We start from the raw sequence: 57,671 nt of genomic DNA, 5'->3' as shown, positions 1-57,671 counted from the left end.
ATCGAGGGGTTGAATAACGTTTGATTGACGAGTCCTTCTAGAAACACGGCATATGCTAATCCAAGCAAGATCATTGTCCGCCAGCCTCGGTTCGTGCGGCGCGTAACTTCGCGGATCAAAAGTGCCCCAGTGCCATACCCCAGCGCAACAAACGGTCCAGCAGTGAGCAGCAGGTCAATTGATATATTACCCAGCAGAAATTCTGCGATTAGAGGCGAGAGAAGGAATAGTCCGATTGCAGGCGCAATACGTTTCAAGTTATTCAGCATGTGCAGAAAAAATCTAAACTATTAATATGTGTAAGTCTTATAAATAAGACAAGAGTGACAGGAAACAACATGGGATGCCCAAGTTTCCACGTCAGGAATTATTTTAGTTATATCAATCCCCCAACTCTTGCAATGTCTGTTGTGCCCATAGAGCTGCTTGAAGCCGGCTGGAAACGCCAAGTTCACCTAAGATTCGAGTAATGTGGTTCTTGACGGTTCCTTCTGAAATAAAAAGATGATTCACAATGTCGCGATTGTTGAAGCCTTGTGCAATCAGATTTAGAACTTCAAGCTCGCGGTCTCTAAATTGCACATTCTGAAGGTTATAACTCATTGTCAACCCTTCTTGTCTTCAATGTCTCAGTCAGGGCTAATTCATCTTTCTATCATCTATTAAAATTTCTCTGACGGACCCTGACGAAAGTCACGAAAGAGGCGATCGCATCCTTTTGAATTTGCAAGAGCTCAGCAGATCCTTCTCTACCAGCCCCAGCGGTTCTACTAGAATGGCAGCCCTGTGCCGACAGGGAAGCGAGCAGAATGTCTCAGTCTGCCACGATGCGAACCAGGGTAGACAGGGCGGCAAGTTTGGTAGTATCTACCCCTCGCGCCCCACCTCGAACTTCAACGTCTCCCCGTGTGTTGCGGTCAATATCGCCTAGCAGGTTTTCGACTACGTCTACAGGTTCATCGTTTTGCAACCCGATAGGGTTGCCGCTGCGAGTTTGATTTTCCTCAGCGATTTGCTGCAGGCCACGCAGGGCATCCCGCAAGGGGCTGGTGCTGGCAATGGTCAAGATCTCAGCATAACCAGAGCTGCTGAGACACAGGTGAAAGGCTTCGCTGGGGTCGGCGCAGTAGTTGCGGTTGCGATCGCGACTCAGTTCCTGACGGGGAATCATCACCGATTGCCCCGGCTCTAAAAGAGACTCGCTTTCGGGGGCATCCCAGTCAGTAGGATGCAGCACCGTGATCCGGCCAGATCCCCCGATGGCCAGAATGCCGATATAGAGGTTGCGATCCTCGGCATTGGTGACATTCACCACAATTTCTGTGCCCGACCTCAACTCTCGCACAGGGCCATCGAGACGCTGGGCCACTAAACCCTCCTGGCTGCCTCGGCTGGCACTGCGTCCCACTGCTACCGCACTATCTACAGGCTGTACGGCCACATTGACGCTGAGATTAGAAGTATCGCTGTTGAGGACAGAGCGCAGCACCCGTCCGGCAAGCAGCAGCTTGAGCGGGGCATTGAGCCGCTCGATGCCGGCAGCAATGGGCTCATTGGGTTCTCCAAAGCTATCGCGAATGGCCACTAGCCCCGGCGTGAACAAACCAATGCTGCCGATCTCACCCACATTCCGGACAGCTTCAGCGGTTGCGATCGCACGCCCTGCTTCGGTCATCCGTCCCAGCAGGTAGTGAGGGCTATTTTCCCCATTCACGGCGACAGGTTCGATCCGGTTGAATCGGGCAAGTTGCGATCGCGCTTCCACGAGGTCTGAGCCTAGGGAAGGATTTAAGCCTACTCGCAGGGTCAAATCAGCCGGAACGCCCCGCACTCGCTCGCGCAGCAGCATTCCGGCTTGAGGAACAGAGCGTGCGCCCTTCAAAACCCCATAGCCTTCTAAACCCACGCGCCGAGTTTGCTCAATCTGGCCCGTCTCATTACCATTGGCATCGGTAATTGAAAAAATCGCTCCTGACTCAAAGGCATCCAAACTTTGAGATGAAACGCCTCCCAGCCAAAACCTGACCTCCCCATTTTCAGTGCCTAAGATCACCGCCTCTGCCGCCGGAACCTGGGGGCGGCTGAAATATAGCGGCTCTTGATCATAGTTGCGGCCGGGTTCAATCTCATAGATGGGCGATTGCACAATGCGGGCACTATTGGCCACATCCCGCGTACTTCGCGCCAGATCGACAAAGACTCGCTCTAGGGGCAAACTACCCGGCTGCTGCCAGAGGTAGCGGGTAAGCGCATAGGTAAACGCCCCAGCATAGAACTGCCCCGGCCCCGCAGCCCCAAAGGAAGCGTCTGCCGCTAGCTGATTGGCCTGAGCCGATCCCAGGGCAACCCCTTTGGCAATGCCGCGAGTACGCCGCTCTTTCAGCTCACGGGGCGACCATCCCAGATGCGTCATCCACTTTTCCTGAGCGGCAATTTCTTCATCACTAGGGCCTGCTTCTCCGAGCCCTACCCGTGACTCAACCGCCCGGACGAGCAAGTCCCCTCGGGTGCCCCCTCCCGAGTGGCAGCTATCTAGCATCACCGTGACCTGGTCGGTCTTGAGCGCCGACATCAGTAGAAATAAGGTCTTGCCCATGATGTCGTTGACCTGGCTATCACGAGTATTGGTTCGGGCATCGTAGGGCAGCATGGTACCGTTATAGCCCTCGACCCCGTCATAGCCTGCCCCCTCTGGCAAAGCAATGGGGTCAGGGTCTCTCACCAGCGAGCCATGCCCTGAAAAGTGAAATACCACCCCATCTCCTGGCTGCGCCTGAGCAATCAGATGCGACTCAAAAGCATCGAGGATGTTCTGGCGGGTAGCTGCCGCATCCGTCAAGATCAAAATATCGTTTGGGCTAAAGCCAAATCGGTGCACCAGCAGTTCCCGCTGCATCCGCACATCGTTTAAGCAGCCCCGCAAAGAGGTGACTTCAGCCGGATACTCATTAATTCCCACCAGCAGCGCCAGCTTACGAGACGGGCTCTGGGCTAGGGCTCGGCCATAGCGGTCGGCCTGCCGCCGCACATCGAGCTGGCTCAAACCAGCTGCGGCCAAGGCCGACCCGGCAAACTGCAGAAACTGACGACGCTTGATGCTGGGCATGGTCAGAACTCCTCAGATAGCGAGAAACAGCAAGGTGAGCCACAACTTGTGCTCGTACTGTCCCATACATCTAGCAGGCGGCAACTTATTCACTCTCAAAACTTAAGGCAGCTTGAAAGCCTCAGCCACCCCCTATTCCTCAGCCTAGAGCGCTGCAGAATTCCCACGTCTACGATTTAGCTGTCATAGGGAATGGCAGTGGAGCCAACGGGCCGATCTTTGATGCAGCCTGACGGGGAAGGGGCCGTGAATAAGTCCTCAAGGCTTAGCCATAGGGGATGATGACACTCACGCAGCAACGCTAGTACTCCGGCAGCTAGCCTTGCTTTCCTAGCCGCTACAGCCCCAATGGATTTCCCGTGACTCAATGCAAAACTAGTAACAGCTCAGCCCCCAAAATCATGGACACGGCATTTCAATATTGGCAACTAGTCTGTTTGACCAGCTCAGGTCGCCACCAGATTCAGGTACTACCCCAGGTGCAAATCTGGATTCAGCAAACCTTCTCTAACTTGATGATTAGCCCGGATCCTCTAGAGAACGCTTTGCAAAAGCCCCTCATCACGCTCTGGCAGTCAGGCACAGAGGATGCCGCCCTAGCTCAGCTTAGTTTGCGGTGCTTTATTACCCATCAAATTCGAGGGGCCTGTATTCGCTTGACCAATCAGTTTGGTGAAGACTACGGCTTTACTGCCCCAGAACTACTTGCCCAAGTGCTTGATGATGATGGACGAGTTGCCGCTGACTATCGCCCCTTTACTCTCGAAATCTTGGAGAGCTATGACCCTATCAAATCGGCACTGAGTACCTGGAGCAGCCGGTTGACCTGCAACCACCCAGCCCTCAACCGACTGCTGTTAGAAAAAGGGCTATATCGGGCCAGCGATTGGGCTATTCTCAATGACACCAGCCCAGAGCAGGGGCAGCGCATTCTGCGGACTTATCATCTCTGTAGTGAGTACGAAGTTGCCCAGGGAACAGCGTTGCTGGAGCAGTATCAGCGGGTCTACTGCCGCGATCGCATTTCCCAACGCCAATCGGGGGGGCCTCGTCGCTGTCAAACTCCTACCTCAAAGCAGCTACAGGAGATGGTCCCTGAGCAAGATCCTAAAACAGTCCTGGTGCGACTACAGCAGCTCGCTAGCCAGCTGCGCCAGTATCGCATCCACGTCCGGGGTGGTAACCCAGTGCCCTACTCAGAAGACACTGATTGGGGGCAAATTCCTGCCCCCTCGGATACACCCGATGAGCAGGACGAGTTTTTGCAGGCTTACCGTCAGGCGCTAGAGAACTGTCTAGGGGATGCGATCGCACACGTCATCCAGCACAACATCACCCGACTGCGAACCCGCCAGCCCCCCCAAGATCAAGCCTACGTACAGGGGCTGCATCTGTTTCACTGCCTGGGTCTGGCGATGGGCAAGCTGGCAGCTCAGATTGGCCTGAGCACTCAAGTTCAGGTTAACCGGCTGCTACAGCTCAAGCGCCTGCGCTCAGACGTGCGGCATCAGTTAATTGCCCAACTCTGCGAAAGGGTTCGTCACCAAGCCCTCAGCTACATTTCAGCAGACCGGCTACACGCCATCGACCACACTCTAGAGCACCTCCTGACTGAGGAGGTAGACCAAATCATCAAAGACGCCACCACCGAAGCCCAAATTCCTAAAGGACGTAGCGCCAAAAGCCTGTTTGCTCACCAGCTCTGCTCCACCATTCATCAATTCATGCCTGATTCGGAGTAAAAATTATGGTTTTTTCCTCTTCACACCCACCCGCTAACCTAAGTTCTATGAGTTATTCCGCCGAGCCACCCGATTTCGAGTTTGACCCCCTCCGGCCCACGACGCTCAGGCTGTCTGCGGCGGCAGTCGATTGGGCTATTCAAATGAGCCAGCAAGCGCCCGAGACAGATCAGCAGTGGCCCACGTTTCTGCGGGCGATGGCCCTAAAGGGCCTACAGCAATGGCTCGAAGCCGGTGCCCTAGATATCGCTCTTTACTACGACTTGCACCGGCCCCCGGCTTTGGAGGTCAACTGCCGGGTCAGCGATTTTCGCCTTTGTTTAGTCGCCCAAGGCAGCCTCAGCGATACAGTCGTTGCCGTTCCCCAAGCCACCCTCGATGACGCCAGCAACTTCGCCCATCTCTATATCCTGGCCGAGGTGCAGGAAGAGGCTGACCAAGTCACAATTCTCAATGGGCTACGGCGCGACCGCCTGTTGGCCTATCATCAGCAAGTTGGGCTAACTGCCAGCAATAATGGCACCTACAGCATTCCAGTCCAATGCTTTGACACTGCCCCAGAGGACGTGCTGCTATACCTGTCATGCCTCAACCCACGACACCTAACGGCTCCCCAGCCAGCAGCTACAAACCAAACCAGATTGCAAGCCCTAACCTCAGCAGCAGGCGGCCTAATCAATACTGGCCGCTGGCTGCAAGACCAGCTCGATGCCGTGGCCGATAGCTTGGCCTGGAGGCTGATGCCGCCCTTGGCCCCGGCCAACGCACTAATGTCTATCCGCACCCCAACTGAACAGCTAGAAGCCGTCTTACGAGAACTTGAGCCCTCGGGCATTACGATTTCACCCCAGGCCCGGGGAGCCTATACTGACCTGCAGCCCCTGGGACTGCCCTTTCGCCTGTATGCCCTGACCTGGACCCTGTTTGACTCACAGGCCCCAGAGTGGTCCCTATTCCTATTTTTGGGTCCGGTTCCCGGAGAGCAACTGCCCATTGGCACCCGGTTAACTGTGCGAGACGACACAACCACGCTGGCCGAGCAAACCTTGAACCAGGAAGCTGAGTCAGCCTACCTCTACACCCAGGTAATCGGTACTTGGGATGAGCAGTTCACAGCCACGATTGAACTCCCCAGCGGGACGGCCCTCCACTGGCCCCCCTTTGTCTTTAGGCCAGATGCTTAGCCTGCCCCTGGGTAAGTTCCCCGTTTCTGTTCCCCTCTTCTTTCTCTGCCATGACCTACCGGCTAAATGTTCATAAAATTGACCAGAGCTGCCTGTTTGAATTGGCTTGGGGCAAAGGACAGCGGTTGACAGCTAGTCTGGCCTTTCCAGCACAGCTTATGGGGCTTTATGACACTTGGCGGCGGGCCTACCTGGGCTACTACAAGCAGGCTTTACGGGGGCGGGTAGGGGCAATAGGCCAGGTCACCTCACTGGATGTCAACTGGCACAGCAATCTAGTCCTAGCTGAAGCCAGGCTCCTCTCTGAATTTCACAAGTGGTTGAAGCATGGCGACTTGTTTGACCTGCGGGCGGAGCTGACAAAAGCTTCTGAGAAAGTTGCTGCGGGTTCTAGCAAATCACCTGGAGCGGCTAAGGCAGAGCTGTTCTTGACCTGCACTCCCTTGGAGATGGCCCGCCTGCCCTGGGAAACTTGGGAATTTGGCCAACACATGCAAATCGTGCGATCGCCTGCCAATATTCGTTCAGAAACGGTAGACCGACAGCCCTTCCGCCGAGGTAAGACAAGGGTGCTGGCTATTTTAGGCGACGAAACAGGGCTGAACTTTGAGGAGGAGCGCAATGCCCTCAATGCCCAGAAAAAGCTGCTCGATATTCACTATACCGGCTGGCAGCCAGGGGAAAATACTGCTTCCCTCAGGGAACGCATTTGCCGAGAAATAGCTGATCCCCTGGGTTGGGATGTGCTGTTTTTTGCAGGCCACAGCAATGAAGCAGCGCTGCTCGATGGGCAGGTTGCGATCGCACCCAAAACCACTATTTCTATCAAGGAGCTCAGTCCCTATCTCAAGCAGGCTCAGCAACGAGGGCTGCAGTTTGCCCTGTTTAACTCCTGCAGCGGTTTGGACATTGCCAACGCGCTAATTGACCTGGGGCTAAGCCAAGTAGCCATCATGCGGGAGCCCATTCACAACGAGGTGGCCCAGGCATTTCTGGTGCAGCTTTTGCAGCGATTGGCCCGCTATGAAAATGTGCAGGAGGCTCTGCTAGGAGCCTGCCAGTTTTTGAAGCTGGAGCAAAATCTCACCTACCCATCAGCCTACCTGGTGCCCTCGCTCTTTCGCCATCCTGAGTCGGTGCCCTACCGGGTGCAGCCCGCCGGGTTGCGAAAAGCCCTGCAGCACTTTCGGCCCAGCCCTTGGGAAGCAGCGGCCATTGGGGTCATAGCGGTACTAAGCCTACTGCCCCCAGTGCAAGACTGGTTGCTGAGCCAACGAGTGTGGGCTCAGGCCGTTTACCGGGATGTGACGACTCAGTTAGCCCCAGCAGCTACCCCAATTGTGCTGGTACGAATCGACGATCGCACCCTCCAAGAACGCCGCATTCTAAGACCATCCCCCATTGATCGCACCCTGTTAACCGATATTGTTACCCAGCTGGCCGCTCTAGAAGCCAAAGTTGTAGGCATTGACTATTTGCTTGATCGACCCACAGACAATGATGCTGAGTTGAGGCAGGCCCTAGAGCAGGGAGTAGAGCAAAACCAGCAGTGGTTTGTCTTTGCCACTAAGCGCAACGATCCGGGGGATTGGCTCACAGTCTACCCTGATGTTGCTTCTACTAATTGGGTGTTGACAGGAGATATTCGAGTGCCTTGGTGGCACGTCCATCTGCGGGGCTGGTCAGAGCGCCCTTTGCCCTTTAGCTACCAGCTTGCGATCGCGCACTACCTCACCCAACCCGAGCACCAGACCTCAGATATTCCCCGCCCCAATCTGCAAAGCCAAAAATCACTTCAAGCTTTAGTGGAAGGGTACTGGGAAGCTACCCATGGAGGGCAACCGCCTTTGTCGGAGCGGGCTAATTTGAGCATTTTCACCAACTTGTCGCGCTGGATATACCAGCGTTGGCTGCATCCTATCCTAGATTTTTCCCTTCCCCCTGAGCAGGTCTACAAGACCATACCAGCCTGGCAACTATTGCAAGAACCCAACCGGGGACTACAGGAGGCAGGCCTGTCGACTCTTCAAGGGCAAGTGGTGATCGTGATAGCTGGGGGTTACGACGAAGTTGGAGAAGATACCTGGCCTCTGCCCTCTGCAGTTGCCTACTGGCGAGACCAAGCGGTAGGGGTGCTCAGTGGTGGAGAAGCCCATGCCTATATGGCGCACCACTTTTTGACAGGGCACATGGTGATGCCTATTCCAGATTTATGGATGGTATTGGCCGCTGCTCTTGGCAGCAAGGCACTGTTACTAGGTTTAGGCCATCAGTTTAAGCGCTACCCAGTGAGATCGCGCTGGATCTTTGCCGGGGCAACTGCAGGCTATGGACTGCTGTGCCTACAACTCTATGTCAGCGGGCTGGTTCTAGTGCCCTGGTTCCTGCCCTCTGCTACCGCAAGTTTGTATCTACTGCCCTTATTGAGAAACAATTCCCATGAATCTACATAAACTGCTACGGACCTGTCTGAACTTAGTCGGGATCGCCGCTGTTAGCATCTCCACCCTATCCACAGCAGCTACAGCTCAGAGCTTGCAGCCTCCTGTGCCGCTAGCTCGGCAGCAAATATGGAGTTTTCTCCGCCGTGAAGCGGAAGATCGTCGAGAGAGCAGAAATGGAGGCCCCAGGATACCTGGTCAGTGTGAATTGACCCCTAGAGACCAGCTGGTATGGAATCGGACTCCCCTCTTCATCTGGCAAGGGTTAAACAGAGTAGGACTAAGCAGCCCTAATCAAGGAATCCTCTGGCAGGAGACTGCAACAGCAGGAGAGGAGCAGGTGTACCGGGTTGCACATTCTGGAGCGCCCCTCGAAGCCGGAACCTATGATTGGCAGTTCTTCATGATTGCGCCAACGCACGTATACGCCACCTCGTTTGAAATTATGGATGACGAGGCCTACGAGCGCATCGCAGCCGAACTTGAGACCTTGCAGGCAGACTTGGAGGCTGAAAGAGCCGATGCCGAAACGATTGCCCTGGCTCGGGCAGCCTACTTTACCCAGCAAGAACTCGCCTCCGATGCTTTACAAGAGCTGTTTTCAGTTAGCAACCCCTCAGAGGAGATGCGGGAAGGGCAGGCAGAGCTGATCCAAATCTTCTGCCCTCAAGAGAAAACGGGGAAATAAATGGAGTAACTAGCCTGTTTGCCAGTTCTAGTTCTCAAGCCCCAAAAAGCAGCTGAATGTAGCACCAACCAGCCGAAACCCGTTTTTAGACAAAAAGTGAGTTTCTGAGAACTCTTGGGGCAAAAGTGAATATCCCCTCTTTTGTTACTACTGCACCATCAATCCATTTGACCCAACTGCTAGCCAATCCGAAGTTGGGGCGCACCTCCGCTATGCTGCCTACATCCTTCATGCTTCTGGCGACCCCCAATGGGTCGGTCTGGCGATGCCAAAGCCATTGATGAAGCCGCTTTTACCGCACTCTGGATCGACTGGTAATGGCACCTATTCGCCCCCTCTTGGGCAGTGCCACCATCTACTGCTCTTCCCCGACAGCCAGCTCAACACCATTCCCTTCGCGGCCCTGGTCGATGAGCAGGATCGCTACTTGATCGAGACCTACATCTTCACTCACCTCACGACTGGGCGTGATCTGCTGCAGCTACAAAACCCAGCCGCCAGCCTACCATCATCTTTGCTAACTCAGACTACGACACTGCCGATGAGGCAGGGGTGGCGCTAGTGAGCAGTGCTACGCGAGGTGAAATATAGCACTGTACATTTGCTCGAACAGCAGCCGGTAAAGACAGCCAGGCTGTGGTTGGACCTGCGTTAGGGCAGTGCGATCGCATCCTCCAGATTGTTCAGTTCACACTCCAAGCTGGCTGCCTCACTCACAGGAGAGCAAAGATTCCTAACTTTTAGTCATTTAATTTTCTAGTATCGCTCATCTACTTTTAATCCACTCAAAGCCATCCTCCACAAGGTCTGTAGCCCTTTCCTCAACGACCATTTAATTCCTTAACCGGGCCATACATCGCATTAATCGACATATGCAAAGTTTTAGAAAGTGATAATTTTAGATGATGGAAAACATCACACGGGCTTCATTGGAAGATGCGGTGACACTTCTAGAACTACAAAAGCTGGCGTATCAAAGTGAGGCACTGCTTTACAATGACTTCAATATTCCGCCACTAGCTCAAAGTTTAGACGAGATGAGGAGCGACATCACGAGTAAAGTTTTTCTAAAGGCTTCAATTAAGGGCAATATTACAGGCTCGGTTAGAGGGTATCAAGAGGAAAATGTTTGCTTCATCGGGCGGCTTATTGTTCATCCTGATTTTCAAGGTCAAGGTATTGGCACGGCGCTCATGGTGCAAATCGAATCATGCTTTGATCGGGTGCAGCGTTTTCAATTATTCACTGGACATAAGAGTGAACGCAATATCCATCTTTACGAGCGGCTTGGATACAAAATATTCAAAAAACAAAAGATAAACAAGAACTTATCGCTCTTATTCATGGAGAAGTATCAGAGTACTGAATATTTGCTGTAGGTGTAGGTGTAGGTGTAGGTGTCTATTCTGTTGCACACGACCCAATCATGTCGCGTCAGACTTCTCGGTTCAACTACTGGAGCTAAACAAAAAGGATGGTGGCTAGAAGATTGACACTACCTGCTAGCCCAATCAAGTCAAACCAGGAAGGAGCTTCATGCTGAATGACTAACTGCTGGGGTGTTCTCTCTAAACCCTTCAGGGTCAGGGTTCACAACAGGGATTAGAGGTCATCGATTGGCAGCCAGTTACCGGAAAACATGAAAGCGGCCCAATAAAATGGGTGCTCGTAGTCTGAACTGGCCAACATATTTAGCTGCACCTGCCGTAGGGCTTCGCTGCGCCCCTCACCGTTCAGCAATCGTTGGTAGTAAAGCGTCATTAGATCGGCTGTGCCCTGGTCATCGACCAACCATAAGCTCATCAGCAGGCTTTCGGCCCCCGCCATCACAAAAGCCCGGCGCAGTCCGTAGACCCCTTCCCCAACGGACACGGCACCTAAGCCAGTTTCGCAGGCGCTAAGTACCACCAGTCGAGTACCGTGCAAATCGAGGTTGGCGGCCTCTAGCGCAGTTAAAACGCCGTCTTCTCCAGCGCTGGCTCTGCCGTTAAAGCCCGCAAGAGCTAGCCCAGAGCGCAATAGAGGATTTTCGCTGCTAGTGGGGCGGTTGCTCGAGGGCGGGGCGCTGAACTCGGTAGAGGTGGCAGAGACAATCTCAATCTCGCCTCGGCTGCTCCCGACAGGTGGCACAAACTCTAGGTCTTCTAGGAAGAAGCCGTGGGTCGCAATGTGCAAAATGCTAGGGGCCTGTACCTGCTTGAGAGCATTTTCGGTGGCTGCGGCTTCGGTGAGGAGGAGGGGGGTGGGGAGGAGGGGCGTGATCGCATTGGCCTCAACCTCTGTCCCGGGAAGCGGCCCAAAGCGCAGATCTGCGATACCGCGGGGCTGGGGAGAGGCTGCTGCTCCGGCACCATTTCTGGCTGTCGCGCCTGTCGCCACCGTGGTGTAGTCAGGATTGGCCATAATGACGGCAGACTGACGACTGGGAGAGCGGTTTTGCAGCCGCAGCAGGTCACGGCCACTAGTGAGGTGGGTAAAGGTGTAGCTTTCCACCAGGTAGCGGTTGTGCTCATCCACCATGGCGGCAAAGGGAACTAGATTAAGCTGGCTATCGGGAGCTACCAACAGGTGGGTAGCGTCGCCTAACAGGGGCCGGATAGGCTGCATTACCAGCTCATCGAGTGCTCGTCCTGCAGCGCGAGTGGCTTCGAGAGCGCCCGGATCGCGCAGGGTGTTGAGGAAGGCAAAAGCCGCCTCATTGATAGTCTGGGCATCGCCCAAATCGATCCACTGAGGCTCACCTGATGCTTGCAGTACGTAAGCTGCATAGCGCGGCGGTTCCCATCTTGTCACGCTGCTTTGGGTAGGGCCAAGCGGGCTGTACTGCACCAGCTCCACTAGGGCTGCATCAGTTGGGATCAGGGCCTGTACAGCCTCAATGCTGACGGCTTCTGTGGCGACTCGAAACTCAGCACTGCGACGAGCCAGTTCATTTTCGAGACGGCTCACCTCCTGCTGCAGCGCTTCAACCTGAGTTTGATACACTGTGGGATCTTGCCCGCTCCACCCGCCGTAGAGCAACGCTGCCAGTTGACTTTGGGTTGTGGTGTAGTCATTTAAGAGAGAGGCTGCTTCTGGGCTGAGGTTCTGACGCAGGCGCTGCTGTGAATCGGTAACGGCATCGAGCACGCGCCCCTTACGGCGTAGCACCGTGTTTAAGGCTAGCTGCGCCGCCTCAAGATTGGTAGACGCGTGCTGCAAATGGAGAGAAAGGGTAATGTTGGTGCTGGCCGTTAGGGTTGCAGCGTAGGTTCGCTTACGGATTTCTGATCCCATTGCCAGGTTAAGGCCTAGATAGGTTTCCTCGATGGTAGCGGCTCGCTGCTGAGAGGCCAGGCTTTGGAGAATGTCGCCTTGAATTAGATCAATCCACGCTAAACTGTTGAGACTAACAGCAACATTAGGATGGTTTTCTCCCAAAGCTGTTGTTTGAATATTAAGTGAACGCAAAAGCAGCGATTCCGCTTCTGCGTATTTGCCCTGGTTGTAGTAGCCCCTTGACAACCCGCTTAGCGTGACGGCAGTACTAGGGTGGTTCTCTCCAAAAGCTGCTTCGTAAATCGTTAGCGCCTGCAAAAGAACCTGTTCTGCTCTGCTATAGTCGCCTTGATCCTGGTAAAGTCCAGCCAGGTTAACAAAGGTAGAAGCAAGGTGAGGATGATTTTCGCCCAGCACTGTTTCATAAATGTGCAGCGCCTGCAGAAAAAGGGATTCAGCCTCCTGGTATTTATCCTGTTCCCTGTACACAAGGGCTAAATTATTTAAGAGCAAGGCAATAACAGGATGATTGTCATCAAAAGCTGCTTTGTAATTATTCAAAGCGCTTATAATAAGAGGCTCCGACCCATCGTAATTACCCTGATATTGATAGAGCATTGCCAGATTATTGAGGCTGAGGGCAACAACAGGATGGTTCTTACCTAATGCCCGTTCCCGAATGGATATGGAGCGCCAATGGAGAGTCTCCGCTTCGCTGTAGTTGCCCTGGAGTTGATAAAGCAAAGCTAAGTTGTTGATGGTTTGGACAAGGCCAAGATGATCTGCTCCGAGCGTTGTTTCCAAAATCGCTAAAGCCCGTCGGTAGAGGGGCTCTGCTTCACTGTATTGGGCCTGGTCTTGATAAAGCGAAGCTAAATTATTGAGGCTTTGGGCAACATCGGGATGAGTCTCGCCAAGTACCCTCTCGCGAATTGCCAGAGAGCGCATTAAGAGAGGAGTTGCGACCTCGTAGTTACCCTGCTCTACGTAGAGTAATGCCAGGTTATTGAGACTGGTGGCAACGTAAGGGTGGTTTTCTCCCAAAGCTTCTTCATAGAGACGCAGAGACCTGAGATAAAGGGCTTCTGTATTTTCGTACTGGCCCTGGAAGTGGTAAAGTAATGCCAGATTGTTAAGAGGCAAAGCCACAGCCGGATGGGCTTCTCCTAGGGCAGATTCATGGAGGGCGAGCGAGCGCAAAAAGAGCGATTCTGCTTCCCCATAACGGCCTTGATTGTGATAAAGTTCTGCCAGATTGTTGAGGATTAGGGCAACCGTTGGATCGGCTTCTCCTAAGGTGGCTGTGTAAATAGCGAGCGATCTCAATAAAAGCGATTCTGCCTCTCTATAATTTCCCTGTTGTCGGTAGAGATCTGCTAGATTGCTGAGATTATTTGCGGTATCGGGGTGGTTTGCCCCTAAGGTCGCTTCGTAGATCTGATGCGATCGCACATACAAGGGCTCAGCTTGCTCATACTGACCCTGAACGTAGTACAACCTGGCTAATATATTCAGACTATTCGCTACATCTGGATCGGTTGCGCCCAGCATCTGCTCTCGCATCGCTAGCGCCTGTTGCGCTAAGGGAATGGCCGCCTCGTAGTGGCCCGCCTGGTAGAGCTGCCAAACTTGCTGATCAAGACGTTGGGCCTCGGCGAGCTGCTCTGCCTGGGCCACCTCTGCAACGGTTGCAGCCTGCAAGGTAAACTCATAGGGGCCGCTTTCTCCAGCGTAACTAGTGTTGGCCCCGACAACATAGCTGCCTGTGGTCGGTAGGGCGAGAACAATGCGGGCGTGGCTGCCCTCGCCACTGTTGTCGTCTTCGGCGACCACGGTGCCGTCGGGAGGACCTAGCAGTAGGTACGCATTAAACGTTTCGCTGCTCAGATCAACGGTAATGGCTTGCCCAGCCACGCCTGCAAAACTATACCCATTGATGTAGTGACTGTCGTCTAGGCGTTCGCTGGTCTCGTCTAGGCGATTACTGAGCACAGCAGCAGTCTGGGGGGAGGGTGACTGCGTCAGAACTGGAGACGGCAGGAGTGCTGCTTGGCTTACTAGGGGGAGCTTAAGAGCCAGAAGGGCCGCAGTCGCCCCCAGGCCTAAGCGGCAGATCTGCTGCAAACCCGCTGCCAGCGGGGGCTTCTGGGAACGTCGGGGCAATCGAGCCGTCTGCGGCTGGGGCATGACTTCTCTCCAGGTCGTACTACAGTCCAATTCTTCATACTGCTAATCGGGTCGAGCCTATTCAGCAGCGGTTGAGTTCGACTCTAACCATAGGGCATCTGGTAACTCGTTTGTGCCTGGATGCAGCCCTATATGAACCGCTGCCCTAAAGCTAATGAACGAGTTGTCTTACAGATTTCCCCCATACCTGGAGGAGAATTGATTAATCAAGTTCACTGCATTCTGAATTTCTTCTACTGATCCACATAGACCGGTATTTTTGTGAGAGAGTTTTCCATCCTGTCTTCGTCTGTGAATCAAATTTAAGGTGATGACAACGGAGACACTCATTGAACCTGTATAGATGCTTTCTGTACCTTGGGTAGCGCCTATAATTTCATCAAGCGGGTACTGAGTTGTAGGAAACCAAAGTAGAAACTGGGATTTGATAGTCAGACGGTTCTCGTTCTGATCAAGCGTTAGAGAGATTTTCGGCGGAAACCGGAACTCATAGCCAAACAGGCCAATAGCAGCAAGAGACAAAAGCAATACTCCCAAGTAAGGAATAGCGCCGAAGGCAACCGCAAACCAATATTCACCCTGTTGTTTTTGTCTTGACTCAGCCAGCAGACAATGAATTAATAGCCAGCCAGCAGAAACAGCGACAAATAAGGCTACAGGCTCTGTGTGCCCCAAACGTTCCTGCATTTTAGTGAAACACAGGGTGACTAGAAAATTCACGCAGACGGCTAGCCAAACCAGATCAAAGGAAGACAGCTGTTCGCGCTGGATGATCAGGCGTTGTGGTGTTCTCTCTAAAATCTTTAGTGTCATTGCAACGGGAAGGGTTAGAGGTCACCGATCAGTGGCTAACTCAGCCTCAATTGCTGCTACGATGCGCTCAATTTTGACGGCGTAGTTTACGATTCCTACCTCTGAATCGGGGTCAACTTCCTCAGCGGCGTTGAGTGCGACAATTCTGGGCTCACCATTGATGATGGCGAAAATTGGCCCGCCTGATGAACCGCCATGGGTATCGCAGGCGTGCTCAATTACCTCTTCTTCTGTTTCACCGACAATGCTGCACCCCAAATGGGCACTAGCGGTCTCTCCCGCCGCCGCCGCCGGAAAATCACTAGAGTAAGCCACCATGATGAGCTGCTCTGTGAAAGGATCTGTTGCCAGCGCCTCAGCATCTAACCTTGACAGCCCCACTGTGCCGTATTTCTGCCCTAAAGGTTGATCTAGCTTGAGCAAAGCCCAGTCATCGGGATGGGGAGGCTGATTGCGATCGCGAAAATCCGTACCGACTAATACTGCTTCAACCTGGCCGACATCGGCCTCGCTGGCGACCTGACCGTGGATTAAGTTGGGCAAGAAAACGATTGAGCGGCTGAGCATACCAGTGTCTGGATTGAGCACGCAATGGGCATTGGTCAGCACCACCGCATCGGCAATTAAGGTGCCGGTGCAAATGTAGTTCTCTCCCTCAGCAGTGATCCCGTTGATGCGGCCAACCGCGGTCCAGGGAAACGATTGACTCGTCATTAGAACTCGGTCATCTTCATTAATCACGCCGCGTCTGCCTGCAGCGGGGTTGTCGGACTGGCTGAGTCCAGCCGGAATCTGGCTGCCAGCAGCGAGATTAAGTTCCAAGTCAGACGAGTCCTCTAACCGCACTAGGGGTGTAGGCGAAATGCCGTTCGCCTGCGCCTCGACTTGTGAAGAGCGATCCTCCAGCACATTCCCGTAAAAGACGGGTTGAAACGCTAAGACCAATACTGGATAAGCTACTTTTTTAAGTAAATTATTCATCACTTTAAGGCTGAAATAGGCCATGTATTGTCTTCTATTTCTGAAGCACGCCCACCTATTCAAAGACCCCGTAATCTTCACAGGGAATTATCTAGGTAGGCTGGTTTGTACCAAAAATATGTACGTTGAGCGGTTACTCAAGGCACACGAGCATTCCCTCTAATCTTGATTCTTGGAAAGGGCTTAGTCAGCGGAGTGAAAAGGCTCTATCCCAATGCTCAAGGATGGGGTCTAGAAGAAATGACAGGATGGTCTTTTGCCGAGTGACAATCTCGGCAGTAGCTGCCATGCCTGGGGTGATGGGCACCTCTTGCTCCTGGATGGTCGTAAAGGTTTGATCGATCTTGATGCGGGCTGGGTAGACCAGTCCCAGTTCTTGTTCTTGAATTGAGTTGGGGCTGATACTCTCGACCGTGCCCTGGAGCAGGCCGAATTCCTGGTAGGGAAAGGTTTCTAGCCTCATATCTTGCACCAAGGGTAAGAGGATGAGAAAAAGGGCGTGAAACCAATACATTGCAAGAACAATGGAAATTCTTGCCCACGCCCAAGAAGTAATTTACCAACTCCTAGAGAGCATGCCGAGTCCCTATCAACGCGAAAGCCTCAACGCCTTTCTAGCGTTGTTTCTCAAAGCCCAAGGCTCCCCTCTGCCCCAGCATAGCGAGTTGAAGTCAGCTAGTGCCCTGAGCCGCTTCCTCAATCACTACGCTTGGTCAGTGCGAGGGGTGATTCGCCAAGTGCGAGGGGCGCTTCGAGAGCAATTGCAACGGTATCGGCCCCGAGGCCGTCGTCCTCACCTGCAGGTCATCCTGGATTTGACCACGCTAGAGAAACGAGGCAAGTTTAAGGCCTTCAAGCCCTTGGTGAGTGTCTTGAACGGTAAGCGGGGAGTGCATCTGGTGGTGATGTACCTGGTAGTTGGTCCCTGGCGCATCCCTTGGAGCTTTCGCTTCTACCGTGGCAAGGAGACGGCTTCGCCTGCCCAACTGGGCCTCCAGTTGGTGCGCCAACTACCTCGCTGGCTCAAAGCAAGCTTCAAGCTCATGGTCTTAGCCGACACGGCCTTTGGCAGCGTGGAGTTCCTTAAGGGAATCAGACAACTCAGACTGCATGCCATTACGGGAGTACGTTGTGACCGTAGGCTGCGCGACAAGCGGCAACTGGTTCATCTCCACAAACCGGGGCAGCAAGTCTATCTGCAAGGTTTACCCTTCCCAGTGACGATAGCCTGGTTCTATCTCAAACGAGATGGCAAACGGCTCAAGCGTTACGTGCTCTCCACTAAAGCACTCAAAGCAGCCACCGTTGTTTGGTGGGGGCGGCATCGCTGGCAGATAGAAGGCTTCCTCATATCTTGCACCTAGAGATATGGACCTGAAATCCATGGCTCTGTAGTAAGTGCTGCTTGCGCTCAATTTCCTGCAGGAGCAGGACTACAACGAGATCTGATAAAGCGGCTTCGAGGATAACAGTGGCGGCTTGAGCCCAATCAGGCAGAGTTATCGTGCCTATCGAGAGGTAGCCCCAGTGGGCCAAGATAAAGGCAACTAAAGAGAGCACCAGCCAGCGATACATCCCAAGCAAACTCTGTTGACCAAAGCGGTGCAGGCCAAAGCGGTGCTTGGCAGTTTTGAAGAAACCCTCTATCTGCTAGCGATGTTTTCCCCACCAGACGAGGGTGCTCGCTTTGAGGGGTTTGGTGGAGAGCACATAACGCTTGAGCTTTTTGCCGTCGCGTTTGAGATAGAACCAGGCTATCGTCACCGGGAAGGGTAGACCTTGCAAATAGACCTGCTGGCCGGGCTTATGCAGATGGACCAGTTGCCTGCCATCGCTCAGCCTGCGGTCACACCGTACTCCCGTAATGGCGTGCAGCTTGAGCCGTCTAATGCCCTTGAGAAAGGTCACGGTGCCAAAGGCCGCATCGGCTAGGACTATGAGCTTGAAGCTCGCTTTGAGCCAACGGGGTAACTGGCGCACCAACCGCAGGCCCAGTTGGACAGGGGAGGGTCTCTCCTTGCCACGGTAGAGGCGGAAGCTCCACGGGATGCGCCAGGGACCAACTACCAGGTACATCACCACCAGATGCACTCCCCGCTTACCGTTCAAGACACTCACCAAGGGCTTGAAGGCCTTAAACTTGCCTCGTTTCTCTAGCGTGGTCAAATCCAGGATGACCTGCAGGTGAGGACGACGGCCTCGGGGCCGATACCGTTGCAATTGCTCTCGAAGCGCCCCTCGCACTTGGCGAATCACCCCTCGCACTGACCAAGCGTAGTGATTGAGGAAACGGCTCAGGGCGCTGGCTGACTTCAACCTACTGTGCTGGGGCAGAGGTGAGCCTTGAGCCCTGAGGAACAGTTCCAGAAAGGCATTGAGGCTCTCCCTTTGGTAGGGGCTCGGCATCGCCTCCAGGAGTTGGTAAATTAGCGCTTGGGCGTGGGCAAGAATTTCCATTGTTCTTGCAGAGTATTGGTTTCACGCCCTTTTTCTCATCCCTCTCCCCCCTGGTGCAAGATGTGAGTAATCTCAAAATGGCTCCAAGCCTACTGAGGCTTCTAACCGCTACTCACACCAGAAAAACGCTAAATATGCATCTCTTTACATAGCTTTACAATGGCGGTTCGTCCAGTCATTCCTATTGCTGGCGGGCTCGAACTTATACAGCGGTCTGGTTGTTAGGAATCTGGGCACCAAAATAGGTAAGCCACCATCAACAAGCAGCTTGTAGTACATAAGGCATACAATTAAGCAGCGACTTGAATAGGTGCTAAGGGATCAGCAGTAGTTAATAGTGAGACGCAACTTAAAGCCATTTAGGCCTCTCTTCCACAGGGCAGTCCCTATCCAAGGACTGTGCTGGTTTTCAACCCTCGTGCAGAGTGTTCAACAACACGAATTTGTCTCAATGTCATTTAATTTGGCACTGTACACCAGCCTGGAAGATCGAATTTAGCGGGATCTGCTGAGTCTGCTTGCTATCACTCGTGTTGAATCAGGCTGTATCGCCTTTGATTTATTTTTTCTAAAAAAGGAAGGGTTTCAAATTTTGTCAATAAAGGTTTATGTCAACTCAATTGCCGGACGCATTCCCTCTGCGCACAAAGGCACCATCGAGATTCGACTCATCGTAGAACTGGCCGGCCTGCCATCGGGGCAGTAGAGGCCATCTCCACCCCTCAGCCAGAACTTTTCAATTTTCTCAAAAAAGGATCGGTCCTACCTGTCGATCTCCCACGCCTCAATTCGACTAATTGATAAAGCCGGGAGCCGCTAGGTTCAATCAGCTCCCTAACCCTAATCAACATCGGAGACCGTCCCATGACCAGCCCAACCACAGCCACTATTACCCGTGATGAAGCCTAAGTTCGACAGCTCACCACCGAGCAAGCTAGCGCCATCTGCGTCAAAAACTTGGATCAAATCATGACCCCCTATAGCCCAGATGTCGTCCTCTTTGACGTCAAGGCAGTGTAATGCCCAAACTGACATCTTCTGACCTAGAAATGGTCAGTTATTCAAGCCCCTCGAATTGTTTTCTAATTACTCAGGAGACCCACGATGGCCCGTAAAATCTTTGTCAACTTACCCGTCAAAGACCTCAATCAGTCGATTGAATTCTTTACCAAGCTTGGCTTTAGCTTCAATTCTCAGTTTACCGATGAAACCGCTACCTGCATGATTGTCAGCAGAGATATCTTCGTCATGCTACTGACCCACGACAAGTTCAAAACCTTTACCCCCAAAGCCATCTGCGACACTACCCAAAGTACCGAAGTGCTGGTGTGCCTATCTTGCGACAGCCGCGACGAGGTCGATACTATAGTGCGCCAAGCGGTTAATGCCGGTGGCAAGACCTACAGCGATCCGCAAGACCACGAATTCATGTATGGCCACGGCTTTCAAGATTTAGATGGCCACAATTGGGAACTGATGTACATGAACCCCAGCGCCGTTGATGGGTAAGACCAAATCCGAACTCAGCCCCCTTAACTCAAAGCAGCAACTCATTCTTTAGCCCTAGGAGACCCCCATGAAACTGATCCCTTACCTGAATTTCAATGGTCAGTGTGAAACCGCATTTAAGTTTTACGAACAGTGCTTGGGCGGCAAAATTGGCGACATCATGACCTATGGCAAATCGCCTATGGCCGAGCAAACGCCTTCTGAATGGCACGACAAAATCATGCACGCTCAGATAACTGTGGGCGATCAAGAATTGATGGGGGGTGACAGTATGTCAGAATACTTTGAAGAACCCAAAGGTACCTCTGTGCTACTCAGCATTGAAGATGCTGGAGAGGCAGAGCGTATCTTTGAAGCCCTAGCCGAAAACGGCACCGTCAAGATGCCAATTCAGGAAACCTTTTGGGCAGCCCGCTTTGGTATGCTAGTCGATCAATTCGGCACTCCGTGGATGATTAACTGCGCTCGCATTGACTAACTCCGTGGGAGCACCCCGCTTTCGACAAAATAGTCAACTAGTGCTCGCACGCTGATGTATCATGCGGCAATTGCTGAGCGGGTTGGCCTGAGAGCACAAAGCTCAGATCCGCTCAGTCAAGCCGAGGCGTTAACGGCTAGACAACCGGCTGAGTGGACTGACGACAGGGGCCATTACTGGCCTAAGTTGACCGACTGGAAAAAGTTGAGTTTGCCAGGCGTGAACGTGATCCGGGCGATCGCCGCAAAGTATTGATCCATCCCATCCTTGAAAAATAGAGCAGGAGCTAGCACCGCTATTTGCCTCGATTAATCAGCAAATCGACTAAAACCTCTGATATCGGTTACGACGTCTCGAGTTTGCGTTTCGCAGACAACACGGTTGTTTTGAGCAGCTTGATCAATTTACACACGACGGGCGACGACTCTGTTCGCCGCCAGACCAGCGCTAACCTTAACGTCGGAAAACGTTCGTCCAAAGGTCGATAAACCACATCCTTTGCACTTAACGCCTGCATATCCGACAACACAAATGTAATGCCAGCGTTACTCGATCGCTCAAAATTCTCGAGAACTATCAAACCCTAGTCAGCCATTGATTACCAAAGTCATTCCGCGCACGAATGAAAGGGTTCCCGCTATCGGCATGGGAACCTTTCTGACCTTTGATGTGTTGCCCGATCAACCTCGCGATCAACTTCAACAGGTGATGCGCCAATTTTGGGAAGCGGGGGGGCGCATGATTGATGTCTCGCCGCTTTATGGCATGTCAGGGGTAAACGTGGGTGAGCCAGCCGCTACTCTTGGCATCACCGATGAATTGTTTATCGCCAACAAAATTTGGGCAACAGGTAAATATCTAGGGGATGACAGTCAGGCTCTGCGCCGGCTAGAACAATCGATGCAGCGGTTGTCGCGCGATCGCATCGATACTCTACAGGTTCACAGCCTGGTGAATATGGAAATGATGGTGCCGCTCTTGCGTGAATGGAAGCAAGAGGGCAAAATTCGTTACCTGGGTGTTACCCACCATGACTTGCCCTTGTATGCTAACCCGGTCACGCGCTGGATCGAGAATGGAGACTTAGACTTTGTGCAGGTTCGCTATTCCATCTTCGAGCGAGGTGTTGAAGAGAGAATTCTCCCGGCAGCAGCGGATCAAGAGACAGCCGTTCTGGTCAACATGCCGTTTGAAAAAGCCCGGTTATTTGAAGTGGTGCAGGGGCAACCCTTGCCAGAGTTTGCCCGTGACATTGGGTGTGAAAATTGGGCACAGTTTTTCTTGAAGTATGTCATCTCCCATCTGGCCGTGACTTGCGCCATTCCAGCCACCACTAATCCTGCTCATGTCGTTGAAAACTTAGGGCATTGAGGGGGCTGCCACCCGATCAGGAAATGCGATCGCGAATGGTTCAACACATGGAGAGCCTTCCAGGATTTGGCAATCTAGCTCAAATGCCTTGGTACCCCGGTAAACAATTCAATGGTCAGGTGCGTCTACCAGGGTTAGCCGCAACAGCAAATGCCAACTGCCGTTGAGACAAAGTCGAAACACAAGAAGCAATGGGGATAGATCCAAATGACTGAAACCAACGACTTAACCGTTTCCCGTATCATCAAAGCACCCCGATCAGCAATCTGGTGTGCATGGACGGATCCCAAGCAGATTGAGAAATGGTGGGCACCGGCTCCCATCCAGACGACTGTTCAAAAAATGGAAATGCATCCAGGTGGAGCTTTTAACACCGTTATGCGAATGGAAGACGGCACGGAATTCCCTGACAAGGGCTGTTTCCTTGACATCGTCGAACGCGAACGAATCGTGTTCACAGACACGCTAGAAGAGGGCTGACGTCCTTCATCAGAGCCATTTTTCACAGCCATTATTACTCTCGCCGATCATCCCGAAGGAACGGAATACACAGCCCGTGCACTTCACAAGAACAAGGCAGACCATCAAAAGCACAAAGACATGGGCTTTGAAGAGGGATGGGGCATCTGCATCGATCAACTCGGCAAGCTGGCGGAGCAATTAACGTAAACTAGACAATACATTTACTCGTTGAGAGAGTAGAGGCACAATCTGGGCATTTCACAGCAGTCTAGTTCAAGTTTATTCCGCTATTACGCAACGCTCCTTGATTAATTGCAATCGCACTACTACCAGACAAAGGCGCTTGAGTTTTCCTAAAAGAGCTATTTAAGCAGTTCACACAGTGTTGCTGTGTCCGTTATCACTGCGTCACCCGCAAACTTGAGGCTCTCAATAGAACGTTGAGCCGCTTCTTGGTTTCCACCGCTACAAGCATCCGTCACAACAACGGGAATGTAACCCAAATCAGCGGCATGGCGAGCTGTTGGTTCGATACCAACCTCTGTTGCAACACCGACAATCATCAAAGCGTTAATGCCGCAGTCGCGTAGCGCAAGATTGAGAAGGGTTCCTTCAAATGCCGACATCGCGATTTTGTCAAAGATGACCTCTGAGGAGCGGGGTTTAAGCTCTGGAATTAATTGAAAACCTGGTGCATCTCGAAGGAACCAGGGTTTGATTTCACTCACATGAGTGATCCGTTGCCATGCCATCGCTGTCCGCAGTTGAAAGACTCCAGCCACTTCAACGGGTAAAGAGAGATGACGGCTAAAAAAAACTCGAATTCCCGCATCTTGTGCAGCGTTCAGTATTTTGAGAACTTGCCTTGTAACATACTGAGTGCGTTCTGGGGGTAGCTGGCTGAGAATGCCAACTTGCATGTCGTATACGAGCAGGGCGATGCGTTGTGGCTGACAAATTTCGGATAGGGTTTGAGGAATTTCTAGCCCAAATGCCTGTTCCATCATTGTTTCTCCTGTGATGTGAGATGTTACCTTTTCTAGATACCCATCAGGTCATGAAAAAATATCTCGGTAATCGCTGACAAATTGCTCAAACGATCGCCCAGGCTCCCCCGTCACCTGTTTAACGGTTGGTAATACTTGAGCAGCTGCTCCTGTCTTGTAAAATTTGTTTAAGTTTAGAATGGCATCGACTAACACCTCTGCCATTCCAGCTTTGAGCATTCCGGCTCGGACGACCTCGTCCGGTATATTGGCATAGTGAATTGTGCGTCCCAGACACCGTGTCAAAATTTTAGCAATCTGCGAATTGGATAGCGATTCTGGCCCAGTAAGTTCATAAATTTTGCCCACATGACTATCTTCAACTAGGGTAGTTACCGCTACAGCTGCGATATCACGGACATCGATGTAACTAACAGCCGCATCGCCTAGATTCTGATAAAAAACATTTTGCGTTTTGATAGTTTGAACGTAGGCATTGCTGTAATTTTGCATAAATCCATTGGGGCACAGAATTGTCAGTGGAATTCCAGCATCCACAACCATCTGATCAATCTGTCCATGCCACCGACCTAATGTTAGAGGAGATTCTTGCCCTGCTCCCATAGCAGACAAGCGCACAATCTGTTGAATGTTGGACTGTTGTGCCGCTTTTACAACTTGTGTAGATAATTCAACCATATTTGGGACAAAAGGACTGACCCAAAAAACTTTATCGACCGTTTTAAACGCAGCACTTAAGCTGTCCAAGTTACCCATATCTAGATCGATCAGCTCTGCTCCGCTTGCAACGAGGTCTGCCGATTTCAATCGAGAGCGTACCCCAATTTTAGGCTTAACTCCTGTTGCCAGTAGTTGATGAACTACCTGGCTACCAACGTTACCCGTAGCACCGATCACCAAAATTGAGTTAAGCATCTAAAAACTTATGATGTGGAATCTTAGCGCCGATTTAAGGTATGCCATCATGGATCATTTGCCTTCAATATAGTCATTACTGGGTTGCTAAACACTTGCTCGTTAGGACAATTAGTCCTTCTTAAAAGGCTTCTGCCTCTGTCAAATAACCCACTAGCAGATACCGTAACACTGTTCCACTTTGAAGACTAGCCCATTAGAATGGAATGCATTGTCTCACCAGAGAAACAATGGGATGGTAGATCTCAATTCAATGACCATTTTTGTTCGAGTAGTTGAAATGAGCAGCTTTTCACAAGCCGCCCGACAATTAGATATTCCTAAGGCAACGGTGAGCCGCAAAGTGGCAGAGCTAGAGACAGATTTAGGGACGCCTCTTCTGCACCGCACCACACGCAAGCTGTATCTAACGGAGGCAGGGAATATATACTTTCAGCGCTGTCGTCATATTCTCGATGAAGTAGAAGACGCCAATCGAGCGATTACTTCTTTGCAAGATATACCCCAGGGAACTCTGAGAATTACAGCACCTATTGTTTTTGGAACATGTTTTTTGAGTCAATGGATTGCTGATTTCTTACAGCAGTATGAGCAGATCAGGGTAGAGGTTCTCCTCACCAATCAACTGATTGATCTAGTTTCTGAAAATATTGACATTGCATTTTCCTGGCAAACTCAGCCGTTAGCGAGTTCATCGCTAGATACCCAATCGCTCTACCGAGTGTCTTATTGGCTTTGCGCTAGCCCAAGTTATTTAGAGCAGTATGGAAAACCTAAAACTCCACAAGAACTGTCTCACCATCGCTGCATTAGGGTTTGCAGTCAACCCTTTGCAAGTCACACGACCTGGCAACTGATAGATCCTACCGGAAGGATTGAAACAGTAAATGTAATGGGTCGTTTAGTTTCCAATGATTTGATTTTGGCAAGACAAGCGGCGATCTCGGGTTCAGGAATTGCTTACTTACCCAACTCACTCCTTGGTGAACCGATTAAGCTCGGACAACTCGACCGCGTTTTAACAGATTGGGCATTTCGAGAAGGCACACTGTGCCTGCGTCGGCTCAACCTATCACCGCTTTCCGCTAAGGTTCGCGCATTCTGTGACTTTGTAGCCGAGAAATGTTTGAAGACAAATGAGCCTGATTTGTCCTATACGCAAGCTAAAGACAGAACCGTGAATGGTTAACCCCAAAGCAAATGCAGATGTACGGATATAGATTCATGAATATAGTTGCGTAAATACAGATACATGAATGTGGATGGGTGAGCAATTTTTTAGGTATGCATGGAAGTGAAAATAAAAATGAATACACATCATCTCTCGCCGCTACTCGGGGCCACGAGTGCTCACAGATAAACCTGTTTCTCCTAAAAAAGAAGAAGAGTTGTGGATTTTGTCAATAAAGTTTATATCAGCTTATGGCTGCTTCTACTACCTTGTCTGGGAAGAAACGATATAGCCCTCCACCTGGGGATTGACTCTTGCTGCAATTTCATCCGTTGTGATTGATTCATAGCCAATCTCAACAAATAAGTTAGCCGCTGTGGCAAGAATGCGATGAAGTCGCTCCCAGCTACGAGCTTGCTGCGGTACGTGCCAGAGCGGAACTGATTGGAAATGTCTGTCATAATTTCAGGTCGTAGATTGACAAACACGAGATTTACCTCGCATTTTCAGAATACGAGGTAAATCTCGTGTTTTCGTTTTGCAGGACTTTGATGGAGCAAAGATATGAGCCAAACACTCCGAGAAGCAAAGACCCTCAATTCTCACAAATTTCACATAGACACTGTCGCCACGCCAGATCTGCCGCTGAGCAAAATTCAGCACCCAGTTGAAAGGTATGACTGTCACTCACCAAATCGTTGAGGAGCCCGATGTTGGGAAACTTTCACGTCCAGTTCTGCAGACCATCGTCGGGGGCGACCCCGGTGATGAGTTTAACCTTCATTCGTGGGCATTACTATTCAGCACTACCGAATTTTTGATCTACTGAGGTTGACCATACAAGGTAAACCCAGCCCAATACTTAGGATCGCAGGTGTTCATCCTTTCAGTGCCAGGTAGCCGCTGATGTAAGCAGTCGAGTTGAGTCTGTCGCAAGGCTTCATCGCGAGGTAATGTCTGTAAGTAGTCATAAAATTGCTTCATAAAGGCAACCGCCAATTGGTCGTAGACTTCCCAGAGATTGCCTAGGATGCTGTGGGTACCCGATCGCCATAGGGCTTCAGGCAAGCTAATCACCCAGCGACCAGGCAGCACCAAGTGATCAGCGGAAGAGCAAGCCGATAAGGTGATATGGCGCAGTCTTGTTAAGTTGAGTTGAGAGATTTCTCGTAGGCTGAGCACGCCAGGGGGTATTACCTGAGGATCGAGCACCAATCCTGATTGGTCAGCCTGGTTGTGGTGAAAGACGCCGTGACAGGCAATGTGCAGAAATGAAGTAGATTCCAAAGTTGCCAGCAAAGACTCTTTACTGACGTCAGCATCCATCAAAACTTGGGGAATGATTTTTTGCCGGGTGAGACAAGTGTATATTGACTTGATTTCGCTGCTAACCCCGGGTAGGGCAGCGAAATGTTTTGAACCTTGAGAGACCCCGACAAGCAGTGTTTGTTGCTTAGGTAAAGGCGGAGACGGAGGGTTTTCTGTTTTGAGGGATTCGTAAGCAATGCTCAACGCATAGGTCTCGATCAGGTAGCGATTTTGGTGTCTTACGACTGCAAAGGGAAAGATATGCAGGACATCATCCGGAACGATAGTCAGACGACGAATATAGTTCGGCAACCTTAGCAGCGCAGGCAGGTTAAGTTTCTCTGTTAGGGTCTGGGCAATGGTTTCGCTGGTGGGCAGCGTTTGCAGAGCTTCTTCGTCTTCTGGTTCTGGCTCTAGGCTCAGACCTCGACGGGTAGACTGAGGCTGCAATGGCTTGTACCACTGCTGGATCAGGTTACGCAGTTCTAGCCGGGTAAGAGGAACCACTGAAAAGTCGATCCAAAAGCGCCAGTTTCGCACGACGAATACCTGGTCGGGCAGCACCAGAAAGGAGAGCGTTGCTCGTCGCCAAGGCTGCTCTAGCAGTCGTCTCCAGAGGGATGGGGTTGGTACCGGGCTTGCTTCAGAATTGCTGCCTTGAAGCGTCCGCTTGACGAGGATGCCTCGGTAGCTATCGATGTGGCTGATCAGCCCATTGAGCCGCTGTAGGAGCTGCCACCCCAGGCGAGGACGCTGGTGCAGGGGCGCTGTTTGCAGTTGCTGCACCAGCTGTTGCAGGTGCACGATCTGGGTAGCGATGTATTCTTCGTCGGCAGTCCATTTATTGAGCAGAAAGATAACCTGCTGTTCGGGGGACAGGGACTGGGTCATTTGCTCTAGCAGCTGGGTCGTTGCTGCTGCCATCTTTTCCTGATCCTCGGTAGGGTGGTGCAGCTGCATTAGGCACCATCCTAGGATTCGCTGTGCCTGCCACTGTTCGGGCTTGAGACCCATGCGGGCGAGGTGCGATCGCATCTCTTCCAAAGTCACCGCTGCCCACCGAATCTGCTGCTCACCCTCCCGCTGATCCCCAGCATGAATCTGCTGCAGTCCCCGGTAGTAAGACAGCATGCCCTGTAAGGCCTTAATTTTGGCCAGAATGAGCTGGGAATCAGTGCTGACAAAGACTGCCTGAATGTGGGCTAGCAGAGTGGTGGCTCCCCCCAGATCCGACTGACTGAGATACCACTGAAACTCCAGCACCCGATCTTCAAAAAAGGTTAGGTAGTTAGGTGACTGGCTGCGGTCGAAGGTAAAGCTCTCCTCGTCTTGCAGCGAACTGGCATCGGCCTGAGTGGGCTCTGAATCTGGCGGCCCTGCCTGCAGCAAATCAGACACCGAGAAAGTACTGCCAGCGACTAAAGACTGGCTGCGGGCTTGGGCCAGCCGCTGCAACAGCGCCAGCCGGGCCTTGAGATGGGTATCTTGGGAATGCTCGATGTCGTCGGCAATGCTGATCAGATGCTCTTGGGCAAGCTGGTTCTGGTTCAGCACAATCAGCACTTGGGCCAAATTTAGGCTGGCAATGACAACTCCCCGCTGAATCTTGAGCTGGTGGCACAGGGTTAGAATCTTCTGAAAATGGTCTAACGCGTCTCCAAACACGCCTCGAAGTAGTGCCAGCTTGCCAGCCAGTGTATGCCACTGAATTTGTAGAATCCGCTCTTGCTGAGCTCCGAGTAATGGCTGCAGCACGGTTAAAACTGCCTCTGCCTCCGGCAGTAGCCCTGACTCTAAACAAGCTTGGGCAATTGCTAGCTGCAGCCAGGGTACTTGCGATCGCGCCAGCACAGGAATCGTTTGAGAGTCGCCGGGTGTGGCGTGGGTTAGCCCCCGGTTCAGCATTTCCAGGGCATCTCGGTACTGCCCCAGAGCGCTAAGCAGCCGCCCCATTTCTAGATAGAGCAAGGTGAACAGCACCGTTCGATCAGCCATATCTGTATTGGGCCAGCGACATTTACGCTCCCAGGTCAGCAGCCCCTGGGGAGTGATGTCAATCGCCTCAATAGAGCCGATGCGAGCAGCCATTTCCTCAAACAGGACAGTGGCCTGTCGCAACTGCCCCCGATCTAGCGCCAAGTGAATCCGCTTGAGAGTGGCAAAGTCAGCCCGGTGTAGGTTCTTGGCCTGCCGGCACAGAGCGACCAGGCTGACCAACACATCATCGGCTGGCTGAAAATCACCGCACAGCACTGCCAGATCTGCCAGGGATTGCAGAATCGTGAGATCGGCAGCTGTGTAGTCGCCGCCCAGGCGCTCAGCAGCAATGGCCTGATAGTCGGCATAGGCTCCTAACAGATCGCCCTGGCTGCGTTTACGCTCAGCGGCTGCGATCGCAACTTCAAGGGCCGCCTGTCGCTGATAAGCCGATTCGGTTGACATGGTGCTATAGGGTAGTTTCGTCGATGATGATGTAGACGTCGTGGGGACAGCGGATGCGGCCCTGCGTGGGTTGGGCGGCAGCAGTTTGATTTGCTGTGAGTATTTCCTCTTCGCAGGTTTCCTCGCTGTCGGCGGCACCCCCTGTAGGGAGATTGGCGTAATTGCTCAGATTAAAGGTGTCGGGAGCGGTGCTGTTAACGCCATCACTACCCGTCAAGAAGGCTCCAATCGGATCGTCATACCCACCGCCACCAATGTGAGCATTGCCAATGCTGCCTGCCTCCAGCCGATACGCGCGGGCTTCGGAGCCAAAGGGAAAGGCCCCTGCAATGGGGATGCTGGGGTCAACGTTATTGAAGCTGGGGGAGTCTTGGATATAGATCACTTCGTTCGAGGTGACCATTGCTTTGAAGTGAGCCTTGGCGTCAGAACTGCCGTAAATCTGGTTGATGACAGCATAAAAGTCTTCCTGGCTGCGAATGGGATCTGCGATCGCACCATTGGGATCGATCCGCCGCACCGAGAGCCGACTGCGATCGATATCCAGCAAAGCCCTCTTCACCATTAGCTCAGGCTGTCGGCCGTAAATATCAATGAGATCGTCTAACCGCTGCAGCGCCCCAGCCGTTTGTCGGTTTCGGTGCAGCGCGTCAATAACTTTCAGCTCTGCTTTGATGTGCTCCCGAGCAACTGCCTGAACTTTTTGCGGATCGTCAGCAATCTGCTGCGCCACCTGAGCATAGTTTCGCTGCTTTAGGTTTTGCATCAGGTCATCGGCATTCAGATCTGCGGACGAGTCAAATCGTTTATCTACAAATATCTGGGCTCTGCGACTAGCTACCTGCCCTGACATCTGCTCATCATCAAGCCAGCGCAGCACGACATTGCTGACAGCACTAGGGTCATCTGGTAAGCTGCCGACGCGCGCATGCCAGTCTGGAGGAAGGTCGCTGCCGCCGCCCCCTGCGGCCATCTGCATCCAGTCATCCGATCCCTGCAATTTAATTGCATAGCTGCCGTCACTCATCTGCGCAGCGGCAGCCACCATCGGGTGATTTTTTAGCACGCTATCGAGGGGCTGGTCGGTAACCTGCTGGATCTGCTGCACCAGTAATTGACCATCATCGATGTCGCGCCCGTGCCAGCCTACCTTAAATCCATTGCCAGTACGGGCTGTCTTCAAGCGCCCAAGTTCGGTTTGCCCTATGAAGGTACTAACGCTGAGGCCGTCATCTGTGCGGACCAGGTTGCGAACAAATTCCAGATTCGACAGCTCGCTCAGGCGACTCCGCAGCTTGCTGCCTTCTTTGGCCTTAGCCGCCACAGAGGCCAGGGTTGGCTGCTGGTCAAACAGGCGATAGACCGTTCCTTCCAGCGTGGTAAAGCTGAGCTGATCATCGGCTGTCTGCAGAGTGCTGTAGTCAATGGTTGAACGATAGGCCAGGGTATTCAAGTCATCGACGTTGGAAAAAGCTTTACGGCCTTGAAAGAGAGCTTCATCGGCTAAGGAGACGCCTCCTTGAATGAACCAGTTGGGTTCTCCAAAGAAAGTGAAAGTCTCTGAGTACAGGATGGGCATGGCTTCAGTGGTGGTGCCCAAATACCCCTGCTTGTAAAAACCGACGCTGTCCCAGTCCTTAAACTTGAGGCGATCTTGGTTGGCTCTGGCCCAGTCTGGGAACCACGCATCCCGCTTGACCGACACCGTCTTGAGAAGGTCGAGTTTGTGACTCTGTCCCTCATTGTTAAGCCAGCCAATCAGCAGGCTCCACTTCATAATCTGATTCAACCGCTCATATTCAGGCTCATAGGCGGCGACTTCTTCGTAATGGTCGTTCCACCAGCCGATAAAAGCTTCTGAGCGGGCAGAAGCAACGGTTTCTTCTCCGGGGCGCAACGGATTGGAAGAGGCGGCATAGATGCGAGTTGCATTGCGGGCAAACAACAGGCTGTTGTCAGCATCTGTGATTTGAAAGCCCTTGTCCTGCGGCCCAAACCAAATCCGAGTGTTGGGAAAGTCGAGGGTTTCCTGCTTGTAGATTGAAGCAATGTTGCTGGTAATTTGAGTGGAGGGCAAGAAGTCAGGAACGGCTTCCTGGGGGGCACTGCTACGATGGTCTTGGGACCAGAGCTTAGCCAGCAGATCAGTGTAGAACAACACCATACCCACTTCGGTGCCCTTTAAGTCACCATCGTACCGGGCCTGCTGAAACTGAAAAGCTTTTTCCTGCTCTTGTAAGTAATCACCCAGATATTGATCGTTGAGATTGCTACTGGTTTTGAGCTTGTCCACCAAAATCAGGTAGGGCACCTCATCATCAGCGGTTAGCCCTGCCTCAGCGCTTTGCACATCCTCCTCGGTAATCGGGGCACCACCGAGAGCAATGTAGCCCCTTAAATCAGAGCTGAGTTGATCAAAGGCTGCCTCAAATGCTCGAAAGTCATAGGCTGGATCGAGGGAAAACCCGCTGCCGCTGACCAAGCCCAGTTCAGCCATTTCCTGGTGAGCCTGTGCCTCAATCTCGGCGCGCTCAAGAGGAGAGGCTTCATTCAGCCTGGCATTCCACTTGGCCTCAAAGGCTGCAAAGTTCTGGCGAATTTTCTCCTCAGACTGCCAGATGGCGGCCACATCCTCAACCCGAATGCCGCGATAGCTGCGTCCCTGCAGTTTGCGCCCGCCGAGAATCAGGCCCCCTCCTTGCTGTCGGGCATAGGTGAGGTCATCAATCTCGTTCATGAACTGCTGCAGGTCTGGCAGGATTTCAATGCGGGCTTCTGTGTAGCCTGCTGCTGCTGTAAATAGTGGCTCGGCATCCACCACTTCCCGACGGGTCAGTAGCCCATACTGCTGCTCGGGGTGCAGTTCGTATTCAAAGACCACTAAGCTGCTGGGCATTTGCCCCAAATCCTTGCGGTGCTTATCAGCAATGTGGGCCAGCGCATCCGACCGTTGCCCCGCCTCTAGCTCAGATGGAATTAGGGCGACGACCTCGCCGTTACCCACATGGAGCGACCGGGTGGTGCCGTACTCAAAATTTGAGACCGGGCGCATGTAGCCCTGCCGCACGGTTGAGAGGTCGTAGAGCCCCTGATTGATTTCCTCGGCTGTCAGACTGTGATCGGAGGCAATGGTAAACAGTAGCCAATCTCTGAGTTGATCCTGCTTTTCCCGATCGCTCAAGTCAGCAAAGCTGAGTTCGTCTAGGCGAAAGTCAACAAATTGAGTCTCGTTTTCAGGAAAGTCATTGAAGGGCTTGTCTAAGGCAATGGCTCGGCTTGTCGATCCGGCTGGAATGCCGTTGGCAAATAGCAGGATCATCAGGGCTGTTGCGATCGCAAGCCCGATATAGCTGAGGATGCGGAATTGTTTTCTCATAGCAGGGGGCTTTAAGCTGTAGTGCACGATGGGGGTTGGGGTTTATTCTGCTGTCAGTTCCCGATATCGCTGTCCATAGCGTTGTAGGGTAGCGGCTTCGGGCGAGTTGGGCTGCTGCAAGAACCAGCTAACAAAAGCCTGGGTATAGAGCTGCTTGACCTGGGCTTCGCGGGCATCTTTGCCGCTTAGGGTAGAGCGAGACAAAAAGGTTTCGGCGCTCTCCATCACGACCAGGGGCCGATCGGCCTGAGCAGCGGTCACCAGTTCGGCATAGGCCCGAGCGCGGGTCGTGCGCACCGAAAATTCGTAGAGACCTAGACCACCTGCGGCTAGAAGGGCTGCGATCGCAAGCGCCATCTGGGTTTTTAGAACCGGGTTTTGGCGGCTAAATAGCCAGGGCAGCAGCGGTTCGTGGCTGGGCTGAGGGTCAAGTTGAGTTGGCAGCACAACGGGGTTTTCGATAGGCGGCGGGGGCGTCACAATCGGGATGGCGGCTCCAGTTTTCCAAAGGCGCTGCTCTAAAAAGGCACAGATAGGGCCTGAAGGAAGCACCGCCAGGTCAGGATGCGCCCGACTCACCCGCTGCCAGTCGTCCGTTAGGGAGGCTTTATCTGGAGGGGGCTGCTGCAGAATTTGGCTAAGGCTGTTGTAGAGGGCAAGGGCCTGCTGCTCAGTCGGATCAGGGGGAAACCCGGGCAGGGTGCGCCAGACCTCCATTGCCTGGGCCAGCTTCACCGATGACTGAATAGCAATGACCTGCGGCGACTTCACATAGGCGTCTCTTGAGGTAAAGCCTTTCTTCGCCTGAGCTATGAGCTGCTGTCCCTGAGCCGTGAGGCGAGCATTGGGCTGTCGTTTAAGATTTGCCTTTATCTGCGCTACCTGATCTTGGATCTGGTTCATCAGCTGGGCGAGGTCGTTGCGAGTGGAGAGTGCTCCCTTAAGCTGAGGGGCATAGGTCAGGGCTTTTTCCACCGCAACTAGCCCTGCAGCCACCTCTCCAGCATTGCCCAGCTGAATCGCGTGGAGATGATGCAGATCCCCTAGGTAGTCGTAGAGCACACAATTGTAGGGGTAGGTTTTGACCAGCGTTTCAAACTGACGAATGCCTTTTTGCAGACAGCGAGCATTGGCCCTAAACTGCTGCCGCGACTCCCTTTTTTTGAGGGTCGCCAAAATAGCTGCCCCCTCCACCTCCGCCAGTTCTGTTTGGTAAGCAATAGATTTGGGATAGACGCTGAGGCGATGGCGACAGAGACGAATGGCCTCTCGCCAGTTTTGGTCAGCTCGGTAGCGCTCAATCTGCTGCTGCCAGGGCAGGGCCAGCATCGCCAGCCAGCTCTCTGAAGGTAAGGAAGACTGGGGCAGGAGGGCTTCTAGGAAGCAGAGGTGAGCAAAGTTGCGATCGCACCCGCTCCCCGCTTGAGAACTGTCTGCCGCCTTTTGCTGCAACTGGTTCAGCCCGTTGTAAAACCCACAGTGGGTATCGATCAGCAGCTCCTCTACCAACCGCTGCCTGAGGGTAATAGGGTCTTTGAGCCCTTCAGCATCTGGGTAGTCCCGCGCCAGATCGTCAGCCAAAGCCTGCCAAAAAAAGCCCTGTTTCCTGAGAGCAATAAGCTGATTTTGAACCTGCTGCCAGTAAAAATCGGCCCGCTGCCATTGGGCCGATAATTCGGCCTCAAAGCCCAGCCGATGCTGAATTAGCAACCGGGCTAGATGATCTTGAGGACTAAGGTTGCGGGCAAAAAAGAGTTGCGCCTTAGTCAGATTACGGTAAGCCAAGGCAATCAGATTAACCGCCGCCTGCCGATCAGGGGTCGCTGCTTCAGGCACAGAAGATGAGCTATAGAAATCAGCAGTAATGGCTGGAAAAACGCGCAAAGACGATTGCTGGGGGCGAGCAATCAGGGCAGTCAGTGTCATAGGGCATTCTGGGATGGAATGAGCGAGCTTGACAGACTGTGACGATTTTAGGAGAAGCAATCTCTGCAGATTACTTTAGTAGGAGATTTCAGCGAAAATACGGACAATTCCCGAAAACTTCACATCTCACCCTCCCGGCTCTATGGTTCGCAATGTGTACGCTTTTTTGGTGGGCATTGACCAGTATCCCAGCCCTCTGTCTCCGCTGCGGGGCTGCATCAATGACATCGAAGCTTTCGAGCAATACCTGCACGGGTGGGTTCGAGATAACTCAGGCTATGTGCTACAGCCGCCCCACCGACTAGTCAATCAACAGGCAACCCGACAAGCCATAATCGAGGGCTTTCGCACCTACCTGAGTCAGGCCCAGTCGAGCGATGTCGCCCTGTTCTACTACAGCGGGCACGGTTCTCAGGCTCCGTCACCCCCCGAGTTTTGGGCCATCGAGCCCGATCGGTTTAACGAAACCCTGGTCTGCTGGGATAGCCGCCTGGAGGGGCAGTGGGATCTAGCTGATAAAGAGCTAGCCGCCCTGATTGCCGAAGTCGCCCAAGCCGATCCCCACATCATCGTGATTTTGGACTGCTGTCATTCTGGAACAGGCACGCGCAAGACGCTACAGTCGGTTGCAACCCGGCAAGTTCCAGCCGATACGCGGCAGCGCCCTTTTGACACATTCCTGCTAACGTCCGCTGACCTCTCTACCCTTGCGGCAGCCCGGAGTGCCCATCCCGCTGCTACCCAAGGGCAATTTTCCAGAGGTCGTCACGTCTTGCTGGCCGCCTGCCGCGAGCACGAAGAGGCCCGAGAATTTTTTGGCGGCGGCACCCACCGGGGAGCCTTCTCATACTTTCTGCTGGAAACTCTAAAACAGACCAGTGGGCCACTTACCTACCGCGACCTCTTTAGGCGCACTCAGGCCCGGGTGCAGAGTCAAGTTGCCGCTCAGTCGCCTCAGCTGGAGGCCACCCATGCAGCCGATCTAGATCAGCCCTTTTTAGGGGGAGCCATTGCTCGATCGCATGTCTACTACACCGTTTCCTACAGCGCTGACCACGGCTGGATCATCAACAGCGGCAGCGTCCACGGCATTCCTATCCCTAGCGCTGATGAATGGCCCCAGATAGCGATCTTTCCCTTCCATATCGCCTCAGACTTATTGAAGGATGCTGGGGGTGCGATCGCACAGGCCGAGATCGTCGCAGTGTTTCCCCAACTCAGCCAACTGCGTATCACCCATGGCAGCGAGCATTTGACCGATACACAGGCTGTTTTCAAGGCAGTGCTGACCGCAGTGCCCCTGCCAGCCACAACCGTTTCTCTGGATGGGGATGCTGATGCTGTTCAGCTGATCCGCCAAGCCCTACAAACCGCTAGCCCCAACGGTCAGCCCTCCCCCTACCTGCGAGAGCCAGCGACAACCGAGCTAACTCAGATAAGAGTGTTGGCCCAGGATAATACTTACAGCATCCTCCGCCCCGCCGATGCTGCTCCGCTAGTGAGCCCGCTGCAGGGATATACGCTCGATCAGGCAGCAAAAACTGTGCACCAGCTAGAACAGCTAGCCCGGTGGATGACCGTTGCCGATCTCGCTCCCCCCACCATCAGTCAAATTCCAGCGGATGCCCTGCGCATTCAAATCTATCGCGGCAATCAGGCAGAACCTCTGACTCAGCCCCAGATTCGTTTGGCTTACGAATGGGACGCCAGCCGAAAACAGTGGCAACAGCCAACCTTTCGCATTAAGCTCTCTAACCAGAGTGACCTCACGCTGTTTTGCGCCCTCTACGACCTAACCGAAACCTTTCAAATCACGTCTCTACTGATTGGGGGCACCGTGCGGCTAAACCCCAGAGAAGAGGTCTGGGTCGCTCAGGGACAGCCCATCTATGGCAATGTGTCCAAAGTTTTGTGGCAACAGGGCGTCACCGAGTTTTGCGACATTCTCAAAGCCATTGCCTGCACCGCCGACTTCGATGCGACTCTGCTAGAGCAGGATGAGCTAGGCCATCCTTTAAAGCGTTCGCTAACACAGTCCCAAACTCGAGGGGGTACTCTAAATCGTTTGATGCAGCGAGTTATGACCCGGCACTTGAGCCTCACCCCCGCAACCGAAGACACCATTTATGACGATTGGATGACAAGTCAAATCACCTTTACCATTGTCCGTCCCCAACCAACTGCGCCGATTGACGCGGCCCAAGCTATCGACTTGGGGCAGGGGGTAACCCTCAAACCGCACCCCAGTTTGCGAGGTACTGCCTGCCTAACAACGGCTACCGCAACCCGTAACCTCCATCAACCCGGCTTGCCCCCCCTCCTTTTAGCAGATCCTCAGGTCTCTCAGCCGCTGCAGTTCGCAACCAGCCGCAACGTTAAATCTGACTTGAATGTCCTTGAGCTAAAGAACGTTATCAACGCTGAGACTGTGACCCCCGCGCAACCGTTAACGCTGGTTGCCCCGATTGCCCTCCAACCCCACGAATATGTTTTACCCATTGCCTTTGACGGAGAGTTCTTTTTGCCGTTAGGCCGAGGGCAGGCCCACGGCAACCAAACCGAAATTTATCTAGAGCGGCTGCCAAATCCAATCGGTGAAGGAACTCGGAGTCTGGGAGGCAGCATCCGTATTTTCTTCCAAAAAGTAGTGGCGCAAAAGCTGGGGCTTGAGTTTCCCTATCCCATTCTGGCTGCAGTGGGAAAAGGAATAGAGGAAACGCTTTGCTACGAGGCTGATCGAAGCTCTGTTGCGCAGAAGATATCGGCCGCTCAGACAATTTTGCTGCTGCTTCACGGGATTGCTGGTGATACGCAAAGCATGGTGTTAGGGGTCCGTCAGGCCCAGGGCGAAGAAGGCCAGTCTCTGCTTAGCCTGTATGATTTGGTGCTGACCTTTGACTATGAAAACCTCAATACCTCCATCTCTGATCTAGCCAAACAGTTGAAGGATCGCCTAGCCACTGTAGGGCTAACTCCCAACCACGGCAAAACCTTGCACGTGATAGCTCACTCCCTAGGGGGATTAGTTGCTCGGTGTTTCATTGAGCAACAGGATGGGCATCAGGTTGTGCAACATTTGATTATGCTGGGTACCCCCAATGCTGGATCTCCCTGGCCGACCCTTCAGGACTGGGCAACTGCCGCCCTAACCATTGGCCTTAATAGCTTGTCTTCAGTTGCATTACCTGTCAAAGCGCTGGGCAGCCTGATGGCTGTCATTGAGCTGGTCGATGTTACCCTCGATCAGATGAAGCCAGGCTCAGATTTCTTGAAGTCTCTTGCTGATAGTACTGACCCAGGAATTCCTTACACCGTTATAGCAGGTAATGCATCGCTCATTCCCCTACCAAATATGGCTACTCGCAACCAGGTCATTCGGTTGCTAGATCGAGTAGGCCGGACAGTGGTAGAGTTTCCCTTTATGAGCCAATCAAATGACCTAGCAGCGACAGTCTACAGCATTCGATCCTTACCGCCACAACGGTCCCCTATACCGAGGTCAATGGAAGTAGCCTGCCATCATTTTAGCTATCTAACCGATGCAGCAGCACTCGAAACTTTGAGTCAAGCCCTAGTAGAAACTAACCTGTTATCTCATAGGGCATATTCTGGTAATACCCCTCAACCCAATCAGAATCACCCAGATAGAAACCTTAATCGCCATATCAAGTTTTGGCTGGTCGGCCTACTAGTTATTTCTGGCTTTAGTGCTGCCCTTGGGATCTGGCTGTTTCACAAGCAATCAAACAACCCTAACTCTTCTATCCCAACTATCGCTCTTCGATAACTCTAAGCAGAGGGAATTTTGTGTAGAGCAGCTTTAGGAACTCCGCGAAACAAGTTCATAAGTGCTATCAATATCTGAAAGCCTCGCTCTAGCTCGGGAATGGGAAAGACGTGATCCTGACTAACTTTTGTCAGTCAACCAGCAAAACTAGTCTGCTTGTTAACTACTACAAAAAAGCTAGTCTGTTGGATTATGAAGACATCGGACTCAGAGGAGGGTGATCCTATCACTAAATAAAATGTATGCCGCCTAGCATTACAGGAGAAGGAGAGAGGCAGTTGTACTAAACTTCCTATCTAATTAACTCTACAGGGCGTCTAGGCTGACGTATTCCTGTCTCATCAACTTTACAAGGTGACTAGACAAAATTACCTCTACCTAATTACTCGAATCAGGATACTAGGTGGAAATTTGACTTTAGGTTAAAACGGCATTGTGAAACTATTTTTTGGGCTTTCAAGTTGAGGGTGTCATGAAGTGCTGAGAAATTTAATACCTAACCTAGAGAAAACTAATGGCAGACCCTGGTTGCCTTTGTACACAATTGATGAAAACCAGGGAAGGGAAAGAATTTGTCTATGTTTGCACAACTGCCAGAGCGGCGAATGCACTGGATTCGCTGGACGTTGACTGTTGGCTGGCTACTGATCGTTGCCTCCCTATTTTATGACCCCTGGACATCGGCACTCACCGTATCCGATCACCCCTGGAGCCCCTTGCGGATTCCTGATACCTGTATACAAGTGCAGGGGAAATGCTTATCTGAGCAGCCCTATCCGTTAGGAACTACCCTCTTCTGGGGAGCAATTGTACCAGCCGCAATCTTTATTTTGCTGGTGTTTGGGCATGAGTTATGGCGGCGGATTTGTCCGCTCTCTTTTTTATCTCAAATTCCTCGTGCTTTGGGATGGCAACGACAATTCAAACGAGAGAACAAAAAGACTGGCAAAGTGCGCTACGAGTTGGCAAAGGTTGACCCGAATTCATGGTTGGGTCGGAACTATCCCTATGTGCAATTTGGCTGGTTGTTTGCAGGCTTATGTGGGCGAATCTTGTTTTTCAACGCTGATCGCCTGGTGCTAGCGGGTTGGTTATTGTTCACAGTGGCAGCGGCGATTGCCGTTGGTTATTGGTACGGCGGCAAGTCCTGGTGTCAGTACTTTTGCCCAATGGCTCCTGTTCAAAGTATCTACAGTGAACCGGGAGGCTTGTTGAGCAGCAAAGCCCATACGAGCGAGCAGCTCGTTACCCAATCCATGTGTCGCACTGTGCTACCAGATGGTAAAGAGCAGAGTGCTTGCGTAGCCTGTCAAAATCCTTGCATCGATATTGACGCTGAACGTACCTATTGGAACAGCTTAAACAAACCCGAAACCTCATTTCTGCGCTATGGCTATGTGGGTTTGGTGATTGGCTATTTTGGCTATTACTATCTTTATGCGGGCAACTGGAATTATTACTTCTCTGGGGCGTGGCTACGGCAAAGCGATCAGCTCGCTTCACTACTTGATCCTGGACTCTACCTGTTTGGACAGGCAATTAATATTCCTAAGTTGGTTGCGGTTCCAGCAGTGCTGGGTGGATGCACGGCACTTGGGTATTGGGGAGGACGGTGGATCGAAAAACGTGCTAAAGCTTACAACCAGCAACATCAAGCAAATCTGACGACCGAAATCATTCGACATCGCCTATTTACCCTATGGACCTTTGGTATCTTCAACTTTTTCTTCATCTTTGGGGGTCGTCCCCTAGTACAGCTTCTCCCTTTGTCGGTGCAATACCTCTACGACCTGGGTTTAGTGACGCTGAGTACCCTCTGGCTCTATAAAACCTGGCGGCGCAGTCCTGATCTTTATTCCCGTGAAAATCTAGCCAATCGATTCCGCAAACAGTTAGAGAAATTGCAGTTTAATGTTTCACAGTTTTTGGAAGGGCGGACGCTGAGCGATCTCAATACTCATGAAGTGTATGTATTAGCTAAAGTGCTGCCTGGTTTTACCCGAGAGAAACGACATCATGCCTACAAGGGAGTTGTGCGAGAAGCACTGGAAGAAGGTTATGTGAACTACTCCAGCAGTCTAGAAGTTTTGCAGCAGATGCGTCAGGAGTTGGGCATTACGGATGACGAACACCGCCTTGTGTTGGAGGAATTGGGTATTGAAGATCCAGAGTTGCTCAATCCGGATCGTCAACGCAGCTTAGAAAATCAGATCCGCTTGAGCGGCTACCGCAAATCATTGGAGCGGTTAATACTGCTGCAACGCAAGCAGCCTGACCGTACCGCATTTGAGCAGTTGTCATTTCAGGATTCAGCCGCTGTTCGTTCTCTGCGCTACCAATATTCCATCACTCCCCAAGAGGAAGAGTGGATTCTGAGCGGATTTTCGGGCAACTCTAGTAGTGTCAAAAAGGCAGAGTTTCTTCTTGCTCAGCTACCGGAATTGATCGGCTGCTACCGCGCCCTGAATCAACCGATGCTGCACAAGCACAAAGCGGTTTTAACCCTGCTACAAGAAAACATCATTCATAAAAAAGAACTGATTGTGCGATCAATTCTGGAAAACCTGTCACTTCTCCAGTCTGATTCAGCAGCCTTAAGCTTGGCACAGTCTTTACAACAGGCTTCACCTGCTATTTTAGGGGAGATTTTAGATCAGGAGAATTGGGGCGATCGACTGCCGTCAGAGATCCTGCAATGTTTAACCCAACCAGGAGCAATGCCTGTTTCCTGTTCACTAGAATTCTCTCCTCAGGAAATTCTAGAGCATCTAGAAGCTTTGCTCCAGGAGCAAAATCCTATAACTCAGGCGGCAGCGCTCTATGTCATTGCTCAATTGGATGCAGAACGCAGTCAGGCGATCGCTCGAAATTGTCGTCACCAGTTCAATTCCCATGTCGTTCAGGAAGCTATCAATCGGCTACTGTCTTGGCACCCATCATCAACAGCAAACTCATCTTTGACCGAATTCCCAACGTTAGAGAAATTGGTTTATTTATTCAATAGCGACTTTTTCCATCGGATGCAGAGTGCAACGCTCATTGCTCTTGCTGAGCGGGCAGAGGTGAGAACCTACAACCGAGGAGACGTGATCACAGAAGCAGGAGATACTTGTCGAGAATTGTTGCTGTTGATGGAAGGCGATGCCAGAATTCACTACCAAACTGGATCTGAGGTTCGGGTGGAAAAGCTTCATCCTGGACAAACCCTAGATGAGCTAGAGGTTTTAGCTCATAGCAACTCAGAAAATACGATTGTTACCGGCAACGACAGTACCCGGATTCTGGCTATTTCTGTTGATGCCTTTGATGATTTACTTGACCGCGATCCTGATTTTGCCCGACGAGTTTTAGAATTAGAAAGTCGGCAACTTCAGCGATTTGTGCGATCAGTGCAGCTATATTAAGGATAAGACCTTAATTGACTGACAAAAGATGTAGAGGCTGAAAGTGAGGTAGGGAGGGAAGTGGAGCCTGGTTTAAGCTGAGAAGTTACCACACCAAACAGCTGCAGCAATGACTCCGACTTCCCGCCTCTATGATGCGTTGAATAGATTTGTGCGTCAATGCGAGATTAGGTGGCGCGATAGACGTCCTGTTGAGACGCTCTGCTGGATGATCATCGGCATCATCCAAAGCTAGAATGTCCATCTCAGTGGATTTGGGGTGTACGTCAAGAGCCGTGCCCGGCAAGCCCAGTCGCATCAACGGCGGTTTCGCCGATGGCTCTCGAATAGGCGCATCGATAGTATGGCAGCCCATCACGCTCTGGTGAGACAAGCCCTATCGTAATGGGGCCAGTGTCGGTTGTATATGAGTTTGGACACAACACTAGCGTGGAACTGCTTCTGTATTGTTTGGGTAGGCGTGGTTTATCGGGGAAGAACTGTTCCGATTGCCTGGAAAGCCGTGCGCCAATCGAGCAGCACCGTCAGACTGTTGACGATTCAACGGGTGCTCAGGCAAGCTCAGCGGGTGCTACCCGAGAATGCGGCTGTCGTGCTGTTGACAGACCGGGGCTTTGCCGATGGCAAGTTGATAAAATATCTCAGGGAGACGCTAGCCTGGCACTTTCGTATCCGCATCAAACGCTCCTTCTAATTTCAGAGGCAAGGCCAGTGGCACTAGGTCTCATCTGTGCATCTACAGCCTGGAGGGGCTCACTTCACAGGCCCTGTTTCACTCGGTAAAATCAAGCCCTACCCCAATCTTTACCTGGCCTTTGCCCATGATGCGCCGAGCGACCAGACTTGGGTGATTGTCAGTGATAAACCCACGACCTTGCAGACCTTTGCCCAATATCAACTGAGGTTCCAAGTGGAGAATCCTTCTTAACCTCAAGTCGGCTGGCTTTAACCTGGAAGCGTCACGGTTGCGCGACCCCTTTGCCCTTTCTCAGCTCTGTGGAGTGTTGGCGCTAACCACCTTGTTTTTGGTGCTTCAGGGTACCCAGGTAGTTGAATCGGGTCAGCGCCAGCGGGTTGACCCTCACTGGCAAGGGGCATGAGCTATTTCAAGTTGGGCTGGAACTGGATCCGTCTTGCCATCACACAGCAGTGGCACATTCAACTGGTTCGGTTCCTATCGAGTCGGCCTGACTCTCAACCGGCCATCCCCTCTAAGCGGCAACTGAAACGCTCTTTTGAACGTTAATTCACTGTCCTGAGCCGTTTTCCAGTTTCCTAGTTTTGTCAGTCAACTAGGGTTACCCCCTCAAGTTTGACTGTTACAGCTGTGCGGAATCAGAGATAGGAGTTGTCCACTAAGGTTCCAGGGTGGCCTCAACCAACATTCTGCGGTGGACTGATTGTCCACGTGTCGAAGACGGTTTCAGCGGTATCGCTAAATCGAGCCAGGCGATTCTAGCTGGTTGAACTGCCAGAACTCAGCCGGGAGGAGGGAATGAAGATGGACAGCAGAAAGTCGGAGGCCAACCCCTGAAGATCCTTTGGTAGGGCATTGACGTAAGCTTCAACTTCCTCATCACTTCCGGCCATTAGCAGGTCGACTAGGTCGTTCTTCTGCTGTTCTGTCAGGTCTCGCATCGGTTTTGCCGCTATGTATGCCCCTAGTGTTCCTGCAGTCCGCCAGAATGTCACACGGGAACAGAGCCAAAGCAGCTTGGGTTAAGCCTATCTTGTCACGACATTTATGGTGGGCTGAAGATTTTCAAGCAGTTTGGGCAATCTCTAGGAGACCAACTCAGGCGGTTAAGAACGGACGCATTCACACGGATAAACAAAGGTTTCTGTGCCGTAACTGCAGTTAAGTAGGTTCAGTAGATCACAAACTCACGAATTAATCAGGGTTTTGCCCAATGCGATTACGCCCCACTACCATACATGACAGCAGTAGAAGCTTCACACCTTCTCCCATAAAGCTTATGTGAGAAGGTTTCCAGGATAGCCTCTCATTTGAAACGTTCAGCAGGCAAGCCTTTCACGAACCTTTTCGATCTACTGAGACTGAATAGCGATCGCACACCAACACTCTATCTGCGACCGCATCGAATCTTTATCGGGTACTGGTCAAGTATCTCAGTGCTGAACTAGCACAATGGAGTGTAGACTGCATCCACCGTTTCAAGGAGAGCCGTCATGATTGCATCCCCTGAAAAACATTACATGGCCCCAGCAGCCTACCTTGAGTGGGAAGCCCAGCAAGAGCTGAGGTACGAATACGCAGAGGGTGAAGCCTATGCCATGACAGGCGGCACCATCCCTCATAATGCGATCGCAATCAACCTCATTGCCGCCCTACGCAACCATGTACGTGGAGGCCCCTGTCGAGTATTAGGCTCAGATGCCAAGGTCGCTATTACCGAGCAAGGCCCATTTTTCTATCCAGATGTCTTGGTGACTTGCGACGAACGCGACCGACGAGCCATCAAATTTGTTCAGTTTCCCTGTTTGGTCGTAGAAGTGCTTTCCCAAACCACAGAAGCATACGACCGAGGCGCTAAATTCAGACAATATCGTCGCCTAGAAAGCTTGCGTGAATACGCTTTGATCAGTTCCGACCAGATGAGCGTGGATATCTTTCGGCTCAATGAACACAGCAAATGGGAACTGACCCCTTACAGCGCAGGAGACACCATTCAACTCACCAGTGTTGATTTTGAATTTCCCGGTGATCTGCTTTACGAAGAGGTGGAACTGCCCACCTAACTGCACCATTCCTCCCCGCTGCTATGATGACCGCCCCAGCTAGCCCCGCACCCACTCCCTCACCGCCCGCCGCAAGGTCAACCGCCCCAAACTTCGATTTGCCTCAATCACCTGTGGCAGCACCCTCACGTTCAACCCCGGAAACACCCGATTTTGCACTGCTTTCCATACTCCCCAGCCTGGAGGTGATAAATCTTCGGCTCCCCGGTGTCGTAGCACCAGACTTCGGGCACGCCCAACCGTGCATAGATGGGAAACCGCTCTAGAGGCTTACTCGTCAAGTCAATCTCCAAAGCTAGATCGGGAGGCGGGTCTTGGCTCAGGTAAATATCTTCCCTGCCGCCCACCCTGGCCTCATTTTGAAAATAGAAGCAATTGTCCGCTTCTAAACCTGCCTGTTTCGCCTGCTTTCGCCAGGTGGTAGAGCCATAGCTCTTGTAGTCTAGCTGGAGTGTTTCAGCCATATCTTCAATGGCAATGCTAATCGTTTGCTTGAAATATTCATGTTCTGGCAGCGGCGTCATAATCTCCAAGGTGCCGTCACAATAAGACTCTCGAGAGGTTCTGACAATTGCCTAGCTCGGTCAAAATGGCCTTAAAGGCATCCCAACCAACCCCTTGAAAGAGCACTCGCTGTCCTAGGGGTACCTGAATCTGCCGAACCAGAATTTGTACAACCATGTTTTGCATTGAACCGCAGCGGTTCTTTGACAAGGGAACTTAGGACGATTAGCCCCTCCGAAACTGAGATCGCACCCTTCCTCTTCGCCCAGGCCCTCAACCTCGACTTCCCAAAAAGCTGATCTGCGTCGTGCCCCTACAGACGCTGTCCAATGACCTCACCCATGAGATGAGCTAGCCACCACTATTCAAGATGCGATCGCACTCTCAATCGCTTCTCTACTCTGAGTTATCCCCCTACTTTGCGATCTCATCCTGAACCAACGCAACTGTCCCCTGCAAGACCGCAATGCGAACCGCCACTCAAACTCTTAAACCCCTTGCGATCTCACTCTGAATTAACCCTGCTTTGCGATCTCATCCCGGCTCGAGACCTCCATCCACGCTGCACCACCACTGGCAGAAAACCCACCTCTCAGATTGCGACGGTCGCCTATCGAACTGAATCACTCCGTCTCCGCTCGCTTACTGGTTCTCTAAATACCCACGCCACCCAAATTGTCCTAGGTAACGGAATAACGGGTTACCTAGCACCTAATTGGCTCTACTGGGCCGCTAGAAACGGTAACTCACCGCTCATTCGGCCTAGAACCGCTCAACTGCTAGAAGGGCGGCTGCAACGCTTGCAACTTGGTTTTCACGGACGCAGACGTCATCGAACTCGACCACATCATTTCCTGCTCTCTCGGCGGTCTTGATATTTCCTCTAACTGGCAACTCCTCCACAGACATTGTCACCACGTCAAATCTGTCGCTAAGCAAAATTCAGCCCGCAGTAGGGAGGTATGATCGTCACTCACCAATCGTTGAGGAGCCCGATGCTGGGAAACTTTCACGTTCGGTCCTGTAGACCATCGTCGGGGGCGACCCCGGCGATGAGTTTAACAAGTTAATCCAGGCTTGCTGTCCAGGCTTGGAAATCTCATTCTGCTTAACCATACGATGGCGTATTGACATCTACAAGATAGATCACTAATCTATAACCATACGGTAGCGTATCTAAAAGTAATTTAATACGGCAAAATTATTTAGAACCAAGGAGATAAAGATGCTTCGAGTGAGTGGGTACTGGTTAATTGCTATCGGTATTCTCCATCCCCTTGTCCACGGATGGCTTTTTGCTAAACCTTTGATGGATATTGTGCAGGATGGTTGGTTTAATGCGATCGCTCCCAATCCGTCAGATCCTTTTTATGATCGAGAAGATGCGTTTTGGTGCATGATGATAACGCCATTTCTCCTGATCATCGGATGGTTATGTTGTTGGGCACAAACAAGAGGTATTCGCTTACCCAGTTTTCCAGGTTGGATTCTCTTGCTAACGGCTGCTGTTGGAGTTACGCTTGAACCTTTTTCGGGATTTTGGCTGATTATCCCTCCTGCGTTGCTAATGTTAGTTGATCGACAACGGGACAAAGAATCGCTAAAAAACTTGCTTTAACACTCGGTCTTGGTGGGGTGGTCGTAGCACACTCAACGTCGCCGTTCAGCCATCGCTAGCAATTTTTCAGACGCACTGTAAAGGCTTAAATCGATGTGTCTAGCCCTTATTCACAGATCGCCGTAGCAGTCGCGAGTGGGACGCTCGCTGCTGTTTCCATCAATCACACTTTGACTGAAGAAAATCTGGTTCAGCTTAGGTGAATCAGCGATAAGGAGCTATGAGTCGAAGCAGGTAGTGCTGTAGACAAACGCTTCACTATGAAATGGCTCCTAAGGCCCTTAATGTTGTTTTTTGAGCAGTTGTTAACCCTGTTACGCCTTGAATATTCATGCCTTCATAGAGGCGATCGCCTTTCACCGTTTTGATACAGTGCCCTGTAGGGACATCCCACAGTTTTATGGTGCGATCGAAGCTCCCACTCAATAGAATTTGACCGTCAGGGCTGAAGACAACTGATGAAATCCAACTGGCGTGTCCACCCATCACATGAAGGCATTCTCCTGTCTCCAGATTCCAGAGGCGAACGGTTTGGTCATCACTACCACTGGCAATAGTTTGACCATCAGGGCTAATAGCAATGGTAAACGCGATGCTGGTATGCCCCTTTAATATTCTTAGACAGGCTCCGCTTTGCACGTTCCACAATCGGATGGTTTGGTCAAAGCTGCCGCTTGCTAGAATCGGCTCGGTTGGATGAAAGGCTAGCGCGTAAACTCCGCCCTTGTGTCCTTCCAGTACCCGTAGGCACTCCCCGGTCTGCGCGTCCCATAGCCGAATCGTCTGGTCATAGCTACCACTTGCCAGAGTTTGACCTTGGGAATCAAAGGCAATCGTCCGCATGCTGCTCTGATGACCCTGTAGCACATGTAAGCATTGGTGAGTTTGTACATCCCACAGACACACTGTTCGGTCACGGCTGCTGCTTGCCAGGGTTTGCCCAACGGGGTTAAACAGCACCGCTAATACGGGAGCATCGTGAGCAATCCAGCGATCACCCTGTCCTGTTTGCACATCCCATAGAAAAATGGAGCCATCTTCCCCATTGGTGGCGATCGTTTGACCATCCGGGCTAAAGCTCAAATTTGAGATTAGGCTGGTTTCTCTGTAGAGGGTTCTGTAGGGAAGCGAACTTAATGGCTCTCTATCTACCGGCCATTGCCATAAGTGAATCATTCCCGTTTGACTACTACTACTGGCAAACAGTTGATTCGGCGATCCAGTTCCCGCTGAGGCAGAATCATTCTGATTTTGAGCTGCCGTAACTGTGACAGGACTAAAACTTAAGGCGTGTTCTCCATAGGTAAAGCCGCTTAACGTTTTGAGGCTTTGCCCACTCGGCATCTGCCACAGCCGCACGGTTCGATCCTGGTTGGCGCTGATCAAGACCTGACCATCGGTACTGATGGCGAGCGCTAGAGCAGATACCGTCTGCTCGCCCAGAATATTTGTACAGTATCCATCTTGGACATTCCAAAGCCGAAGGGTGCCATCATCACTGCTGCTTACTAAAGTGTCACCCTCTGGACTAAATACAATGTTCCGAACCCAGTCTAAAGTGTCACCCTCTGGACTAAATATAGTGTTCCGAACCCAGTTAGTATGCCCCCGCAGTGATGATTCAAGATTACATGAATGAGTTTTAGAACTAGGCGGATGACTCCATAGTTGAATGCAGCCATCGAGGCCGCCACTTGCCAATCGTTGACCATCCGGGCTGTAGCGCACGCAGCGAATACCGGAAGAATGTCCTTCCAACACATTTAGGCATTTTCCAGTCTCAACATCCCAAAGCCGAATCGAGGTATCCTTACTGCCGCTGGCTAAAATTGGATGGTTGGGTGAGAAGTGAACGGAATAAACGTTTTTGGTGTGTCCTTTCAAAACGTGCAAGCAGTCACCCTGTAAATTCCACACTCTTGCGGTTTGATCATCACTACCACTGGCTAACCATTGACGATTAGCGCTGAAGCTTAAAGACCAAATTCGACTCGTATGCCCTGTCGAAGTCCACAAACACTGACCACTTTGCACATTCCACAACCGCACCGTCGCATCATTACCACCACTCGCCAGTGTCGTGCCATTGGGACTAAAGGCAACCGCCCAAACTCCACCGCGATGCCCCTCAAACGTCGCAATGAGTTGATGGGATACAACGTTCCATAAATACACAAAACCATTGATATCGCCGACGGCAAAAACTTGGCCATCAGGGCTGATATCAACCGATGTTGGCACCCCCAAAGTCTCTGAAAAAAGGCATGTTGCTAAATCAGAATTTTGAAAATTGACCCCTACTAAATTAATCTGCCGCAGGTCGGCTTGCCGCACTACGAGTTCAGAAAAATCGGAACCTTGCAAATCTACTTTGAGTTGCACCAGCAGATTGATCAAATTCCCCGCCGCATATCCTGCTCCATATTCTGACCGTTGTTGTGCGAGAAGTAGCCTTGCTCTATTTTCAACTTCCGACACATTTCGGTAAGCCGATAAAAGCCATTCCATTACAGGCTGCAAAATTAATCGCAGTTGCATTGCTCGGATATAGTCTTTTGCCTGTACTCGAATCAATGAATGACTGTGCCATACATCAAGCTGTCGGGTTGTAAATTCTGTACAGAGCTGTTGTATCAGCCGTTCTGTGACATATTCCAATACAACGGGCTGCAAGAAAAATAATCCGTCTGTTTTTTCGAGTAGCGACCGCCGGAGCAGTGAATTCACTTGTTGGGGAATGGTTTGTTGTGAGGCTGTACCGATAACGTTTTCACGAATCTCTGCGATCGCAACCGGCTCTCGGTGAATAGCAAACCAGTAGAGAATTTTCTGTTCCTCTACCGATAGGCGATTAAATTGGCGATCGAGCAGATCGCGGATGTCTTCAAAGACAAAAACGCCCTGCTCAAGATAGGTTAGAACCTCTGCAACACTGCCGTCGAACAAATCTTGCGTAGCAGCTGCAACCAACTTCAGCGCTAGAGGGTTGCCGCCATAGTGATTGACCAGGGTTTGCCACTCGGCTTGTGAACCTGTAAACGCTCCTTTTTGCTGAAAAATGGCGCGTCCATTATCGGGGGTGAGTCCACTTAGAGAAAGCGATCGCACTACGCTCTGTCCGCCCTCCAGCAGGGCGATTTCCCGTGGCTTTTCGCGACTGGTTAGCAAGCAACAGCTTTGGTGGGGCGTTTCTCCTAGAGTCCTCAAAAACTGTCCATAAGCTTCATAGCCCGATTTCCACTGGCCCACCTGCTCACTATGCAGAATGGTTTCAGCGTTATCTAAAATCAAGAGACACCGCTGCGATCGCAAGTACTGCATCAACAGGACAAGCTTCTCATCGAGCGTAGCCGGGATAATCGGATCATCTCCCTGAATCGGCATCAGAAATTTCAGCAGGCTGGTCAGAAGCCCATCAAACGAGGGTGCGTTGGCAAGCGATCGCCACACCACAATCTCAAACTCAGACCGCATCTGTAGCGCTGCTTTGACGGCAATCGTACTTTTGCCAATCCCACCAAGCCCCAGTAGCCCAACTACGCGGCAACGTTCAGCCACTACCCACTGCCACAGTTGCGCCAATTCGGTTTCGCGACCATAAAACACTGAGGCATCAACCGCACTATCCCAGTCTTGCTGAGGATCTTCTCGCTGCGACTCTAGCGTTTTGGAGGCTGCGACAGGGGGTGCATAATCAGCCTTTGTGAGTTCTAACCCAAATGCCTGAAAAAGGATCTCTAGCGACTGCCGATCGACACCAAGTTCGCGATTGAGGATCCGGGATAGAGTGTTGGAGGATAGTTCTGTGCGCTCGATGAGATCTTCCTGCGTGAACCGCTTACCCCAGGCTTCCTCCGACTCTGCCTGCTGTTTTGCCGCTTGAAACCGCTGCCATCCATGCGGCGACAGAACCACCCCTCTCACTCGTGTAGAGGCAACTTTACTGCGCTTGGATTTCTTGGTACTGGTATCCATAAGCAAATTGCCGGATTTTAAAGAGCAAAGCGAGTCTTTTTACTTTTTTATTTTTTATGAGGGGCCGAATCCTTTTGTACGAATGGCAAACCACCGAATTAGGGCCTTTTTTCCCGAAGAATACCACGCTTCACGATAAGTTGCGGTTTACCTGGAGGAACTTGCGTGGTGTCAATGGAATATCTGTTGAAGAATGATGACAACGAAATAAATAATGTCGAGTTAGTGCCTTCGTTCGCATTGAATTTAACCTATGACATTCATTCAAAAGTGAAAGGGGCTGTACTTGCGAATGTTGGGCTACCGTTTTTGAAAAACTGGTGAAGCTGTGCAAGTACTTATGAATAGGATTACTCAAGGATAAAGTTATGAAAACAGGGATAAATCGGCAGTTACGCTTGGCATCCCGTCCGGTTGGTGATATCAAGGAAAGCGATTTTGAGTATCGGGAAGAACCAATCCCCAGCCCTCAAGAAGGTGAGATCTTGGTACGGACTATCTATCTCTCGCTAGACCCCACCAATCGCATTTGGATGAGCGACATGGAGCAGTATATGCCTCCCGTTGAAATTGGGGAAGTCATGCGCGGCGCTATTATCGGTGTGGTTGAAGAATCTAAGAATCCAAACTTTAAACAGGGAGATTTGGTTTCGGGTCTGCTGGGTTGGCAAGATTATGCGATCGCTGAAGGGAACAGTGGCTTTTCCCTCACACGACTACCTGACCCTTTGCCCTGTCCGCTCACGGCATTTGTGGGACCCCTAGGACTTACGGGTTGTACGGCTTATTTTGGGCTCTTGGATATTGGACAGGCTAAAGAAGGGGAAACTGTGGTCGTGTCAGCAGCAGCAGGCGCAGTTGGTTCCATTGTTGGACAAATTGCCAAGATTAAAGGCTGTCGTGTGGTGGGTATAACTGGCTCTGATGAGAAATGCCGCTGGCTTGTTGAAGAACTTGGATTTGATGCAGCGATTAACTATAAAACCGTTGACTTGGAAAGTGCGATCGCACAAGCCTGCCCCGATGGAATTGACGTTTATTTCGATAATGTTGGGGGCTCTATTCTTGATGCTGTGCTGACCAAAACTAATCTGCACGCACGTATTCCTCTATGCGGTTTGATCTCAACTTATAACGCAACAGAGCCTGTTCCCGGCCCTTATAATTACAGCCAAATTCTGATGAAGCGTATTCATGTGCAGGGGTTTATTATCCTCGATTATATTCCCCGATGGTCTGAAGCGATTAGCGACCTTGGACAGTGGCTCAATCAGGGAAAAATTAAATATTCTCTGGAGGTTGTCGAGGGCTTGGAAAATGCACCGAAAGCAATTCTAAAACTTTTCGACGGTAACAAGAAGGGAAAACTGGTCGTTAAAGTCTCAGAGGAACCTAGCTAGTTACATCAGATTGGCTGTGGACTTTCTCTAGTGTGGTAATTGAGGTGCGATCGCACCTCAATTAAAGAATCTTTTGGCTAACAAATAGCCTAATTATTGAGGCGGATATCAGAGTTTTCCAATGTACCTCCAAACTGTCTTTAACATTAGCGAATCAACACTGCGGCATTGCATAGAATCAGCTCCAATTCATAGCCTGATTCTGGAGCGTCGAAACAGCAAAGCGGACCCGATAAACATCATGACGAAAAAAGCATTCAGACCCAATACACCCAACACCCCCATGGAGGCTTCTACCGAGGTCACTTGGGGCTTCTTGATAATCAGTGCGATCACGGGAACCAATGCTTGAGCGAGTGCTGTTGCAAACAACGTACGTGCCATTCCCTGTGGCCGTAAACGCACGATGGTGGCACCGAGGATTCCAATGGCGACCACTCCGAAATACATCAGGTTAACAGGGTTGTCCTCAGACCCAATGATACCAACAGCAAGATTCATCCAGACGAGGAGGAACGCTGCCGCGAGTGCAATGCCGACAGCTACGCGGTATGCCATAGTGCCCCCTTTCTTCGCTACTAGTTCATAGGCGAGACCCGTGCCAAAGATGAGGGTACCAGCGACAATGAAGTCGAATAGATCCCAAACTACCTGATTGGTAAACAGCATCGCTATCAAGGGCATCAGCAATATGGATGCTGTTCCCAGTGCAAGGTAAATAATGTTTTTATTTTGCATAATGATAGATGTTATGTTCTCTCTCATAATTCCTGCGGATGTTTCGACGAACAGCCAAAGAGCATAACCAAATAATCCTCGTCCTCCCTCTGCACGCTCTCGGAGAAGATCGGTGAAAGTTTGCTTCATCCCCTCACCAAAGCGCTCATAGTAAGGCTTCGAGTAGAGACGAAGCAGTTTTGCATACCAGTACCGATATCGTCGTATTAAGCGTTCGTTCATGTGTCGTACGCAAAAGTATTCGGAAAGATCCGTTTTTGTTGAGCAACCATTAGAATTTCGCGGTATCGCTCCAATTCCGCAGCGAGTGCTTTTTTACCGAGCGCGGTGATTGTGTAGTAGATCCGCCGCTCGTCGTCCATTTTTGGGTCTATCTTTTTGTCGCTCTCACGGATCAATCCCGCCTCAATCATGCGACCAATCGAGCCGTAGAGCGTTCCAGGCCCCATCTTTACCTTTCCCTGTGAATCCGACTCGACCTGCTTCATGATTTCATAGCCATGGCTCTCCTGTATGGAGAGGGCGAGAAGGATATGAAACACTGCTGGCGTAAGGGGTTTATTGGGTGTGTTCTTTTTAGCCATACCTTAAACTATATCCGTTACGGATATATGTCAATACGATGCTAAAAGTCTGAAAAATACCACGCTTGCTTCACGAATGAATCGAAGCGTGTGCTCTTGAGCCCTCGACCGTTTGAAAAATAGGGTTAATGTCATCGCATGTAGTGATGGCTTCTCATCCAGATACCGCCGTTAGAGTCATAGAACACGCAGCAACCGCAGCCTGGAGAAGCTGGCTGTGCCGCAAAATTTTCTAAATGACATTGGGCAAAAAGTGCTGATATGAGTAATGAGAACAATATCGATCTCGTCGGCTGTATAGCCTGCTGCCTGTAACGACATCGGTAGCTTGCCGCCCAATTCCCCAAACAATTCCCCTGAACCTGTGTCTACCAACACCTGGTTGTCTCCAGTATCGATAAGAAACACATTGATCGAAGCTTCAACGGGGTTTTCAAGGAAGCTGTGATGTAGGAGGCGATCGATTTCTGCCTGGTTTGTATTGGTCAGGATGGGATGCAAATCCAAGGGTACTGTGCCGTCGCTGAGGGCGGTAATTGTGAAATCGCCTAACTCGAATTGATAGACACCTGGCACTTGAGGTTTCGCCGTTTTCTCTGCGGTAATTCCCGGCAACACCTCTGCGGTGATTCCCGGAAGCATAATTGAGGTTGCAATAATCAACACTGCGGTGATAACAGATATGGCAAACCTAAAAAACATCTTCGAGACATCCCAGTGATAATTAAAGATTGATGCAACATAAAGTTAGTTTGTAAAACTTTACCCAACTGCACCAATCAATATTCACTAATTAAACGACAGGTTAGAGCGATTTTCCACTACAGAGGCTGGAGCATTACAGCGTGGTAATGATTGTGCTAGTGCCCCTCATACTCCCAGTGTTGCTTCTTGAGCATTCGTCAACCCCGTTACGCCTCCAATATTCATGCCTTCATAGAGCTGATCGCTCCGCAGGCTTCGTAAACGGCGAAAACTTTATTTGCGCGATCGCAACTAGCAAAATCAACCAGAAGCGCGGCTGATGTCGGGTAGATGATGCTTGGAAACAACTGAATCAGGCTCTTTTTCCCTGAAAAATATCACGCTTTACCATAAGTTGCGGCTTAACTGGAGTAACTTGCGTGGTCTCAATGGGACGTCTGTTGAAGAATGAGGACAACGAAGCAACTGCCGAGTCAACGCCTTCGTTCCTTTGAATTCAACCCATACCGATTGAGGAAAAGTCCCATGAGCACAATCACAACGCAAGATGGCACACAGATTTACTACAAAGATTGGGGTGCAGGACAACCTGTTGTCTTCAGCCACGGCTGGCCCCTGAATTCTGACAGTTGGGAAGCTCAAATGCTGTTTCTGGCAGACCACGGGTTTCGGGCCATCGCTCATGATCGTCGGGGGCATGGACGCTCCAGCCAGCCCTGGAACGGCAACGAGATGAATACCTATGCCGACGACCTCGCGACGCTGATTGAAACGCTAGACCTAGGGGGAGCTACCTTAATAGGGTTCTCCACAGGCGGCGGTGAAGTTGCCCGCTACATTGGTCGCCACGGCACAGCGCGAGTTGCAAAAGCTGCACTGATCTCTGCTGTACCGCCGCTGATGCTGAAGACAGAGAATAATCCTGACGGACTGCCGTTCGACGTGTTCGACGGACTTCGCGCTGCCTCCCTGGCTGATCGTTCGCAGTTCTACAAAGATCTCGCTAGCGGCCCCTTCTTCGGCTTCAACCGTCCAGGTGCCAAAATTTCTCAGGGCATGATTGACTGGTTCTGGTTTCAAGGAATGCAGGCGGGGCACAAGAATGCATTCGACTCTATCAAAGCCTTTTCTGAAACCGACTTCACAGAAGACCTCAAAAAGTTTGATGTGCCAACGCTGATCATTCATGGTGATGATGACCAGATTGTGCCGATTGGTGCAGCTGCGATCGCAGCCGCCAAACTGGTGAAGCATTCCACCCTGAAAATTTATTCCGGCGCACCCCACGGTTTAACCGACACGCACAAGGAACAACTCAACAACGACCTTTTATCGTTTCTAAAGGACTGACACCGGACGGTGTTGCTCAACACAGATATGAAAGCCCTCCTTGCCCCGATTCTTAGCCGTATGGGCATTCAAGAGAGGGAACCAGATTAACTCAAAGCTCCCAGAATTAGGCCTCCAGGCATTCAAGAAAGGGGAATTTAGGGAGCCTGAAAGGTTTGATGCTCTACAAGTTCATTTCTTGATTCAGCAAAGCCTTCCCCAAACAAAGGTAGCTATAGGTATCAATCATGCTCACGTATTTGCTCTCACCACTAGAGGAGAAATCGTGGGAGTATTCAATCAGGAAACGGACATAAAGGAGCCCAAGGCATGAACATGCCCACTCTCAGAAGCGGCACCCGCTTGTTTTTGATCGCCGCGCTCTTTTTAGGAACCACTCTAATCACTTCATTAGGAACTGTCATGAACACCACAAACGCACAAGACATCAAACCCACTATCGTTCTTGTTCACGGTGCATTCGCTGAGTCTTCTAGCTGGAATGGCGTATTGACCCAACTGCATGAGAAGGGTTACCCGGCGGTTGCCGTAGCCAATCCTCTACGTGGAGTGAAGAGCGACGCGAATTATGTTGCCAGTGTCCTCAAGAGCATTGAGGGCCCTACGGTGTTAGTCGGACACTCCTATGGGGGTGCGGTGATCACCAACGCGGTCAATGACAACGACAATGTGAAGGCACTCGTCTATGTTGCGGCTTTCGCTCCGGATGCAGGGGAAACTGCCGTCGAACTCTCAGGACGTTATCCTGGCGGCACACTTGGGCCTGCGCTCGCGCCACCTGTTGCAATACCTGATGGGGGTCAAGACCTTTATATCCAGCAAGACAAGTTCCACGCTCAGTTTGCTGCGGATGTACCTGTCGCAGCGGCACAGTTAATGGCTAGCACCCAACGGCCTATCACGGAAGCTGCTCTTAACGAAGCCTCTGGTACTCCTGCATGGAAGTCCACCCCGTCGTGGTTCATTTATGGCGATCGCGACTTAAATATTCCAGAGGCAGCTCTCTCTTTCATGGCGGAGCGTGCCAGCTCGAAGGAAACGGTTGTCGTGAATGGCGCATCGCATGTAGTGATGGTTTCTTATCCAGATGCCGTCGTTAGAGTCATCGAGCATGCTGCAACTGCAGAGTAGAGAAACTGGCTGTGCTGCAAAAACTTCTGAAAGACATTAGGCAAAAAGTGCCGTCATTTCAGAGAAGCAGTAGGGATAGCAAGCAGTGGGGGAAGTTTTAGGCTTTTCCCTCTAACCATTAACCTAGTTTTGCGATACACCCCAAAGAGGTACCACGATGAATGTCTTAGTGATCGGAGCAGCGGGCAAGACAGGAAGACAGGTGGTGGATCAGGCGCTTGCCGCCGGCCACACCGTGACGGCCTTCATGCGCGATAGTACTCACTACAATGCCCCGCCTAACGTTCGCGTTTTCACTGGGGATGCAACCGACCAAGCGGCGATGTCCCACGCGACAGCTGGTCAGGACGCTGTGATCGATACAGTCGGCGGCAAGACGCCGTGGAAAAAGACGGAGATCGAACAAAAGGTTGCCCGCGCTGTCGTTGCAGCCGCAAAGAAGAACGGCACACGCCGGATCATCGCGATCTCGGCTCTGGGTGTGGGGGACAGCACGGCACAGGCAACACTACCGTTCCGGCTGCTGCTGCTGCCCACATTCCTGCGGGGATCTACGGCTGATAAAACCGCCATGGAACGGGAGATTGCACAGGCAGAAATCCCCTATGTGCTAGTTCGCCCCGCCGTGTTGAATGACCAGCCCGCTGTCGGCTCTGTACGTGTGCTCTCAGGTGTAGAGAAGGGCCACCAGGTAACCCGCGCCGATCTGGCCGCGTTCGTCGTAGAGCAGTTGACCACAGACACGCATGTGAACCGAGCCGTTACGATCGCAAACAGCTAATCCCTCTTTAATCACTTCAGGGGAAGTAAAGTGAAGGAAGAAGAACTGTAGTAGGGGTAGGAACAATGGTTGTCCCTCGCCTTGCCCGTCAGACCGTTGGTTTTGTAGATGA

At 51.6% G+C, this 57,671-nt stretch carries 39 protein-coding genes and 4 pseudogenes (1 of these 43 running past the window's edge); 24 read left to right on the top strand and 19 right to left on the bottom strand.

Features of this window, described 5'->3' with window-relative positions; translation table 11 throughout:
• The 3 genes from H6G13_RS17310 to H6G13_RS17300 form a co-directional block, all read right to left on the bottom strand.
• Window positions 1-269, bottom strand: partial view of a hypothetical protein gene (locus H6G13_RS17310; protein WP_190485032.1) — the beginning only. 748 nt of this gene lie to the left of the window's left edge; only the first 269 of its 1,017 coding nucleotides appear in the window; it begins with the start codon at window positions 267-269; its stop codon lies beyond the left edge, outside the window.
• Between the two features lie 112 nt (window positions 270-381).
• A complete protein-coding gene (locus H6G13_RS17305) occupies window positions 382-603 on the bottom strand; it encodes a LuxR C-terminal-related transcriptional regulator (protein ID WP_190485030.1) in 222 nt (73 codons plus the stop codon).
• Window positions 604-814: 211 nt separating this feature from the next.
• Window positions 815-3,106: a caspase family protein gene (locus H6G13_RS17300; RefSeq protein ID WP_190485028.1), complete on the bottom strand. Its 2,292-nt coding sequence runs from the start codon at window positions 3,104-3,106 to the stop codon at window positions 815-817.
• A gap of 401 nt (window positions 3,107-3,507) precedes the next feature.
• Here H6G13_RS17300 and H6G13_RS17295 point away from each other — a divergent pair, with 401 nt between their 5' ends.
• The 6 genes from H6G13_RS17295 (at window position 3,508) to H6G13_RS17270 (ending at window position 10,540) form a co-directional block, all read left to right on the top strand.
• Window positions 3,508-4,848, top strand: a complete 1,341-nt coding sequence (locus tag H6G13_RS17295) for a hypothetical protein (protein ID WP_190485025.1) — start codon at window positions 3,508-3,510, stop codon at window positions 4,846-4,848.
• A gap of 47 nt (window positions 4,849-4,895) precedes the next feature.
• On the top strand, window positions 4,896-6,032 hold the full coding sequence (locus H6G13_RS17290) for a DUF1822 family protein (RefSeq protein ID WP_190485024.1): 1,137 nt from the start codon (window positions 4,896-4,898) through the stop codon (window positions 6,030-6,032).
• A 50-nt stretch (window positions 6,033-6,082) separates the two neighbouring features.
• Complete coding sequence (locus tag H6G13_RS17285; RefSeq protein ID WP_190485022.1) at window positions 6,083-8,485, top strand: CHASE2 domain-containing protein; 2,403 nt, start codon at window positions 6,083-6,085, stop codon at window positions 8,483-8,485.
• Window positions 8,472-9,161 carry a hypothetical protein gene (locus H6G13_RS17280; protein WP_190485020.1) on the top strand — a complete coding sequence of 230 codons (690 nt, stop codon included), beginning with the start codon at window positions 8,472-8,474 and terminating at the stop codon, window positions 9,159-9,161. The genes H6G13_RS17285 and H6G13_RS17280 overlap by 14 nt, the downstream gene beginning before the upstream one ends.
• Window positions 9,162-9,441: 280 nt before the next feature.
• Window positions 9,442-9,723, top strand: coding sequence for a CHAT domain-containing protein (locus H6G13_RS17275; RefSeq protein ID WP_190485018.1), 282 nt, complete (start codon window positions 9,442-9,444; stop codon window positions 9,721-9,723).
• 340 nt (window positions 9,724-10,063) lie between these two features.
• Window positions 10,064-10,540: a GNAT family N-acetyltransferase gene (locus H6G13_RS17270; RefSeq protein ID WP_199305977.1), complete on the top strand. Its 477-nt coding sequence runs from the start codon at window positions 10,064-10,066 to the stop codon at window positions 10,538-10,540.
• Between the two features lie 223 nt (window positions 10,541-10,763).
• Here H6G13_RS17270 and H6G13_RS17265 read toward each other — a convergent pair whose 3' ends face one another.
• The 4 genes from H6G13_RS17265 to H6G13_RS17250 form a co-directional block, all read right to left on the bottom strand.
• Window positions 10,764-14,606 carry a tetratricopeptide repeat protein gene (locus H6G13_RS17265; protein ID WP_190485016.1) on the bottom strand — a complete coding sequence of 1,281 codons (3,843 nt, stop codon included), beginning with the start codon at window positions 14,604-14,606 and terminating at the stop codon, window positions 10,764-10,766.
• 168 nt (window positions 14,607-14,774) lie between these two features.
• Window positions 14,775-15,419, bottom strand: a complete 645-nt coding sequence (locus H6G13_RS17260; RefSeq protein ID WP_190485014.1) for a hypothetical protein — start codon at window positions 15,417-15,419, stop codon at window positions 14,775-14,777.
• A gap of 21 nt (window positions 15,420-15,440) precedes the next feature.
• Window positions 15,441-16,400 carry a trypsin-like peptidase domain-containing protein gene (locus tag H6G13_RS17255; RefSeq protein WP_190485012.1) on the bottom strand — a complete coding sequence of 320 codons (960 nt, stop codon included), beginning with the start codon at window positions 16,398-16,400 and terminating at the stop codon, window positions 15,441-15,443.
• 187 nt (window positions 16,401-16,587) lie between these two features.
• Window positions 16,588-16,863, bottom strand: a complete 276-nt coding sequence (locus H6G13_RS17250) for a hypothetical protein (RefSeq protein WP_190485010.1) — start codon at window positions 16,861-16,863, stop codon at window positions 16,588-16,590.
• Between the two features lie 61 nt (window positions 16,864-16,924).
• On the opposite strand from H6G13_RS17250, the pseudogene H6G13_RS17245 reads away from it, so the two are divergent.
• A pseudogene (locus tag H6G13_RS17245) lies at window positions 16,925-17,746 on the top strand (transposase); the annotation flags it as partial.
• Between the two features lie 14 nt (window positions 17,747-17,760).
• On the opposite strand, the pseudogene H6G13_RS17240 reads toward H6G13_RS17245, so the two are convergent.
• Window positions 17,761-18,857, bottom strand: a pseudogene (locus H6G13_RS17240) (transposase).
• 1,104 nt (window positions 18,858-19,961) lie between these two features.
• Here H6G13_RS17240 and H6G13_RS17235 point away from each other — a divergent pair.
• The 5 genes and pseudogenes from H6G13_RS17235 to H6G13_RS28750 all read left to right on the top strand — a co-directional run bounded on the left by H6G13_RS17235 (window position 19,962) and on the right by H6G13_RS28750 (window position 22,884).
• Complete coding sequence (locus H6G13_RS17235; RefSeq protein WP_190485006.1) at window positions 19,962-20,366, top strand: VOC family protein; 405 nt, start codon at window positions 19,962-19,964, stop codon at window positions 20,364-20,366.
• 67 nt (window positions 20,367-20,433) lie between these two features.
• Window positions 20,434-20,844 (top strand): VOC family protein, encoded by a 411-nt coding sequence (locus H6G13_RS17230; RefSeq protein WP_190485004.1) that lies wholly within the window; start codon window positions 20,434-20,436, stop codon window positions 20,842-20,844.
• Between the two features lie 54 nt (window positions 20,845-20,898).
• On the top strand, window positions 20,899-21,099 hold the full coding sequence (locus tag H6G13_RS17225) for a hypothetical protein (protein ID WP_190485002.1): 201 nt from the start codon (window positions 20,899-20,901) through the stop codon (window positions 21,097-21,099).
• 390 nt (window positions 21,100-21,489) lie between these two features.
• A complete protein-coding gene (locus tag H6G13_RS17220) occupies window positions 21,490-22,215 on the top strand; it encodes an aldo/keto reductase (RefSeq protein WP_199305976.1) in 726 nt (241 codons plus the stop codon).
• A 207-nt stretch (window positions 22,216-22,422) separates the two neighbouring features.
• Window positions 22,423-22,884, top strand: a pseudogene (locus tag H6G13_RS28750) (SRPBCC family protein).
• A 155-nt stretch (window positions 22,885-23,039) separates the two neighbouring features.
• On the opposite strand, the gene H6G13_RS17210 reads toward H6G13_RS28750, so the two are convergent.
• Both H6G13_RS17210 and H6G13_RS17205 read right to left on the bottom strand, forming a co-directional pair.
• Window positions 23,040-23,684 carry a cysteine hydrolase gene (locus H6G13_RS17210; RefSeq protein WP_242028390.1) on the bottom strand — a complete coding sequence of 215 codons (645 nt, stop codon included), beginning with the start codon at window positions 23,682-23,684 and terminating at the stop codon, window positions 23,040-23,042.
• 48 nt (window positions 23,685-23,732) lie between these two features.
• Complete coding sequence (locus H6G13_RS17205) at window positions 23,733-24,599, bottom strand: SDR family oxidoreductase (protein WP_190484999.1); 867 nt, start codon at window positions 24,597-24,599, stop codon at window positions 23,733-23,735.
• Between the two features lie 235 nt (window positions 24,600-24,834).
• Here H6G13_RS17205 and H6G13_RS17200 point away from each other — a divergent pair, with 235 nt between their 5' ends.
• A complete protein-coding gene (locus H6G13_RS17200; RefSeq protein ID WP_190484997.1) occupies window positions 24,835-25,788 on the top strand; it encodes a LysR family transcriptional regulator in 954 nt (317 codons plus the stop codon).
• 804 nt (window positions 25,789-26,592) lie between these two features.
• Here the strand turns inward: H6G13_RS17200 and H6G13_RS17190 are convergent.
• Genes H6G13_RS17190 through H6G13_RS17180 form a run of 3 tightly spaced genes read right to left on the bottom strand, consistent with a single transcriptional unit; the run spans window position 26,593 to window position 34,822 of the window.
• A complete protein-coding gene (locus H6G13_RS17190; protein WP_190484995.1) occupies window positions 26,593-29,520 on the bottom strand; it encodes a CHAT domain-containing protein in 2,928 nt (975 codons plus the stop codon).
• A 4-nt stretch (window positions 29,521-29,524) separates the two neighbouring features.
• Window positions 29,525-32,896 carry a hypothetical protein gene (locus H6G13_RS17185; RefSeq protein WP_190484993.1) on the bottom strand — a complete coding sequence of 1,124 codons (3,372 nt, stop codon included), beginning with the start codon at window positions 32,894-32,896 and terminating at the stop codon, window positions 29,525-29,527.
• 42 nt (window positions 32,897-32,938) lie between these two features.
• A complete protein-coding gene (locus H6G13_RS17180; protein WP_190484992.1) occupies window positions 32,939-34,822 on the bottom strand; it encodes a hypothetical protein in 1,884 nt (627 codons plus the stop codon).
• Between the two features lie 142 nt (window positions 34,823-34,964).
• Between H6G13_RS17180 and H6G13_RS17175 the strand changes: the two genes are divergently transcribed.
• From H6G13_RS17175 to H6G13_RS29185, 5 genes are all read left to right on the top strand, one after another.
• The gene (locus H6G13_RS17175) at window positions 34,965-38,609 is read left to right on the top strand and encodes a caspase family protein (RefSeq protein ID WP_190484990.1); all 3,645 of its coding nucleotides are present in this window, start codon (window positions 34,965-34,967) and stop codon (window positions 38,607-38,609) included.
• Between the two features lie 578 nt (window positions 38,610-39,187).
• A complete protein-coding gene (locus H6G13_RS17170) occupies window positions 39,188-42,013 on the top strand; it encodes a cyclic nucleotide-binding domain-containing protein (protein ID WP_190484988.1) in 2,826 nt (941 codons plus the stop codon).
• A gap of 412 nt (window positions 42,014-42,425) precedes the next feature.
• Window positions 42,426-42,707: a hypothetical protein gene (locus tag H6G13_RS17165; RefSeq protein ID WP_206756529.1), complete on the top strand. Its 282-nt coding sequence runs from the start codon at window positions 42,426-42,428 to the stop codon at window positions 42,705-42,707.
• Window positions 42,708-42,743: 36 nt separating this feature from the next.
• Window positions 42,744-42,941: a hypothetical protein gene (locus H6G13_RS17160; RefSeq protein ID WP_190484984.1), complete on the top strand. Its 198-nt coding sequence runs from the start codon at window positions 42,744-42,746 to the stop codon at window positions 42,939-42,941.
• 37 nt (window positions 42,942-42,978) lie between these two features.
• Window positions 42,979-43,113 carry a hypothetical protein gene (locus H6G13_RS29185; RefSeq protein WP_277882525.1) on the top strand — a complete coding sequence of 45 codons (135 nt, stop codon included), beginning with the start codon at window positions 42,979-42,981 and terminating at the stop codon, window positions 43,111-43,113.
• Between the two features lie 355 nt (window positions 43,114-43,468).
• Here the strand turns inward: H6G13_RS29185 and H6G13_RS17155 are convergent, their stop codons facing one another.
• Entirely contained in the window at window positions 43,469-43,651 is a 183-nt protein-coding gene (locus tag H6G13_RS17155; protein ID WP_190484982.1) for a hypothetical protein, read from the bottom strand.
• Window positions 43,652-44,203: 552 nt separating this feature from the next.
• Between H6G13_RS17155 and H6G13_RS17150 the strand changes: the two genes are divergently transcribed.
• Window positions 44,204-44,773: a Uma2 family endonuclease gene (locus tag H6G13_RS17150; protein ID WP_190484980.1), complete on the top strand. Its 570-nt coding sequence runs from the start codon at window positions 44,204-44,206 to the stop codon at window positions 44,771-44,773.
• A gap of 39 nt (window positions 44,774-44,812) precedes the next feature.
• On the opposite strand, the pseudogene H6G13_RS29510 reads toward H6G13_RS17150, so the two are convergent.
• Window positions 44,813-45,454: pseudogene (locus tag H6G13_RS29510) on the bottom strand (Uma2 family endonuclease).
• Between the two features lie 1,048 nt (window positions 45,455-46,502).
• Here H6G13_RS29510 and H6G13_RS17135 point away from each other — a divergent pair.
• Window positions 46,503-46,895 carry a DUF6463 family protein gene (locus H6G13_RS17135; RefSeq protein ID WP_190484976.1) on the top strand — a complete coding sequence of 131 codons (393 nt, stop codon included), beginning with the start codon at window positions 46,503-46,505 and terminating at the stop codon, window positions 46,893-46,895.
• A gap of 258 nt (window positions 46,896-47,153) precedes the next feature.
• Here the strand turns inward: H6G13_RS17135 and H6G13_RS17130 are convergent, their stop codons facing one another.
• Window positions 47,154-50,870, bottom strand: coding sequence for an NB-ARC domain-containing protein (locus H6G13_RS17130; protein WP_190484974.1), 3,717 nt, complete (start codon window positions 50,868-50,870; stop codon window positions 47,154-47,156).
• A gap of 368 nt (window positions 50,871-51,238) precedes the next feature.
• On the opposite strand from H6G13_RS17130, the gene H6G13_RS17125 reads away from it, so the two are divergent.
• A complete protein-coding gene (locus H6G13_RS17125; RefSeq protein WP_190484972.1) occupies window positions 51,239-52,270 on the top strand; it encodes an NADP-dependent oxidoreductase in 1,032 nt (343 codons plus the stop codon).
• 189 nt (window positions 52,271-52,459) lie between these two features.
• Here H6G13_RS17125 and H6G13_RS17120 read toward each other — a convergent pair whose 3' ends face one another.
• The 3 genes from H6G13_RS17120 to H6G13_RS17110 all read right to left on the bottom strand — a co-directional run bounded on the left by H6G13_RS17120 (window position 52,460) and on the right by H6G13_RS17110 (window position 54,255).
• Entirely contained in the window at window positions 52,460-53,230 is a 771-nt protein-coding gene (locus H6G13_RS17120; RefSeq protein ID WP_199305974.1) for a hypothetical protein, read from the bottom strand.
• A complete protein-coding gene (locus tag H6G13_RS17115; protein WP_190484970.1) occupies window positions 53,227-53,592 on the bottom strand; it encodes a PadR family transcriptional regulator in 366 nt (121 codons plus the stop codon). Before H6G13_RS17115 ends, H6G13_RS17120 begins: the two co-directional genes overlap by 4 nt.
• Window positions 53,593-53,769: 177 nt before the next feature.
• Window positions 53,770-54,255, bottom strand: a complete 486-nt coding sequence (locus H6G13_RS17110) for an MBL fold metallo-hydrolase (protein ID WP_199305973.1) — start codon at window positions 54,253-54,255, stop codon at window positions 53,770-53,772.
• A 567-nt stretch (window positions 54,256-54,822) separates the two neighbouring features.
• On the opposite strand from H6G13_RS17110, the gene H6G13_RS17105 reads away from it, so the two are divergent.
• The 3 genes from H6G13_RS17105 to H6G13_RS17095 all read left to right on the top strand — a co-directional run bounded on the left by H6G13_RS17105 (window position 54,823) and on the right by H6G13_RS17095 (window position 57,559).
• Entirely contained in the window at window positions 54,823-55,647 is an 825-nt protein-coding gene (locus H6G13_RS17105) for an alpha/beta hydrolase (protein WP_190484965.1), read from the top strand.
• Between the two features lie 309 nt (window positions 55,648-55,956).
• The gene (locus H6G13_RS17100) at window positions 55,957-56,778 is read left to right on the top strand and encodes an alpha/beta hydrolase (RefSeq protein WP_190484964.1); all 822 of its coding nucleotides are present in this window, start codon (window positions 55,957-55,959) and stop codon (window positions 56,776-56,778) included.
• Window positions 56,779-56,935: 157 nt separating this feature from the next.
• Complete coding sequence (locus H6G13_RS17095; RefSeq protein WP_190484962.1) at window positions 56,936-57,559, top strand: NAD(P)H-binding protein; 624 nt, start codon at window positions 56,936-56,938, stop codon at window positions 57,557-57,559.
• Window positions 57,560-57,671 lie beyond the last annotated feature (112 nt).

Source organism: Pseudanabaena sp. FACHB-2040, assembly GCF_014696715.1.
GTDB lineage: Bacteria > Cyanobacteriota > Cyanobacteriia > Phormidesmidales > Phormidesmidaceae > JACVSF01.
Note: the sequence above shows the minus strand (reverse complement) of the source record. Positions and strands in the feature narration are given on the sequence as shown.

Bases quoted from the DNA above. Each gene is read 5' to 3' on its own strand.
- H6G13_RS17305 (WP_190485030.1), bottom strand. From the start codon at position 603: ATGAGTTATAACCTTCAGAATGTGCAATTTAGAGACCGCGAGCTTGAA.
- H6G13_RS17300 (WP_190485028.1), bottom strand. From the start codon at position 3,106: ATGCCCAGCATCAAGCGTCGTCAGTTTCTGCAGTTTGCCGGGTCGGCC.
- H6G13_RS17295 (WP_190485025.1), top strand. From the start codon at position 3,508: ATGGACACGGCATTTCAATATTGGCAACTAGTCTGTTTGACCAGCTCA.
- H6G13_RS17290 (WP_190485024.1), top strand. From the start codon at position 4,896: ATGAGTTATTCCGCCGAGCCACCCGATTTCGAGTTTGACCCCCTCCGG.
- H6G13_RS17285 (WP_190485022.1), top strand. From the start codon at position 6,083: ATGACCTACCGGCTAAATGTTCATAAAATTGACCAGAGCTGCCTGTTT.
- H6G13_RS17280 (WP_190485020.1), top strand. From the start codon at position 8,472: ATGAATCTACATAAACTGCTACGGACCTGTCTGAACTTAGTCGGGATC.
- H6G13_RS17275 (WP_190485018.1), top strand. From the start codon at position 9,442: ATGAAGCCGCTTTTACCGCACTCTGGATCGACTGGTAATGGCACCTAT.
- H6G13_RS17270 (WP_199305977.1), top strand. From the start codon at position 10,064: ATGATGGAAAACATCACACGGGCTTCATTGGAAGATGCGGTGACACTT.
- H6G13_RS17265 (WP_190485016.1), bottom strand. From the start codon at position 14,606: ATGCCCCAGCCGCAGACGGCTCGATTGCCCCGACGTTCCCAGAAGCCC.
- H6G13_RS17260 (WP_190485014.1), bottom strand. From the start codon at position 15,419: ATGACACTAAAGATTTTAGAGAGAACACCACAACGCCTGATCATCCAG.
- H6G13_RS17255 (WP_190485012.1), bottom strand. From the start codon at position 16,400: ATGAATAATTTACTTAAAAAAGTAGCTTATCCAGTATTGGTCTTAGCG.
- H6G13_RS17250 (WP_190485010.1), bottom strand. From the start codon at position 16,863: ATGAGGCTAGAAACCTTTCCCTACCAGGAATTCGGCCTGCTCCAGGGC.
- H6G13_RS17235 (WP_190485006.1), top strand. From the start codon at position 19,962: ATGGCCCGTAAAATCTTTGTCAACTTACCCGTCAAAGACCTCAATCAG.
- H6G13_RS17230 (WP_190485004.1), top strand. From the start codon at position 20,434: ATGAAACTGATCCCTTACCTGAATTTCAATGGTCAGTGTGAAACCGCA.
- H6G13_RS17225 (WP_190485002.1), top strand. From the start codon at position 20,899: ATGTATCATGCGGCAATTGCTGAGCGGGTTGGCCTGAGAGCACAAAGC.
- H6G13_RS17220 (WP_199305976.1), top strand. From the start codon at position 21,490: ATGGGAACCTTTCTGACCTTTGATGTGTTGCCCGATCAACCTCGCGAT.
- H6G13_RS17210 (WP_242028390.1), bottom strand. From the start codon at position 23,684: ATGATGGAACAGGCATTTGGGCTAGAAATTCCTCAAACCCTATCCGAA.
- H6G13_RS17205 (WP_190484999.1), bottom strand. From the start codon at position 24,599: ATGCTTAACTCAATTTTGGTGATCGGTGCTACGGGTAACGTTGGTAGC.
- H6G13_RS17200 (WP_190484997.1), top strand. From the start codon at position 24,835: ATGGTAGATCTCAATTCAATGACCATTTTTGTTCGAGTAGTTGAAATG.
- H6G13_RS17190 (WP_190484995.1), bottom strand. From the start codon at position 29,520: ATGTCAACCGAATCGGCTTATCAGCGACAGGCGGCCCTTGAAGTTGCG.
- H6G13_RS17185 (WP_190484993.1), bottom strand. From the start codon at position 32,896: ATGAGAAAACAATTCCGCATCCTCAGCTATATCGGGCTTGCGATCGCA.
- H6G13_RS17180 (WP_190484992.1), bottom strand. From the start codon at position 34,822: ATGACACTGACTGCCCTGATTGCTCGCCCCCAGCAATCGTCTTTGCGC.
- H6G13_RS17175 (WP_190484990.1), top strand. From the start codon at position 34,965: ATGGTTCGCAATGTGTACGCTTTTTTGGTGGGCATTGACCAGTATCCC.
- H6G13_RS17170 (WP_190484988.1), top strand. From the start codon at position 39,188: ATGTTTGCACAACTGCCAGAGCGGCGAATGCACTGGATTCGCTGGACG.
- H6G13_RS17155 (WP_190484982.1), bottom strand. From the start codon at position 43,651: ATGCGAGACCTGACAGAACAGCAGAAGAACGACCTAGTCGACCTGCTA.
- H6G13_RS17150 (WP_190484980.1), top strand. From the start codon at position 44,204: ATGATTGCATCCCCTGAAAAACATTACATGGCCCCAGCAGCCTACCTT.
- H6G13_RS17135 (WP_190484976.1), top strand. From the start codon at position 46,503: ATGCTTCGAGTGAGTGGGTACTGGTTAATTGCTATCGGTATTCTCCAT.
- H6G13_RS17130 (WP_190484974.1), bottom strand. From the start codon at position 50,870: ATGGATACCAGTACCAAGAAATCCAAGCGCAGTAAAGTTGCCTCTACA.
- H6G13_RS17125 (WP_190484972.1), top strand. From the start codon at position 51,239: ATGAAAACAGGGATAAATCGGCAGTTACGCTTGGCATCCCGTCCGGTT.
- H6G13_RS17120 (WP_199305974.1), bottom strand. From the start codon at position 53,230: ATGAACGAACGCTTAATACGACGATATCGGTACTGGTATGCAAAACTG.
- H6G13_RS17115 (WP_190484970.1), bottom strand. From the start codon at position 53,592: ATGGCTAAAAAGAACACACCCAATAAACCCCTTACGCCAGCAGTGTTT.
- H6G13_RS17105 (WP_190484965.1), top strand. From the start codon at position 54,823: ATGAGCACAATCACAACGCAAGATGGCACACAGATTTACTACAAAGAT.
- H6G13_RS17100 (WP_190484964.1), top strand. From the start codon at position 55,957: ATGAACATGCCCACTCTCAGAAGCGGCACCCGCTTGTTTTTGATCGCC.
- H6G13_RS17095 (WP_190484962.1), top strand. From the start codon at position 56,936: ATGAATGTCTTAGTGATCGGAGCAGCGGGCAAGACAGGAAGACAGGTG.